The organism is Deltaproteobacteria bacterium (assembly GCA_011773515.1).
Taxonomy (GTDB): Bacteria; Desulfobacterota; Deferrimicrobia; order J040; family J040; genus WVXK01.
Map to the genome: position 1 here is coordinate 34,962 of WVXK01000095.1, position 43,214 is coordinate 78,175.

Annotated in this window: 44 protein-coding genes and 1 pseudogene; 41 read left to right on the plus strand and 4 right to left on the minus strand. The window is 52.4% G+C overall.

Features of this window, described 5'->3' with window-relative positions; genetic code table 11:
* The first annotated feature begins 246 nt into the window (after positions 1-246).
* The 31 genes and pseudogenes from GTN70_10125 to GTN70_10275 all read left to right on the plus strand — a co-directional run bounded on the left by GTN70_10125 (position 247) and on the right by GTN70_10275 (position 29,916).
* On the plus strand, positions 247-750 hold the full coding sequence (locus GTN70_10125) for a hypothetical protein (GenBank protein NIO17328.1): 504 nt from the start codon (positions 247-249) through the stop codon (positions 748-750).
* 3 nt (positions 751-753) lie between these two features.
* Complete coding sequence (locus GTN70_10130; GenBank protein ID NIO17329.1) at positions 754-1,650, plus strand: DUF4388 domain-containing protein; 897 nt, start codon at positions 754-756, stop codon at positions 1,648-1,650.
* Positions 1,647-2,633 (plus strand): AAA family ATPase, encoded by a 987-nt coding sequence (locus GTN70_10135; GenBank protein NIO17330.1) that lies wholly within the window; start codon positions 1,647-1,649, stop codon positions 2,631-2,633. Before GTN70_10130 ends, GTN70_10135 begins: the two co-directional genes overlap by 4 nt.
* Positions 2,630-3,970: an HDIG domain-containing protein gene (locus GTN70_10140; protein ID NIO17331.1), complete on the plus strand. Its 1,341-nt coding sequence runs from the start codon at positions 2,630-2,632 to the stop codon at positions 3,968-3,970. The genes GTN70_10135 and GTN70_10140 overlap by 4 nt, the downstream gene beginning before the upstream one ends.
* A complete protein-coding gene (gene ybeY / locus GTN70_10145) occupies positions 3,933-4,331 on the plus strand; it encodes an rRNA maturation RNase YbeY (GenBank protein ID NIO17332.1) in 399 nt (132 codons plus the stop codon). The genes GTN70_10140 and ybeY overlap by 38 nt, the downstream gene beginning before the upstream one ends.
* Positions 4,332-4,334: 3 nt before the next feature.
* Positions 4,335-5,909 (plus strand): apolipoprotein N-acyltransferase, encoded by a 1,575-nt coding sequence (lnt, locus tag GTN70_10150; protein ID NIO17333.1) that lies wholly within the window; start codon positions 4,335-4,337, stop codon positions 5,907-5,909.
* Positions 5,893-6,994 (plus strand): annotated as a pseudogene (locus tag GTN70_10155) (peptide chain release factor 2). The gene lnt and the pseudogene GTN70_10155 overlap by 17 nt, the downstream one beginning before the upstream one ends.
* Positions 6,995-7,016: 22 nt before the next feature.
* Positions 7,017-8,504: a lysine--tRNA ligase gene (gene lysS, locus GTN70_10160; GenBank protein ID NIO17334.1), complete on the plus strand. Its 1,488-nt coding sequence runs from the start codon at positions 7,017-7,019 to the stop codon at positions 8,502-8,504.
* Between the two features lie 3 nt (positions 8,505-8,507).
* Positions 8,508-9,734 (plus strand): lipoprotein-releasing ABC transporter permease subunit, encoded by a 1,227-nt coding sequence (locus GTN70_10165; GenBank protein NIO17335.1) that lies wholly within the window; start codon positions 8,508-8,510, stop codon positions 9,732-9,734.
* A complete protein-coding gene (locus tag GTN70_10170) occupies positions 9,727-10,419 on the plus strand; it encodes an ATP-binding cassette domain-containing protein (GenBank protein NIO17336.1) in 693 nt (230 codons plus the stop codon). Before GTN70_10165 ends, GTN70_10170 begins: the two co-directional genes overlap by 8 nt.
* Positions 10,416-12,692, plus strand: coding sequence for an outer membrane protein assembly factor BamA (bamA, locus tag GTN70_10175; protein NIO17337.1), 2,277 nt, complete (start codon positions 10,416-10,418; stop codon positions 12,690-12,692). The genes GTN70_10170 and bamA overlap by 4 nt, the downstream gene beginning before the upstream one ends.
* Positions 12,693-12,714: 22 nt before the next feature.
* Positions 12,715-13,251: a hypothetical protein gene (locus tag GTN70_10180; GenBank protein NIO17338.1), complete on the plus strand. Its 537-nt coding sequence runs from the start codon at positions 12,715-12,717 to the stop codon at positions 13,249-13,251.
* The gene (gene lpxD / locus GTN70_10185) at positions 13,229-14,269 is read left to right on the plus strand and encodes a UDP-3-O-(3-hydroxymyristoyl)glucosamine N-acyltransferase (protein ID NIO17339.1); all 1,041 of its coding nucleotides are present in this window, start codon (positions 13,229-13,231) and stop codon (positions 14,267-14,269) included. The genes GTN70_10180 and lpxD overlap by 23 nt, the downstream gene beginning before the upstream one ends.
* A gap of 6 nt (positions 14,270-14,275) precedes the next feature.
* Positions 14,276-14,725 (plus strand): 3-hydroxyacyl-ACP dehydratase FabZ, encoded by a 450-nt coding sequence (fabZ, locus tag GTN70_10190; protein NIO17340.1) that lies wholly within the window; start codon positions 14,276-14,278, stop codon positions 14,723-14,725.
* Positions 14,715-15,497, plus strand: a complete 783-nt coding sequence (gene lpxA / locus GTN70_10195; GenBank protein ID NIO17341.1) for an acyl-ACP--UDP-N-acetylglucosamine O-acyltransferase — start codon at positions 14,715-14,717, stop codon at positions 15,495-15,497. The genes fabZ and lpxA overlap by 11 nt, the downstream gene beginning before the upstream one ends.
* Positions 15,494-16,414: a Gfo/Idh/MocA family oxidoreductase gene (locus GTN70_10200; protein ID NIO17342.1), complete on the plus strand. Its 921-nt coding sequence runs from the start codon at positions 15,494-15,496 to the stop codon at positions 16,412-16,414. Before lpxA ends, GTN70_10200 begins: the two co-directional genes overlap by 4 nt.
* 7 nt (positions 16,415-16,421) lie before the next feature.
* Positions 16,422-17,579, plus strand: a complete 1,158-nt coding sequence (gene lpxB / locus GTN70_10205) for a lipid-A-disaccharide synthase (protein ID NIO17343.1) — start codon at positions 16,422-16,424, stop codon at positions 17,577-17,579.
* Positions 17,576-19,342 (plus strand): ATP-binding cassette domain-containing protein, encoded by a 1,767-nt coding sequence (locus GTN70_10210; protein NIO17344.1) that lies wholly within the window; start codon positions 17,576-17,578, stop codon positions 19,340-19,342. Before lpxB ends, GTN70_10210 begins: the two co-directional genes overlap by 4 nt.
* A 32-nt stretch (positions 19,343-19,374) precedes the next feature.
* A complete protein-coding gene (locus GTN70_10215) occupies positions 19,375-20,661 on the plus strand; it encodes a 3-deoxy-D-manno-octulosonic acid transferase (GenBank protein ID NIO17345.1) in 1,287 nt (428 codons plus the stop codon).
* A gap of 14 nt (positions 20,662-20,675) precedes the next feature.
* Positions 20,676-21,653: a tetraacyldisaccharide 4'-kinase gene (lpxK, locus tag GTN70_10220; GenBank protein NIO17346.1), complete on the plus strand. Its 978-nt coding sequence runs from the start codon at positions 20,676-20,678 to the stop codon at positions 21,651-21,653.
* Positions 21,650-22,543, plus strand: a complete 894-nt coding sequence (locus tag GTN70_10225; GenBank protein NIO17347.1) for a hypothetical protein — start codon at positions 21,650-21,652, stop codon at positions 22,541-22,543. The genes lpxK and GTN70_10225 overlap by 4 nt, the downstream gene beginning before the upstream one ends.
* Positions 22,533-23,150 carry an HAD-IIIA family hydrolase gene (locus tag GTN70_10230; GenBank protein ID NIO17348.1) on the plus strand — a complete coding sequence of 206 codons (618 nt, stop codon included), beginning with the start codon at positions 22,533-22,535 and terminating at the stop codon, positions 23,148-23,150. The genes GTN70_10225 and GTN70_10230 overlap by 11 nt, the downstream gene beginning before the upstream one ends.
* Before the next feature lie 48 nt (positions 23,151-23,198).
* Positions 23,199-23,882, plus strand: coding sequence for a DUF3108 domain-containing protein (locus GTN70_10235; protein NIO17349.1), 684 nt, complete (start codon positions 23,199-23,201; stop codon positions 23,880-23,882).
* Complete coding sequence (locus GTN70_10240; GenBank protein ID NIO17350.1) at positions 23,875-24,060, plus strand: Trm112 family protein; 186 nt, start codon at positions 23,875-23,877, stop codon at positions 24,058-24,060. The genes GTN70_10235 and GTN70_10240 overlap by 8 nt, the downstream gene beginning before the upstream one ends.
* Positions 24,047-25,048: a D-glycero-beta-D-manno-heptose-7-phosphate kinase gene (gene rfaE1 / locus GTN70_10245; protein ID NIO17351.1), complete on the plus strand. Its 1,002-nt coding sequence runs from the start codon at positions 24,047-24,049 to the stop codon at positions 25,046-25,048. Before GTN70_10240 ends, rfaE1 begins: the two co-directional genes overlap by 14 nt.
* A 17-nt stretch (positions 25,049-25,065) precedes the next feature.
* Positions 25,066-25,629, plus strand: coding sequence for a DUF4416 family protein (locus GTN70_10250; protein ID NIO17352.1), 564 nt, complete (start codon positions 25,066-25,068; stop codon positions 25,627-25,629).
* Positions 25,613-26,494 (plus strand): YicC family protein, encoded by an 882-nt coding sequence (locus tag GTN70_10255; GenBank protein NIO17353.1) that lies wholly within the window; start codon positions 25,613-25,615, stop codon positions 26,492-26,494. The genes GTN70_10250 and GTN70_10255 overlap by 17 nt, the downstream gene beginning before the upstream one ends.
* Before the next feature lie 9 nt (positions 26,495-26,503).
* Entirely contained in the window at positions 26,504-27,118 is a 615-nt protein-coding gene (locus tag GTN70_10260) for a guanylate kinase (GenBank protein NIO17354.1), read from the plus strand.
* A 3-nt stretch (positions 27,119-27,121) separates the two neighbouring features.
* Positions 27,122-27,319: a DNA-directed RNA polymerase subunit omega gene (locus tag GTN70_10265; GenBank protein ID NIO17355.1), complete on the plus strand. Its 198-nt coding sequence runs from the start codon at positions 27,122-27,124 to the stop codon at positions 27,317-27,319.
* Between the two features lie 31 nt (positions 27,320-27,350).
* Positions 27,351-29,498, plus strand: coding sequence for a RelA/SpoT family protein (locus GTN70_10270; protein ID NIO17356.1), 2,148 nt, complete (start codon positions 27,351-27,353; stop codon positions 29,496-29,498).
* Between the two features lie 19 nt (positions 29,499-29,517).
* Positions 29,518-29,916 (plus strand): hypothetical protein, encoded by a 399-nt coding sequence (locus GTN70_10275; GenBank protein NIO17357.1) that lies wholly within the window; start codon positions 29,518-29,520, stop codon positions 29,914-29,916.
* Between the two features lie 23 nt (positions 29,917-29,939).
* Here the strand turns inward: GTN70_10275 and rpmB are convergent, their stop codons facing one another.
* The 3 genes from rpmB to GTN70_10290 form a co-directional block, all read right to left on the minus strand.
* The gene (gene rpmB, locus GTN70_10280) at positions 29,940-30,128 is read right to left on the minus strand and encodes a 50S ribosomal protein L28 (protein NIO17358.1); all 189 of its coding nucleotides are present in this window, start codon (positions 30,126-30,128) and stop codon (positions 29,940-29,942) included.
* Positions 30,129-30,264: 136 nt separating this feature from the next.
* Entirely contained in the window at positions 30,265-30,921 is a 657-nt protein-coding gene (locus tag GTN70_10285; GenBank protein ID NIO17359.1) for a phosphoribosylglycinamide formyltransferase, read from the minus strand.
* 4 nt (positions 30,922-30,925) lie between these two features.
* The gene (locus GTN70_10290; protein ID NIO17360.1) at positions 30,926-31,960 is read right to left on the minus strand and encodes a phosphoribosylformylglycinamidine cyclo-ligase; all 1,035 of its coding nucleotides are present in this window, start codon (positions 31,958-31,960) and stop codon (positions 30,926-30,928) included.
* 87 nt (positions 31,961-32,047) lie between these two features.
* Here GTN70_10290 and GTN70_10295 point away from each other — a divergent pair, with 87 nt between their 5' ends.
* Together GTN70_10295 and GTN70_10300 are read left to right on the plus strand one after the other, a co-directional pair.
* Positions 32,048-32,794: a hypothetical protein gene (locus GTN70_10295; GenBank protein NIO17361.1), complete on the plus strand. Its 747-nt coding sequence runs from the start codon at positions 32,048-32,050 to the stop codon at positions 32,792-32,794.
* Positions 32,787-33,524, plus strand: coding sequence for a hypothetical protein (locus GTN70_10300; GenBank protein ID NIO17362.1), 738 nt, complete (start codon positions 32,787-32,789; stop codon positions 33,522-33,524). The genes GTN70_10295 and GTN70_10300 overlap by 8 nt, the downstream gene beginning before the upstream one ends.
* Positions 33,525-33,531: 7 nt before the next feature.
* Here GTN70_10300 and GTN70_10305 read toward each other — a convergent pair whose 3' ends face one another.
* Complete coding sequence (locus GTN70_10305; GenBank protein NIO17363.1) at positions 33,532-34,128, minus strand: dephospho-CoA kinase; 597 nt, start codon at positions 34,126-34,128, stop codon at positions 33,532-33,534.
* A 120-nt stretch (positions 34,129-34,248) separates the two neighbouring features.
* Here GTN70_10305 and GTN70_10310 point away from each other — a divergent pair, with 120 nt between their 5' ends.
* The 8 genes from GTN70_10310 to GTN70_10345 all read left to right on the plus strand — a co-directional run.
* Positions 34,249-34,581 (plus strand): sterol-binding protein, encoded by a 333-nt coding sequence (locus tag GTN70_10310; GenBank protein ID NIO17364.1) that lies wholly within the window; start codon positions 34,249-34,251, stop codon positions 34,579-34,581.
* 28 nt (positions 34,582-34,609) lie between these two features.
* Positions 34,610-35,362, plus strand: a complete 753-nt coding sequence (locus tag GTN70_10315; GenBank protein ID NIO17365.1) for an NAD-dependent protein deacylase — start codon at positions 34,610-34,612, stop codon at positions 35,360-35,362.
* Between the two features lie 192 nt (positions 35,363-35,554).
* Entirely contained in the window at positions 35,555-36,154 is a 600-nt protein-coding gene (locus GTN70_10320) for a prepilin-type N-terminal cleavage/methylation domain-containing protein (protein ID NIO17366.1), read from the plus strand.
* Positions 36,132-36,569: a prepilin-type N-terminal cleavage/methylation domain-containing protein gene (locus GTN70_10325; protein NIO17367.1), complete on the plus strand. Its 438-nt coding sequence runs from the start codon at positions 36,132-36,134 to the stop codon at positions 36,567-36,569. Before GTN70_10320 ends, GTN70_10325 begins: the two co-directional genes overlap by 23 nt.
* Positions 36,569-37,447: a prepilin-type N-terminal cleavage/methylation domain-containing protein gene (locus tag GTN70_10330; protein NIO17368.1), complete on the plus strand. Its 879-nt coding sequence runs from the start codon at positions 36,569-36,571 to the stop codon at positions 37,445-37,447. Before GTN70_10325 ends, GTN70_10330 begins: the two co-directional genes overlap by 1 nt.
* A gap of 3 nt (positions 37,448-37,450) precedes the next feature.
* Complete coding sequence (locus tag GTN70_10335; protein NIO17369.1) at positions 37,451-38,020, plus strand: hypothetical protein; 570 nt, start codon at positions 37,451-37,453, stop codon at positions 38,018-38,020.
* Between the two features lie 104 nt (positions 38,021-38,124).
* Entirely contained in the window at positions 38,125-42,162 is a 4,038-nt protein-coding gene (locus GTN70_10340) for a hypothetical protein (GenBank protein NIO17370.1), read from the plus strand.
* Positions 42,163-42,248: 86 nt separating this feature from the next.
* A partial coding sequence (locus tag GTN70_10345; GenBank protein NIO17371.1) for a hypothetical protein occupies positions 42,249-43,214 on the plus strand: 966 nt, incomplete at its 3' end.

Consider the following 43,214-nt stretch of genomic DNA (forward strand, 5'->3'; position numbering starts at 1 on the left):
TTGTATCAACTCTACATAACCGATTATCAATTTGATGAGGCGTCGAAAATCCAGGAAAAAGCCTGGCAGGAGCTGTCGGGAAACAGGCCGTTTCGGATCAATCCCCAGAAAATTGGAGAGCGAATTCTCGTGCCCCCTGCCATTTCAGGGAGTGTTTTAAGAACTTTCTTCGCAGATCAGGGAAGCCGGAAGCCCGTGGATCTACCATTCCGGAACCTCTGGTTAAACCCCCTGGGGAGCAACCAGATGTATTTTATTCTTCTGATCGCAATCATGGTGTTGCTGAGAGCCCTGACCTACAACCGGTACATTATCCTTGCCTGCAGGATCTGCGGGGATAAGCAGCTGGGGAAAGGGAGTTTGAAGAAAGAAGACATCTGCCAGTACTGCAAGACCAAATCCCTCATCGTCTCGGGGCTTGCGGGGAACCCGAAAAGATCCTATCAGATCAAAACGCACAAGAGGGCGGTGAGGTTGAAATCCCTGATCGTCCCGGGCTTCGGTTTCCTCGCCGCAGGATCCGTGTCCATGTTTTTCGTCACAACTTTTCTGCTTTCCATGATCATGTCGCTTTTCGTCCTCTTTTCCTTTTCCTTTCCCGGCGATTACTCGCCGTTGTATGCTATTATCTCCCGGCTCGGAACGATCGTTACGGGTGGGTTGACGCTTTTGCTGTACATTTTTTTCACCGTCAGCAACGAGATCTTCATCAGGAGGGTGCACGCCAAGTACAAGATAGACACGGTTTAGCGTATGGGACTCAAAGGAAAAATAAAGGAGTTCGGGATTGCCGATATTTTTCAGCTGCTATCGGTGCAGCAAAAAAGCGGTGCCCTGGAGATCGCCTCATCGAAGGGCGAGATGGTCTTTATATTCAAGGAGGGGAAACTGGTAGATGTTACCCCCGATGTGAGAATCAAGGATCAGTTAATCGGTCAGATGCTCGTCGATGGGGGACATATCAGCGAGACGGAGAGGGACCGGTATCTGAAGATGCACCAGAGAAAGGGGAAGAAGTTCGGTGAAATTCTCATCGAGAAGGAAATAGTTGACAAGGAAATCCTTTCCCATTTTCTCACGATCCAGATCAAGGAGTGTTTTTTTCAGGCGTTGACGTGCAAGGATGGGAATTACCGTTTCGACCCGTATACCGTAACATCATTTCCCCCGATAAAACTCCCGGTGAGGGTGGACCAGCTCCTCCTCGAAGGGATGCAGTTTCTCGACGAGTTTCCCCTGGTAATGGAGAAGTTCCCTTCCAAGGGCCTGTTGATCAAAGCCAAAGAGGGATTCGAAAAGGATCATTTCAAGGAAGACATGCTCGCTTCAGAGATGTACGCCGCCATGAGCGAATACATGGAGCCGATCAAGCACATCAGAAGGGCAGGGCTCACCGAGCTCGAGGGATACAAAGCGATTGCGTTTCTCTATGAAAAGGAGGCCCTTCTCATCAAGGAAGAGGAGAGAGAGGTCGCAAGGAAGGAAAAAGAGGAGGCGATGAAGCGGGGGCTGAGGGAAATGCAGCTGCGCAACGCAATCAACACGCTAATTCTTGCGCTGTTCATGGGGGCGGTAATATACATTTTCTGTGGTATAATTACCAATTCTGGTATTTTTCTCTTTGTCAAAGAGATATTCAAAGGTTTCTGAAGGGAGAGGCGGTGCTCGAGCAGGCGGAAAGCCAGGCAGATATACATTTTGAAGATGGGGACCTTGCAAAGAATCTCTTCGGGGCACATAACGAACATCTCAAGATCCTGAAAAAGGCTTTCGGGGTAGACATTTTTTCCAAAGGCAACACCCTTTTCCTGAAGGGATCTGAAGTCCAGGTTGCTCTCGCCTCCAAGGTACTGCACGAACTTTACGAAATCCTCAAGCGAGGGTATCCCCTCTTTTCGAACGACATACACCAGGCGGTAAAAATCGTCTCGTCGAATAGAAGTGCCGACTTAAAGGAAATATTCCTCGATACGGTATTCGTTTCGGCGAGGAAAAGGGTTATCACGCCCAAGAGCCTTGCCCAGAAGGAGTACATAGACGGAATTCGGGACTTCGATATCGTGTTCGGCATCGGCCCTGCGGGGACGGGGAAAACCTTCCTCGCTATGGCTATGGCGATTTCCTTCCTGCTGAAAAAAATGGTGAAGAGAATTGTCCTGGCACGGCCGGCAGTCGAGGCAGGGGAGAAACTCGGGTTTCTGCCGGGGGACATGTACGAAAAGGTCAATCCCTACCTCCGCCCGCTTTACGACGCCCTTTACACCATGCTCGAGTATGGCCAGACGTCGCGGTTGATCGAGAGGGGAACCATAGAGATCGCCCCGCTTGCCTTCATGCGGGGAAGGACCCTGGATGATTCCTTTATCATCCTCGATGAAGCCCAAAATACCACCTCGGAGCAGATGAAGATGTTTTTGACGAGAATAGGGTTTGGATCCAAAGCGGTTATTACCGGAGATATAACCCAGGTGGACCTCCCGGCAGGCAAAACGTCCGGCTTGATTGAGGTAAGGGAAATATTGAAGAATGTCGAGGGCATAAAATTCTGCTTTTTCAGCGAAATAGACGTGGTGAGACACCCCCTCGTACAGGATATCATCCGGGCGTATGAAAAGTGGGACAACGGGAAATGACGAACTCTGAGAGATTGAAAAAATATTTCGGGGAGCGGAAAAACACCCTGGTATTCGGGCTGATTTCACAGGTTGTCGTCTTCATCTTCTTCTTCTTCCTGGTCAAGGGGTTTGTTCTTCCTTCGGGCGGAGAAGCCCATGCGAAGGAGATCCTTGCTGCCTCCATTCCCTTTGTGTCCCTCGGCATTTTGCTCAAAATTGCCTTTGATAAATCCGATATCCCCTTCCTGCTCCTTTTGATCCTGATTACACCACTTTTTGTGGCAGGCCCGTCTTTCTTTACCTTTGTTCTCCCTCTAATCTGCCTGGCAACCGGTTATGCAATCGCTTTCTCCGTGAAGGACAGGACGCAGCTCACCTGGGTAGCCATCCTGGGGGCTTTTTCACAGATCATCATCAATCCAACCGTCTGGTATATGGCATACGGCGAGGAGAACCTCGGGAAAATATTTTTTTCCTCACTGTTTCTCATTGTCACGGGACCCGGCCTGCTGGGGATCCTCGTTTACATCGGGGAGGAGATCTTCGGCCTGCCGACGGAATTGAAACTGATGGATATCTGCAGCGAAGCCAACCCTCTTCTTCGAACGCTCCGTAATGCCGCCCCCGGCACTTTTTATCACAGCGTCAACACCGCTTTCATTGCCGAGGAGGGAGCCATGGCGATCGGGGCGAACCGCCTGCTCTGCAGGGCGGGGGGGCTCTACCACGACATAGGAAAGATGTGGAAACCCGAATATTACAGCGAAAATCAGTTCGGTGAGGAGAATGTCCACGACCAGATCAGCAAGGATGTATCACGGTTGATTATAATTTCCCACATAGAGGAAGGAATAAAGCTGGCCGAAAAGCACGGGCTCGGAAAGAGCATCGAGGAGATCATCAGGCGCCACCACGGCAACGCTCCCCTGTACTATTACGATCCTCGCATCCGGAGAGAGCTCGACAGGTATCCCGGGCCGCTGCCGGGCAGCAAAGAGGAAGGGATTGTCATGCTTTCCGATAGCATCGAGGCGACTGCGCGAAGTCTGACTGAAATGTCAGAGGGCGAGCTGAAGAAAGTTGTACGCTTCGTGATCGGGCGGGGGGTCAAGGATGGACAGACCGCCGGGGTGGGTTTTTCCGAAAGGGATCTTCGGATACTCGAAGAGGCCTTCATAAAAAGCTTGAAAATTATCTACCATAACAGGATATTCTACCCGTCACAGGACGGAATGTTGCTCAGGGGGTCCGATGAGGCAGGTCTATTTGAGAAATTGCCACCGGCACCGGAAGCTGAGGACGAAGCTGCTGAAAAAGATGGTGAGAGAGGCCCTGGGGGTTTTGAGTATCACTGAAGGCATCCTGACGATTCTTCTCGTCGGCGACAGAAAAATCAGAAAACTCAACAAAGAATTCTTTCACAAAGATTCTCCAACAGATGTCCTGTCTTTTTCCTACGGCGAAAAGAGAAATTTCGACTCCCCGCTGGAAGCGACAGAAGAGATAGAGGGTGATATCATCGTTTCCCTGGATACCGTCCTCGACGGGGAGGATGAGGGCTATCTTTCCGATGAGGAGCGGGTGTTTTTTTACGTGATCCACGGTGTCCTGCACATAATAGGCCATGAGCACGCGGTGGATAAGAAAAAATCCCGGGAGATGAGGAAGCTGGAGACGGAGGTCTTTAAAAAAGTTACGGGGAAAGAGGTTGCCTGAGATATGAGGTGGGACGGCAGCATAATCTCATCGGTATCGCTCAGGGAGGCGACATACCTGCTTCTCGGTGCAGCGTTTTATTCTCTGGCGATGCCCGGGAAAATCACTTTTTTTTCCCCCGCATCCTGCGTAGCATTGATTCCTCTTTTTTTTTGCATGAGGAAAGGGGCGCATTTGTGGAAGGCGGCGATTTGCGGCCTTATTTTCGGCACAATCTCGTCTTTTTTCCTGCTCAACTGGATATCCTTTACGGTGTCCGTCTATGGAAAGCTCGGACTGTTCCTCGGGATACTTTCCGCGCTGCTGCTCAGCGCCTACTGCGGGATATTTGTCTCGATTTTTTCCCTGTTGACGGCAGAAGCGGTGAAGAGATTTGGAAAGCCGGGTATTTTCAGCGCCCCCTTCTTCTGGAGCGGGGCCGAGATCGTAAGGGTCAAGCTTAAGATCGGCTTTCCATGGCTCCTTTTCGGCTATTCCCAGTACGGGGACTACTATGCCCGGCAGTTTGCCGCGTTCGGCGGTGTCATCGGAACGGGATTTTTCCTGGTGCTCGTGAACGTGCTTTTCTATTTATCCCTGGAGTATTTTATCGATGGGCTCAGGAAAAGGTCAGCAGCCTTGTTCCTCGCAGCATTGTCCACGCTGCTTTTCATCCACCTGCCGGGGTTTCTCAGCCGCGGGGAGTCTTTCGCCGCAGCCGATAACGATTCCCTCCTTGTCTCCGCCATTCAGCCGAACATCGATCTGTTGAAAAAGTGGGACGAGGAATTTCAGGGAGAGACGATCGGGATTTTGGAGAGCCTGACCGAGGACCAGGTGCGAGAGGGTGTGGATTTGATAATCTGGCCGGAAACCGCACTCCCCTTTTTCTTTTACTGGGATGCAGAGCCCACCGTGAAGATTAGAAGCTTCGTGAAGGGAATAGGAAAACCCGTAATCACGGGAGTTCCCTGGTATGAGGCAAGGGATGGGGGGAAATATTTCAACAGCATTGTGTTGATTTCGCCGGCCGGAAAAATAGCAAAGCGGTATGACAAAATCATGCTCGTTCCCTTCGGTGAATACGTTCCCTTCAGGAAAGTTTTGTTTTTCGTTGACAAGATAACGCATGGATCGGAGGATTTCTCAAGAGGGGAGAGGGTGAAACTTCTCAGCTGGGGCGCTGTGAATGTCGTACCCACGGTCTGTTACGAGGCAATCTTTCCGCAACTGTCGGTCGAGGGGGTGAATCTCGGGGGAAACCTGCTCGTCAATCTTACAAACGATGCATGGTTCGGTGACACCCTGGCCCCATACCAGCAACTCTACATGGCTGCCTACCGCTCTGTCGAGACGGGACGATACATGGTCCGCGTCTCCAACAGCGGAATATCTGCCGTGATCGATCAGCACGGAAGAGTCGAGAAAAGTATCGGGCTCTTTACAAGGGGAAGGGTCATGGCACGGGTCAGACCGTTATCGGGGATGACATTTTACGTTAAAAATGCTAAGTTTATAAACTTGGTTATCATCTCGGGTTCGATTATCCTGATAGGTGGTACCATCATAGGGAGGTTCAGGAATGGCAGGAATATTTGAGGATCGGTTAAGGAATATAAAAGAAAGAGTAGAAACCCTAAGAGGTTATCTTTGAAGTAGAAAAGAAGCGAGCCCGCCTGGAAGAGATAGAAAAGCAATCTGCTAAAGAGGACATCTGGAAGGATAAGGAGGGCATGCAGAACCTCCTGCGGGAGAGGAAGCATATAGAAAACTTCTTTGTCAGGTGGCAGGGGTTTGAAGGCGATGTTCGCGACCTGGAGGCATACGTCGAGCTCTACGAGGAGGAAAAGGAGAATGATGCGTTCAGGAAAGAGGTTGAGGAGACGTTTCACAGGATAGAGGAGGACATCGGGAAATTTGAGCTGATAAAGATGCTATCCGGCGAGCAGGACGCAAACAACGCCATTGTTACGATCCACCCCGGAGCCGGGGGGACGGAGTCTCAGGATTGGGCATCCATGCTCTTTAGAATGTACGTCAGGTGGGCGGAGAGAAACGGCTTCACCGTCGAGGTCCTCGACCTCCAGGATGGCGAGGAAGCGGGCATAAAGAGCGCGACTTTCATAGCCAGGGGCGAGAATGCATACGGGTATTTGAAAGCTGAAACCGGCGTCCACAGGCTCGTGAGAATTTCCCCCTTCGACGCAAACAAAAGGAGGCACACTTCTTTTGCCTCTGTTTTCGTGTCCCCGGAGATTGACGAAGAAATAGTCGTCGACATAAGAGATGAGGAATTACGGATAGACACCTACAGGGCAAGCGGAGCCGGCGGCCAGCACGTCAACAAGACGGATTCGGCCGTGAGGATAACCCACATCCCCTCCGGCATCGTCACGCAGTGCCAGAATGAGCGCTCCCAGCATAAAAACAAGGCGATGGCCCTCAAGATTCTGAAATCGAAGCTCTACGAGCTCGAGTTGCGGGAGAGACAGGAAAAACTTGCAGAGCTTCATCGGGGCAAAAAGGAAATAGCGTGGGGTTCTCAGATCCGCTCTTACGTGCTGCAGCCATACAGAATGGTGAAGGATCATCGAACGGACCTGCAGGAAGGCAACGTCGATGCCGTCCTCGACGGAGCGATTGATCCATTTATAAAAGCATATCTTCTTTCTAGTGCCAATTAACCGGGAGAGGAGAGGACGATTGATGGATGACTATAATGAGATAATCCTTCAGCGGATCAAGAAACTTGATGCCCTGAGAGAAATGGGCATCGATCCCTACCCCAACGACGTTCCGGTAACCCACACAACGGCGGATATAACAAAGAGATGGGGAACAATGAAAGAAAAGGACCCGGGCGAGTCAAGCGAGGTTGTTTCCCTCGCCGGAAGAATAATGGCTATCAGAAAATTCGGCAGGGCGTCCTTCGTGGTGGTTCAAGATAAAGGCGGTACCATCCAGCTCTTTCTCCAGGAGGACACCCTCAAAGACAAGTTTGCATTTTTCAAGGATTATGTAGACATCGGGGATTACCTCTGGGCGACAGGCACGCTTTTTTTGACAAAAACCAAGGAGCTTACGATTCGCGCAGAGGACATCCGGCTCGTGGTAAAATCGCTCCGGCCCCTTCCCGAGAAGTGGCACGGCCTGACCGATGTTGAAACGAGGTACCGGCAGCGATACCTGGACCTGATCGTGAACAGAGAGGTGAGGGAAAGATTCGAAATAAGGACGAAAATCGTCACCTTTATCAGGCGCTTTTTGTCAGACCGGGGGTATGTCGAGGTAGAAACCCCGATGATGCAGCTGATACCCGGGGGTGCTGCGGCGAAGCCATTCATCACCCATCACAACGCCCTGGACTTGGACCTCTACCTCAGGATTGCTCCCGAGCTGTATCTCAAGCGGCTCCTCGTGGGGGGGTTCGAGCGTGTTTTCGAGATCAACAGGAATTTCAGAAACGAGGGCATCTCTACACAGCACAATCCCGAGTTTACCATGCTCGAATTTTATCAGGCCTATGCCACATTCGAAGACCTCATGCTTCTTACCGAGGAGCTGATTTCCTCCCTTGTCCTGGAGATATGCGGGGGTCTCAAGATTCAATATCAGGGGGAGGAGATCGATTTTACCCCCCCCTGGGAGCGGATAACCATGAGGGAGGCGATCGTGCAGCATTCGGAGGCAGAGGTCGGGGATCTCGATGGCAGGGAGAAGATCATCGGTTTTGCCCGGAAGCTTCTGGGAAACGTTGACGAGGATTCCCCCACGGGTAAGATTCTGGCAGACCTGTACGAAGGGGTCGCGGAGGAAAAGATGAGAGGACCGACTTTCGTGTACGAATATCCCCTTGAAGTTTCCCCCCTTTCACGGAAAAACGCCGATGATCCGGAGGTGGTGGACCGGTTTGAACTGATCATCTGTGGGAAAGAAATCGCCAATGCCTTCTCTGAGCTGAACGACCCCTTCGATCAGAAAGAGCGATTCCTGATGCAAAACAGAGAGAGGGAGAGGGGAGATGAGGAGGCACACATGATGGATGAGGACTTCGTCAGGGCCCTCGAATATGGAATGCCACCTGCCGCAGGCGAGGGAATAGGCATAGACAGGCTCACCATGATTCTTACGGATTCGCCTTCCATAAGGGATGTTATCCTGTTTCCCCTGCTTCGGCCCGAGAAAGGGAGGTAGCTGTTGTCCTCATTCGAATTATTCGTAAGCCTCAGGTACCTGAGAGCAAAGAGGCGACAGACCTTTATATCGATCATAACGGTGATATCCATGGCGGGAGTAGCCCTTGGTGTGTTCGCGCTCGTGGTCGTCCTTTCCGTGATGAGCGGCTTCGAGCAGGACCTGAGGAATCGGATACTCGGCACCACGGCCCACCTCAACATACTTTCCCTCAAGGGTAATTTTGACGATTACGGAAAGGTCGTCAACAGAGCCGAGGATACGAGCGGGGTCGTTTCGGCTTCGCCATATCTCTATTCCCAGGTGCTCATATCGGGAAGGAGCGGGGCCAGCGGAGCAATTTTGCGGGGCGTGGACGTAAAGAGCGCAAAGGAAACGACGGGGATAGGCAAATTTATCAAGGGGGGAAAGATCGAGGATATCGAAGACGATGAGGGTGTGCCCTCGATCATACTGGGCAAGGAGCTATCGCAGGCTATAGGGACGTTTCCCGGTGATTTTGTGGAGGTAATGGTTCCCGCCGGGGGAATATCGCCCTTCGGCCCCATCCCGGAAGTGGGCAAGTTCAGGGTTGCCGCCACTTTCGAATCGGGAATGTTTGACTTCGACACGGGATTTTCCTTCATAAGCCTTGCAAACGCCCAGAAATTGATGCTTTCAGGTGATACCGTATCGGGGGTTGAGGTAAAGGTTGACGACATTTACAAGGCCGATTCCATAGCCGCACAAATTCAGGAGAAACTCGGTTTTCCCTTCGTTGCAAGAGACTGGATGAGATCCAACCGTAACCTTTTTTCCGCTTTGAAGCTTGAAAAAGCAGTCATGTTCATCATTCTCGTCCTCATCGTGTTTGTTGCGGCATTCAATATCGTGTCGACACTCATTATGGTGGTCATGGAAAAGACGAGAGATATAGCGGTGCTGATGTCGATGGGGGTAAAAAGGGACAGTATCAAAAAAATTTTTGCCATGGAGGGGTTGATTATCGGCTTTGTAGGAACCGCGCTGGGGCTTCTTCTGGGCTATATCGGCTGCCTTCTCCTGGACAAATACCAGTTCATTCATCTTCCAAGCGATGTCTATTATATCTCCACCCTGCCGGTCAATATGGATCCCCTTACCTTTATCGTTATCGGCATAAGTGCAATCACCATTTGCTATGTCGCGACGATTTATCCGGCCAAACAGGCATCCAAAATCGACCCTGCCGAGGCCCTTCGCTATGAGTAAAGTCCCGCTTCTTTCCGTGAGAAACCTTGAAAAGCGCTTCAGAAAGGGTAAGGCAGAGCTCCAGATATTAAAGGGCGTCAGCATCGATGTGGAAAGAAGCGAGAAAGTCGGGATCGTAGGTGTTTCGGGGGCGGGCAAAACGACCTTCCTGCAGATTATCGGCACCCTCGATAAGCCCACGGGGGGGGAAGTTTTTTTCGACGGCCTGGATGTCTTTTCCCTCTCACCCCCGGAACTTGCCCTTTTCAGAAGGAACAACGTCGGATTTGTATTTCAATCATACAACCTGCTTCCTGAGTTCAACGCTGTTGAAAATGTCATGCTCCCTCTCATGATCGGCGGGTTTTCAAGGAAGGACGCGCACGAAAAGGCCGCACATTTCCTGACAAGGGTAGGCCTCAAGGAAAGGCTTCTCCACAGGGTTGGTGAGTTATCTGGTGGCGAACAACAGCGGGTGGCAATTTCACGGGCGATCGCCCTCGGCCCGAACCTTATCCTTGCAGATGAGCCTACGGGCAACCTCGATAAAAAGACGGGGGAAATGGTAATTGACCTCCTCAAGGAGGTGGTTTCCAACGAGGGGGCAACGCTCATCATGGTAACCCATAACGAGCAATTGATAGAGAACTTTGACAGGCAGCTTAAGATCGATGACGGAAGAGTTATGGGGGACCGTAAGAATTGACCATGAGGGCAGGGAAAATATTCGTTGCCGCGATAAGTGCACTTTCTCTCGTTTTAACCGCCTCTCTCTCACCTTCCCAGGGAATACGGATACGGGAGATACAGTTCAAGGGAAACAGGAAGGTCCAGGAAAAAACCCTGCGAAATCTGATAAAGAGCAGGGTGGGGGCAGGCCTCGACCACCGGGTCCTTCAGGAGGATATAAAAAATATCTTCCAAACGGGATACTTCGAAGACGTGAAGGTCGACGCCGACTTTTCCGATGAGGGGGTTTTGCTCTCCTACATTCTCAGAGAGAAACAGGTGGTGTTCAGGGTGTCTATACGGGGCAACAAGGAGATTTCGACCGACGATATCCGGGGCGTCGTAACGGTAAAGGAGAAGGATTTCTTCTCGGACGAAAAAGTCAAGGAAAGCGAAGAGAAGATTGCCGCGCTCTACAACAACAACGGGTACTTCGAGGTCAGGGTTACGACTGAGATTGTCGAGAGGGAAGGCAACAGAATAGAGATAGATTTCGATATCGTCGAAGGGGAGAAACTGAAGATTGCCGCCGTTGATTTTCGGGGCAACAACTTTTTCTCGGACAAGGAGTTGAAGAAGGCGATCGAGACGAAGAGCAAGGGTTTTTTCTCATGGCTTACCGGGTCGGGGACCTTTAAAAAGGACGTCTTCGATAATGACCTCATTGCCCTCGAAGTGAAATATCTGGACAGCGGGTTTCTCGATGTGAAGATAGAGAAGCCGGAAATATCGAAGACAGAGAAGGGGATCAAGCTCATAATCAGGGTCTTTGAGGGCATTCAATACCGGGTCGGCGAGGTGGAAATAACCGGCGATCTCCCGGAAACAATGAAGGGGCTGTCCCGGACACTGAGAACGAAAACCTTCAAGGTGTTCAGCAGGGAAAAAATGGTAAAGGACATCCTTGATATTTCAAGAAAACTCCAGGACATCGGCTATGCTGACGCCACGGTCAAGCCGAATTACGTGAAGCAAAAGAAGTACCCTGTCGTGGACATTCGCTACGAAGTGGACAAAGGGAAGAAATACCGGTTCGGTATCGTCAACGTAAAGGGGAACACGAAGACCCTCGACAAAGTCGTAAGGCGGAGGCTGGCGATAGCAGATGGAGAGATGTATTCCGCCACGGGGCTCGAGCAATCGAAAGCAAATCTCATGAGGGTGGGGTACTTCAAGGATGTGAAGGTCGTAACGAAGAAGGGGGCAAAAGAACGAGAGGTCGATGTGGATGTCGAGGTGGAAGAGGCGTCGACGGGAACAGTGAGCGGAGGATTTGGATTCAGCTCCCTGGACAAGTTCTTCGGGGTCGTACAGATCTCGGAAAACAACCTTTTCGGAAGGGGATGGAGACTCGGCCTCAACACGCAGTTTGGCTCGAGAAGGGTCATATTCTCCCTGGATTTCAGGGACCCCAACTTTCTCGATTCGAAGTGGAGCCTGACGCTCAACGGATACAACACATCGGTCGAATACTCAGAATTCACCCGCGACGCGAAAGGAGGAAGAATCGGGTTCGGCTATCCCTTAAGCCGGGACATCAGCACAGGGCTAACCTTCAGGGTGGACCAGGTGAGAATCGAAGACGTGGACACCACTATAACCAATTCGGTTCTCCAGCAGGAGGCGGAGAAAGGCGCTCAGAAGACGCACAGTGTGACCTGGGACCTGACCCGGAACACAACCGACAACTTTATCAATCCCACAAGGGGGATGGTCCAGAGCCTCAGCGTGGAATATGCCGGAGATCCCCTCGGGGGGGAGTCTGAATTTGTGAAATATTTTATCAACCAGAAATACTACAGGCCCGTTATCGGAAAAACGATATATGCGTTCAACGCAGAGTGGGGCCACGCGGTGAGCACCGTCGGCGGACGGGTGCCTCTCTTCGAAAGGTTTTTTCTCGGGGGCCCCTACTCGATAAGGGGATTTGAATCCAGGTCGATAACCCCAATAGATGAGAACACGGGAGAGGAGATTGGAGGGAACAAGGAAATTGTGATAAATAATGAACTGATAGTCCCCCTGTACGAGGAGATAGGGCTGAAACTGATTCTCTTCTTCGATGCGGGTAACGCGTTCAGGCAGGATGACTGGCCCTCCTCCCTCTCAGACCTCAGATACGGGGCCGGATTCGGGTTGCGGTGGTACTCGCCCATGGGCCCCCTCAGACTGGAATGGGGCTTCAACCTGGACAGGGAAGACGACGAGGCGAGCAGAGTTGTCGAGTTTACCATTGGGACAAACTTTTGATAATAAATAAAAGGAGGCTGTTATGTTGAAAAAATGTCTGCTGATGCTTGCGGCGATGCTTTTTGCTTCCGTCGCGCTATCCAATGCGGATGAGATTAAAATCGCGATTATCGACGTGAATAAAGTGCTGAACGAATCAAAAGAGGGCACTGAAGCAAAGGAGAAGATGAAGACCAGATACGATGAGTTACAGAAACGATTGAGCAACAAGCAGGAAGAATTGAAAACCATGCGTGATGACCTGGAGAATCAGAAAATTATTCTCGGGAAAGAGAAGATCAAGGAGAAGGAAGAAGAGATGGAAAAGGAGATGGTTGAATTCAGGAAAGTCGTTGCAGAGTCGGAGAAGGAGATGAGGGATACGGAATCTGCCTACACCCAGGAGATCCTCAAAAAGATAAAGGCAACCGTCGATGTCCTTGCAAAGGAGAAGGGGTTCAATCTGGTAGTAGACAGAAGCGGAGGGGTTGTGTATGCAGATGAGGGACTCGACATAACCAGCACGATAATTGAAACGCTCAACAAGGAGTATGAAAGTGCCAAAAATAAGAGCGAGTGATCTTGCCGGAAAGCTCGGGTGTAAAGTAATCGGAGATGGGGGTGCGGTCATCACAGGGGCTGCGTCGATTGAAAAGGCCGGAAAGGGCGACCTGACGTTTTTTGCGAGCGCCAAGTTCAGAAAAGCGCTCTCCACCACCGCTGCAAGCGCCATTGTTTCCCGGGAGGACCCCGGCAGAGGGGACATCGCGGTCATACTCTCTGAAAATCCCGCGTACGATTTTGCGAGGGCGCTGTGGATACTTTATCCTGCTAAGGGTCGGGAACCATCGATCTCCCCCCTGGCCGCAGTTCACGAAGAATCGATGATTTCTGAATTTGCCACCGTCATGCCATTCTGCTGTGTGGAAAGGGGCGTGACGGTGGACAAAAACGCGGTCATTTATCCGGGTGTTTACCTCGGGGAGGGTGTCCACGTAGGGGAGAACACGATCCTTTACCCCTCCGTTACGGTCTATCATGGGTGCAGGATTGGAAAAAACGTTATCATCCATGCCGGAGCGGTTATCGGCGGGGATGGGTTCGGTTTTGCGCGCCACGGTGGCGGGTACCTGAAAATACCGCAGATTGGGAACGTGGTGATCGAAGACGATGTGGAGATCGGGTGCAATGCGACAGTCGACAGGGCAGCCCTGGGGGAAACGAGGATAAAGAGAGGGACGAAGCTGGATAATCTCGTGCAGGTAGGGCACAATGTGGAAATAGGAGAGGATTGCATAATTGCCTCCCAATCGGGCATTTCCGGAAGCGTGAAAATCGGCGATTGGGTCATGCTGGGCGGTCAGACGGGTGTGGCCGACCACCTGGAAATCGATTCGGGGATTATGGTGGGCGCAAAATCGGGTATTCCCTGGTCCCTGTCGGCAAAAAAGAGCACGGGATGGTCCGGGATACCCGCTCTTCCGCATAAAAAATGGCTTCGCACCGCTGTCTCGATGGAAAAGATTCCCGACATGCTGAAAAAAATCAACAGGCTCGAGGAAGAACTCGAGAAGCTAAAAAGCGAGAAGGGAGGCTAGGGAAAGATGCTGAAAATAGATGATATCTTGAAGATAATCCCCCACCGGTTTCCCTTTGTGCTCGTTGACAGGATAATCGAACTGGAAAAGGGGAAACGTATCGTCGGTATAAAGAATGTAACGGCGAATGAGGGTTTTTTCGTCGGCCATTTTCCCGACATGGCGGTTATGCCGGGGGTGCTGATAGTAGAGGCGATGGCACAGACCGGCGTGGTACTCAACCTCTATCAGGATGAGTCTCCGCAGGACAAGCTCGTCCTCTTTGCCGGAATCGATAACTGCAAGTTCAAAAAGCCGGTGGTGCCCGGTGACCAGTTGAGATTGGAACTGGAGATTACGGCGAGAAAAGGGCCTATCTGGAGAATGAGCGGGAAGGCTCTGGTCGATGGAGTCGTCGTAGCCCATGCGGATCTCACCGCTGCCGTGACGGATAGGAGAAAAAGGGATGATACATGAGACGGCGATAATAGATCCCTCGGCCACAATCGGTGAAGGTGTCTCGATCGGTCCGTATGCCGTGATTGGGTCGAACTGCACCATCGGGGAGGGGACGTCACTGGGCGCTCACGTCGTGATCGACAGGGACTGCATCATCGGGAGAGAAAACAGGATCTATTCGCATGCTGCTGTCGGGGGGGATCCCCAGGATTTGAAATATGCCGGAGAGACGACAACCTGCATCATCGGCGATGGAAACACCGTCAGGGAGTATGTGACCATAAACAGAGGGACTGCAGAAGGCGGAGGGAAAACGGTCGTGGGAGACAACAATCTTCTCATGGCCTATTCCCATATCGCCCACGACTGCATACTCGGGAACTCGGTTATTCTGGCAAACGCGGCAACCCTCGGTGGGCACGTGGAAATTCATGACTACGTGGTGGTCGGAGGGCTTACGGGAATACATCAATTTGTCAGAATCGGTGCGCACGCAATCGTGGGGGCCCTGTCGGGAGTGGGAAGAGACATCCCGCCTTTTGTCACTGCGGCGCTTTCGAGGGGTCAGAAAAGGAGCATCTTCGGCATCAACCTGGTTGGTCTGAAGAGAAGGGGGTTTTCAAAGGATACGATAGAGAGGATACGGAAAGCGGTCAAGCTGGTAAACAGCGTCGAATATACGGTTTCTAAACTGATAGAGATATTTGAGACAGAATTTTCAGATTCCGAGGAAGTGATGTACATGGCGGAATTTTTCAAAGGCACGAAGAGGGGTGTGAAGCGGTTGTGATTCGGGTCGGAGTCATAGGTACCGGGCATCTCGGGACTTTTCATGCACAAAAGTACGCAGAACTCGACGGGGTCGAGCTCGCTGGCGTATGTGATATCGACGAAAAGAAGGGCATTGCGGTGGCCAGAGACGCGGGCGTTGCCTTTTTTCGCGATTACCGGAAGCTGGCCCGGATAGTCGATGCCCTTTCAATTGCCGTTCCCACGGCGAGGCACTATGAGATTTCACGATTCTGCCTAGGGCTCGGGAAGCACATTCTGGTCGAAAAGCCCATAACGGAGAAGGTGTGGCAGGCCGAGCGGCTGATCGAACTGGCAGAAAAGAGAAACGTGATACTTCAGGTAGGACATCTCGAGCGCTTTAACCCTGCATTGAAAAAAATTTCCAGATATGTAAAAAAACCGGGCTTCATCGAGGCAGAGAGAATTTCACCCTTTACCGACAGGAGCACCGATATCGATGTCGTTCTGGATCTCATGATTCACGATATCGATCTCATCCTCTATTTCGTCAACAGCACCATCGTCAGGGTGAATGCCATCGGGGTCCCGGTTATGTCTGACAAGGTGGACATCGCAAATGCCCGGGTCCTTTTCAAGACGGGTTGTGTGGCGAACATTACCGCTTCCCGGGTTTCCATGAACCGGGCGCGAAAAATAAGAATATTTCAGGAGGATGGCTACTTCTCGATAGATTTTATCAACAGAAACATCAAAGTTGTAAGGATGATTCCCTCTCCTGACGGGACGGGAAGAGAGTTGACGGGTGAGTTGCTCGAGACGGAACAGGGCGATCCACTCCTTGAGGAAATAGGGGAGTATATCTCATCTGTCCGGTCGGGAAAGAGACCCCGGGTTTCGGGATATGAGGGGCTGGAAGCCCTCAAGGCCGCCTATAAAATAATCGATAAGATCTGAGCAATCCGTGCAGGCAAGCGCAGAGAAAAAGGAAAAGAGGGTTCTCGTAATCGCCGGAGAGGCCTCGGGAGACAATTACGGCTCCCGGTTGATACGCGAGCTGAAAAGCATCTCCCCCGAAAGAGAAATATGGGCAATCGGCGGTGACCATATGGAGAGAGAGGGAGCCCGGCTGATATCTCACTACTCGGCAATTTCCGTTGTCGGGCTCGTCGAGGTTGCCGGCAGGCTCCCCCGCATAACGGCTTTGCTCAAGGAGGTCAAGGGCCTGATAAGGAGGGGTGAAGTGCAATGCCTGGTCCTCATAGACTTCCCCGATTTCAACTTCATAGTGGGTAAATATGCAAAAAAACATGGCATCCCCGTAATTTACTACGTTCCCCCCCAGCTCTGGGCCTGGCGGGAAGGAAGGGCGAAGATTCTGAAAGCCATATCGACCCATGTCATCGTGCCTTTCCCCTTCGAGGTAGATTTCTTCCGAGGCCACCGGTTGGATGTTCAATACTACGGGCATCCCCTTCTCGAGATATTACGGGATGAGGGGGTGAACACCGAGAGGACTGAATCTGCGGAAGCGAAGGAAGGGGGGAGGATTCGAGTCGGCATCTTCCCCGGAAGCAGGGAGGCTGAGGTGGAACGCATGCTCCCCCTGCAGATGGAAGCAGCGGCTATCCTGAAAGACAGGCACGGTGACATCGGCTTCTTTCTCCCTCTGGCAAACAGCTCCCTTCGCCGTAATATCGAGAGGATAGTCGGCGACTTCCGCCAGGATGTAGTCATACGTGAAAAGAAAAATTACGAGATTTTTCATGAAATTGACCTTGCGATTGCATCATCCGGGACGGTTACTCTCGAGCTGGCGATATTCGGCGTGCCGACAGTAATAATTTACAAGGTTTCCCCGCTGACATATATTATAGGGAAAATGCTCGTTAAAATTGACAGAATAGGTCTTCCCAATATCGTGACGGGGGAGAAGATCTTTCCGGAATTCGTCCAGAACGATGCGACCCCGTTGAACATAGCCGACGGGATTGACGCTTTTCTCGGCGATGCGTCTCTCGTGGAAAGGGTCAGGGAGAAGAGCAGGGAGCTCATGGTCACCCTTTGCGGGGATGGACCATCGAAAAGGGTGGCGGACCTCGTGGAGAAGGAGCTGAAATGATAAAAGAACTCTTACAGCTCTACAGAAGGATTCTCACATTCGTCAGGCCCTATTATGGCAGGCTGGTTGCCGCCACGCTTTGCATGGTCGTCGTCTCTGCTTTTTCAGGGGTAATTGCCTTTCTCGTCAAGCCCGTGCTCGACGATATCTTCATCAACAAGGACGCCTCCAAACTCTTCCTTATGCCCTTGCTTGTTGCGGTCATTTTTCTCCTGAAAGGATTTTTTGATTTCGCCCAGGCATACCTCATGGCCTGGGTGGGGCAGAGAGTTATCAGGGACATCCGAGACTTGCTCTATTCCCATCTCCAAACGCTGTCCCTCTCCTTTTTCATCAACAATCCCACGGGCGTTTTAATGGCGAGAATTACAAACGACGTAAGCCTGATGCAAAATGCCGTTTCAAACGCCCTTACCGGGATAATCAAGGACTTTTTTGCAGTAATTTTTCTGATCGGGGTCATATTTTACCGGGATTCCAAACTCGCCGTCGTTGCCATGGTACTTTTTCCCCTTGCTTTTCTCCCGATACTGAAGTTCAGCAAAAAGATGCGCCAGACTTCCGGAAGATCCCAGCAGATTCTCGGAACGCTCAGCAGCAAGCTGCAGGAGACGATATCGGGCGCAAAACTGATCAAGGCCTTCGGGACGGAAAATTTTGAGATAGAGCAATTTAAGCAGGAAAACGAGAATCTCTTTCGCCAGACCATGAAGCTTTTCAAGGTCCAGGCGCTTTCATCACCGATTTCGGAGATTTTTGCGGGGTTCGGCGCAGCTGCGGTTATCCTTTATGGCGGAATGAGCGTCATCAACGGGGTGAGCACGCCGGGGAACTTCTTTTCGTTTATCACCGCCCTCTTTATGCTCTACGAACCGGTAAAGAGGCTGAGCAGGGTGAACAACATCATTCAACAGGGTTTCGCAGGCGCCACGAGGGTTTTCGAGCTTCTCGACTCGACCCCGGAGGTCAAGGAAGACCCGGGCGCGAAGCCTCTCCCCCTCTTTCAAAAGAATATCGTTTTCGAGGATGTGCACTTCAGATACAACTCCGATAGCGAATATGTTTTAAAGGGAGCAAATCTCGACATCAGAAGGGGGGAGACCGTTGCAATCATCGGTTCAAGCGGGGCAGGAAAATCCACCCTCGTAGATCTCGTCCCCCGCTTTTACGATGTGAGCAAAGGGAATATTCTTATCGATGGGGAGGACATACGGAATGTGACGATCGACTCCCTGAGGGGCCAGATAGGGATCGTAAGCCAGCATACGATACTCTTTAACGAGACGATTCAGTACAATATATCCTACGGGTCTCCCGATGCGGGGATGGAGAGAATCATCGATGCTGCAAAAGCGGCAAATGCACACGATTTCATCGTTAAATTCCCCGAAGGTTACGCCACTTCCGTGGGGGAGATGGGCATGCGGCTGTCGGGAGGGGAACGGCAGAGGATCGCTATTGCAAGGGCCCTTTTGAGAGATTCCCCCATTCTCATCCTCGATGAGGCTACATCGGCGCTCGACAGCGAGTCAGAGGCTGTTGTTCAGGAGGCCCTCGAGAGACTCATGAGCGGCAGGACGGTATTTGTCATCGCTCACCGGCTGTCGACGATAAAAAATGCAGACCTGATACTCGTAATTGAAGGGGGAGAGATTTCGGAACAGGGTACCCACGACAGACTCATGAGTTTTGACTCGAGGTACAAGTACTTTTATGAAAAACAGTTCAAGAGAAAAGATAAGAAGGCCACCGTGCGGGGATAGAACCAAGCCTGCTCAGGGTCAGAAAAGGTACCATGCTCTCTATCTATAACTTTATTGTGCTCCTCCTTCTGCCGCTCATCGCCCTTTTTTACCTTCCGCTGTTTTTGATGAAAGACAAGCACAGAAAAAATTTTTTTTTGCGTTTGCGGATTCCACGTGTCCACGGGGAGCGTGATGGCAGGGAGGTGGAAAATATCTGGGTCCACGCCGTCAGCGTGGGTGAAGTCTTAGCTTCGATTCCCCTCGTAAAGGGCCTGAAGAGGGTTTCTCCCGGAGCGAAGATATTTCTTTCCACCATCACCGTTACAGGACATTCCGTGGCGCAATCGAAGGCAAGTAGCCTGGTGGATGGAGTATTTTATTTGCCCTTCGACCTATACCCGGTCATATCGAAAACGGTGACGAATGTATCGCCGAACCTTCTCATTATCATGGAAACGGAAATATGGCCCAACCTTATCGCTGCCGCGAAGGATGCGGGAGCTTTCGTGGCCATCGTAAACGGGAGGATATCGGACAGGTCGTTTCCCAAGTATCGGCGTTTTAGGTTTTTCTTCAAAAGGGTCCTTGAAATGGTCGATCTCTTTCTGATGCAGTCCTCTCTCAGCCGCGAGAGAATCATCGGCATCGGTGCGAGCCCGGACAGGGTCCATGTCATGAAAAATCTCAAATATGACATAGAGAATATCGAGACAGAACACGTGAGGAACTTACGGGACGCGATCAGGTATGTGGCGCAGGGGAGGAAGATAATCGTCTGTGGCAGCACCCATGAAGGGGAAGAACGGCTCATCATCGAATCCCTGTCGGAAGAGATCGGGCGCGTCCTGCTGGTCATCGCCCCGAGGCATCCGGAGCGATTTGATAAAGTAGCGGAAATCGTATCGGAGAGCGGCATTCGCTTCGTCAGGAGAAGCGAGATGGATAAGGGTTCGACAAGCGGGGATGCTGACATCGACCTGGTCATTTTGGACACGCTGGGTGAGCTTTCGGGGATATACGACATTGCGGATATCGTCATCGTCGGAGGCAGCTTCGTCGAAATTGGAGGCCACAATGTGCTCGAGCCGGCTTCTCATGGTATACCTGTAATAACAGGCATTTATTATAGTAATTTTAAGGATATAGTTGAAGAAATGGATGCTGAGAGTGCCATCATCATTGCCGGGGGGCCGGGGGCTTTACGCGAGAAAGTCTTGGCCTTGCTGAAGGATGAAAACATGGCGGGGTCGATCGGCAGCCGCGGCCGGAATCTTGTAGAAAATTACCGGGGACTCGGGATCCGGGTGGCCTCTGAGCTGGTGGGCAGAATAAAATAAAAAAATGGTAGGACATGCTGTTTCTCTATAACACCCTCGTGAGAGAGTTGACGGAACGGGGAGTGTTTAAAAAATTTGTTCCTTCCCATCCCGTTCTGTCCGTTGGCAACATCAGCTTCGGCGGCACGGGGAAGACCCCTCACGTGATCTGTATGGCAAACTACCTGATCGATAGGGGAAAGAGGGTCTGTGTGCTCACGAGGGGATACAAGCGCAAGGGCGCCGGTTACCGGTTCTTCAGGCAGGGCGAGGTACCCGAGTCGGTGGAAGCGGTGGGGGACGAGCCGTTCCTGCTGAAGAAGAGGGTTCCCGGCATAACGATGTGTGTGGGTGAGAGCAGGCACGAAAGCATGGATCGAGTGTTACGTGAAGAAGAGGTAGACCTTTTTTTACTGGATGATGGTTTTCAGCAGTTCCGCCTGGCCAAATCCTTCGATGCCGTTTTGCTGCGTTACCGTGAACTGGCTGCGCTCGACATTCGGGCAAAGCACTTCATGATGAGGGAATCACCCCTGTCTCTGCGCCACGCGGATTTCATCGTGATCACGAAGGTACCCGCCCCGTTTGAGTGTCAAAATCTGGATTTTCCCGGTTCGCGATACCTCGGTGAGGTGGAAAGGGCCTACACGCGCTACCGGGTCTCCTGCGTATCGACCAACGCGGGCAATGGAGCACAAGATTGGAAGGGAGTGGACTATTTCCTTTTTGGGGGAGTGGCGGATTTTTCCGGCCTTCTCGATACGGCTCGGGAGCACGGCATAGTGGTTGGCGGATTCCTCCCCCTTCCAGATCACGTCGATTATTCCGAGAGGACAATGGAAAGGATCAGGCATCTCTCCCGCGGGAGAACCCTGCTCACATCGGAAAAGGATATCGTCAAGCTCCCCTATGAGAGGTTCGGAGAAATTCACTCGATCTCAGTCGATGTGGAGTTTTTGCGGGGAAAGGAGCAATTTCTGGGCAGGGTCCTTGCGGCTGCGGAGGGAGTATGAACGCGCTTTTTTTCAGGAGGGTGATATCTTTGCTCGAAAGGATACCCCTGTCTCTGCTCATGCCGTTTTTTGAGACCCTCGGGTTGGTGTACTGTCTTTTCGACGGGAAACACAGGAAGATCGCGAAGATCAACCTTGACATCGCTTTTCCCGAAATGGAAGAGGAAAAGAAAAACATGATCATCAGGAACAGTTACAAAAATCTCTCGAGGATGGCTGCAGAGGTTATAAAAATCGGTCATCTTGACGATGAGTATTTGCGTGAGAACGTCATTTTCGAGGGATTGGAAAATATTCTCGGCCCCCACGGGGAGGGTACGGGAGTGTTCGCCGTTACGGCTCATTACGGCAACTGGGAGCTCATGGCTTCAACCTTCGGGAAGGTGGTAGCGAACATAGACGTGATCGTCAGGCCCCAGAGGGAAAGCTTCATTAACGACTATGTAAACAAAAAGCGGGAGCTCTTCGGCAACAGTGTCATCGTAAAGTTCGAATCGGCGCGGGAGGTAATCAGGAGAGTAAAAGGGGGGAGAATAATCGGCGTCCTCATGGACCAGGATACTCATTTGCACAGGGGGATCTTCGTGAACTTTTTCGGCCTGCCCGCATGCACCCTCGATGCTATCCCGAGAATAGCATTTGCCACGGGGGCGAAAATGGTTCCCGTTTTTCCTTTCAGGGACCCGCGGAATAAGTTTCGCCATACGGTGAGGTTTTATCCCCCCGTCAACCCCGATACTGAAGATCGAGATGACTTCGTTCGTCTCTCTCTGCAGAACATAAATGCGAAATTCGAGGAGATAATAGCGAAAGGACCTGATCACTGGCTCTGGTTACACAGGCGGTGGAGGACACGTCCCCCCGGCGAAGAGGCGATTTATGATATTTAGGGTAAATATCAAGATGAAAGAGCCCGATGGGATCGCTTTCATAGATCGGGACGGAACCCTCATTGAGGACAGCGGGTACCTGTCCGATCCTGCCGAAATAAGGGAAATAGGGGATTCTGTCTCATCGATCGCCGGGCTGAAAGAGTCGGGCTTTGCGATCTTCATAATCTCCAATCAGGCAGGGCTTGCAAAGGGGATTATCAAGATGGAGGAATTTTTGCGGGTAAAAAGAAGGTTCGAGGAGATGTTCGATCCGTTTATGGAGATATTCGACGGGGTGTTTTATTGTCCCCATCATGTTGAAGGAACCGTCGAGGATCTCCGCGGAAGCTGCGCGTGCAGAAAACCAGGCACCATGATGCTTGAGACTGCGCTCGGATTTTTGAAAAGCCTGCCACCTTCCGATAGAGTTTTTACTGTGGGTGACAAGACAATAGATATAATGGTGGGCAAGAAAAAGGGGTTCAGGACGATTCTCGTCGAGACGGGATATGGAAGGGGAGACAAAGACAAGATAACGGATCCGGATATGTTTCCAGATTTTATTGCGAGAGACTTTGACGAGGCGGTTTCAATCATGACAGAAAGGCTCTGTGGCGCGCCATGACGAAAAAGATAATTTTGATAACAGCTTTGGTTCTTGGCCTGACTTCCTTTGCGGTGGCGGGGCTTCTCGACGACGACCCGTTTCTTTCGGGNNNNCGGCATAAAGGCGGGATACGCGGAGTTCTCATATCTTGGCGAGGAGAGGGAGGGAGACAGGCTTTTTTATCGCATTCACGCGAAGCTGTGGACAACGGGCCTCGTTAAGGTATTCAAGCAGATTATCGATGAGTTTGATTATTTCGTCGACGCAGAGAGCCTCCTTCCCTATAAAGTTATCGTGAACCAGAAGGAATCTGACAGGATCGTGGAGAAGATAGTGTATTATGACCAGGAAAAGGGTATACTCGAACACTTCGATCTCGAGGGAAAGAAGATCAAGGAGTTTGTCGCAGTTCCGCAGATATTCGAGCCCATTACGGTGGCCTATTTCTTAAGGACCCGGGAGCTCACGGAGGAGCCGGAAAACATCAACGTCTACGGGGGGAGGAAGGTTTATACGATCGATGTGAAGCTGCTGGGAAACCGCAAGGTGCAAACCGAAATAGGCGTTTTCGACACGCTGGAGATAAAGCCGGTCGTGAAATATGAGGGGAAGGTGATGGGGGACAGGGAGGTGACGGCCTGGCTCATAAACGACGGGACAAACATTCCGCTGCTGGTCCATGCGAAGATCAAAGTAGGAACCCTCACGGGAGAACTGAAAAAGATAGGCAGGGGAAGAAGAGATGGATGAAAAACTGCTCCGCTTTCTTGCATGTCCCGCCTGCAAGGGTGACGTTACCCCTTCTGCAGGAGAAGAGTTTCTCGTCTGCAGAGACTGCAAGCTGAAATATCCCGTGATTGAAGGCATCCCCGTGATGCTCGTCGATGAGGCGCATCCCCTCGTGGAGGAGGAAGATGGACAAGGGTAAGCTTTACGAATACGTAGAAAGGTTCCAGGGGAAGAAAGCATTGATCCTCGGTGACATCATGCTCGACGAGTACGTCTGGGGACTGGTTGACCGCATTTCCCCGGAGGCCCCCGTACCTGTGGTAAAGATCGAGCGGGAAACACGAACCGCGGGTGGGGCCGGCAACGTGGCGTTGAATGTAAAAATGCTGGGCATGGAAGCCGTTCTTGCGGGGACGGTAGGTGAGGATTACCACGGGGGGGTCATAAAGAAGATCTTGAAGAAAAACGGAATTGACCAGACGGCGATATGCTCAGTCAAGAACCTGAGGACCGTGGTAAAAACCCGGGTTGTTGCCCACAGCCAGCAGATGGTCAGGATGGACAGGGAGAACTCTTTCGACCTCCCGGGAGGCGTAAAAAAAGAGCTCATTCGCAAGCTCGAGAAATGTATCCCGGAAGTGGATTTTGTGATAGTGTCGGATTACAACAAGGGTGCTGTCAGCGAGGAGGTATTCGGCGCCCTGATCGAGCGTTCCAGGGAGAAGGGAAAAAATGTCGTCGTGGACCCGAAGAAGAGGAATGTGGCTTTTTACCGGGGATGCACGGTAATCAAGCCGAACAGGAAAGAGGCAGAATTCTTTGCCGGGATCGACGTGCTGAATGAAGCAGACCTCATAAGGGCCGGAAAGAGGATAATGAGCAAAACGGCGGCCTCAGCCGTTCTCATCTCGCGGGGCGCGGAGGGAATGACCCTGATACAGAAAAGAGGAAAGAAGCCCCTCTATATTCCGGCCATTGCCCGGGAAGTGTACGATGTAACCGGCGCAGGAGACACGGTTGTCAGCGTATTTTCGGCAATCCTTTCAGCGGGGGGCGGATATGAGGATTCGGCCCTGGTTGCCAACATTGCTGCAGCAGTTGTCGTGGGCGAGGTTGGAACCTCTCCGATTACCAGAGAGAAGCTGATAAAGGCAATCAAGAGGTATGACGCCGGGAATTTGAGCTAGCCGGTGCGGAGGCGAGGGTGAGTTTCCCGAGGAATCCTCTACCCTGCAAATTGATAACAGGCCTGATTTTTTCACCCCGTGCCGATATCGACGCTATCCTGGACGGGATCGCTGAAAAACTGGGAATCATAGAGACACGGTCAAAAAGATTTTCCTTCGACCAGACCGGTTACTACACCGAAGAAATGGGAAGGGGGCTCGAGAGGATGTTTGTCGTGTGCAACGGTCTGCACAGAAGGGGACTTTTGGTTGATGCGAAACTGACAAGCTACGAGCTTGAAAAGGAACATTCTCAAGGTGGCCGGAGGTCTGTGAACATCGACCCAGGCATCGTATCACTGGAAAACCTTGTTCTGGCCACCTTTAAAAATTACTATCACCGGATCTACATCGGCAAAGGAGTGTACGGTGAGGTAACCCTCTATTACATGAAGGGGAAGTTCAGGGAGTTGCCGTGGACCTATCCCGATTACAGGGACGAGGGGGTGAAGGACTTTTTTCTTTCTGTGCGGGAAACCCTGTATCAACAAACTATAGAGAAGGGAATGCGATATGGTAATGAGTATGACGGGTTTCGGTAGGAGCACCAGGTCATCTGGTGATATTCTTGTGACCGTTGAGGTGAGAACGTTGAACCACCGGTACCTGGAAGTGGGCGTTCGGCTTGCCTCGAGCTATTACTTCATGGAGCCCCTGATACGGGATGTGGTGCGCTCGCGCATAAGCAGGGGAAAAGCTGATGTGACGGTGACGGTAAAAGACGGGAGGGAGAGGACGAAAAAGTTAACCGTCAACGAATCACTGCTCGCCGGATACCTCGAAGTGGAAAGAGAGCTGCGCGATACGTTCGGGCTTGCCGGATCTCTCGGGGTGGAGAAGGCAATGTCCATAAACGGGATAGTATCCGTTGAGGAGATAGAGCCCGGGGAGGACCCGGTCACCGAACTTGTCCTGTCTGCAGCTGGCGAGGCGATGGACGGCGTGTGCCGGATGAGGGGAAAAGAGGGGAAATCGATCGAGAAGCATTTACGGAGCGCCACGAGAACCCTTTCGTCTCTCAACAAAAAAATAGAGCGACACTCGGAAGGGGACAAGAAGGTTATGGGCGAAAAGCTGAAGGAGCGAATAAGAGAGTTCATGGAGGAAGGTGAGGCAACTGCCGAAAGTTTTCACGAGAGGCTTTCCCTCGAGATCGCCATCCTCGCAGACAGGCTCGATATCTCTGAGGAAGTCAAGCGGATCGGGTCTCATCTCCTCCAGTTTCAGGAAAACCTCAGTTCGAAGACATCCGGGGTGGGCAGGAAACTCGACTTTATCATCCAGGAGCTGAACAGGGAGTTCAATACGATCAGCTCCAAATCGCAGAGTACAAAGATCCCTGCACTCGTCATAGAGGCAAAGGCACAGATAGAGAAGATGAGGGAACAGGTTCAGAACGTAGAGTGAGGAGTTTTTATGAAGAAGGGCAACCTATTCGTCCTGTCGGCGCCTTCGGGGACGGGAAAAACGACTGTTTGCCGGAACCTTGCGAAGAGAGTAGAAAACTTAATTCTTTCGATATCCTATACGACGCGGCCGATGAAAGAAGGAGAAAAGGACGGGGTAGATTACCATTTCGTCGATGAAAAAACCTTCGCGGAAATGGTCCAGGCAAGAGATTTCCTGGAATGGGCCAATATTTACGGTTATCGGTACGGCACATCCAGGAAGGCGGTGGAGGAATGCCTGGGTTCGGGGACAGACTTTTTGCTCGAAATAGATGTCCAGGGGGGGATGAACGTCAAAGAGGCAATGCCCGAAGCGGTTCTCATAGCACTTTTTCCTCCCGACAGGGAAACTCTCTACGAGAGGTTGCGGGGGAGGAAGAGAGAAGCCGAGCGGGAGATAGAGGAGAGAGTCCGTGAAGCGATGCGGGAGCTCGTCATCTTGAAAGATTATGACTATTTTGTAATCAACAGGGACCTTGAAAAAGCCATAAAAGATGTTATTCTAATCATTGAGAGCCAGAACTTAAGGGTTGACAGGAACAGGGAGTTTCTAGAAAAATTAGTTTTGCAATTCAGGAGGTAGTCAATGGCAAGAGTGACCGTCGAAGATTGCCTGGAAAAAGTCCCGTGCCACTTTGAACTGGCAATTCTCGCGTCTAAAAGGGCAAAGGGCATTATTTCCGGCGAGAAACCCCTCATCGAGACCGGGGATAAAAAGGAAAAACCCGTCGTTGTGGCTCTGCGGGAGATTGCGGAAGGAGAGGTGGAAAAAAAGGCTGAATAGACTTTTTCCTGCCTGGATTGCCTGATAAAGTATGATCCGTCTTACGGATATCGTTGATAAAGTCCTTTCCTACAATCCAGATTCCGATCTGGACCTGATACATAAAGCGTACGTATTTTCAGCAAAAATACATCACGGACAGATCAGAAAGTCGGGAGAGCCCTACCTCGTTCATCCCCTGGAGGTTGCGGGGATACTGGCAGGCCTCGGGCTTGACGATGAGACTATCGCGACGGGATTTCTCCACGATGTGGTGGAAGACACTCATGTCGATATCGATGAGATCAGGGAGCACTTTGGCGATCAGGTTGCTTTCCTCGTTGACGGGGTTTCAAAGCTGAGCAAAGTAACGGTCGTTGACGTAGCCAGGCAGAAAGCAGAGAGTTTCAGGAAAATGATCGTCGCGATAGCCCGCGACCCCAGGGTTATCCTCATCAAACTCGCCGATCGACTCCATAACATGAGGACACTCAGCCACCTCTCGCCGGACAAGCAGTATCATATTTCGAAAGAGACACTCGACATTTACGCTCCTATTGCAAACAGGCTTGGTTTGGGCGGCATGAAGGACGAGCTCGAAGACCTCTGCCTGAAATACCTTTTCCCGGAACGTTTCGAGGATTTGCGGAACAAGCTCGAAGAAAAGGTGAGCCTGCGGGAGAAGTATATCGAAAGTGTCATAGCCATATTCAAGGGGAATCTCTCTGAGTTCGGTGTGGAGGCCGATATTTCAGGGAGGGTAAAGAGTCTCTACAGCATATTCAAGAAAATGGAAGGGCAAAACATCGATTTTGACCATATATATGACATCGTTGCCTTCAGGATAATCGTGGGAACGATCAAGGAGTGCTACGAATCGCTCGGGGTCGTTCACAGCGCATGGAAACCGGTTCCGGGAAGGTTCAAGGACTACATAGCGATGCCGAAGGCAAACCGTTACCAGTCTCTTCACACCACGGTGATAGGACCCGATGCCGAGATGATGGAGGTCCAGATAAGAACGGAAGAGATGCACAAAATAGCCGAATTCGGTGTGGCGGCGCACTGGTTGTACAAGGAAGCAGGGGAAACCGACGTCCGGGATGAGAAATCCTTCAACTGGCTGCGGCACATCGTCGAATTCCAGAGAGAGGTCAAGGATTCTGCGGAGTTCATCAACGGGGTAAAGGGGGAGCTCTTTCCCGACGAGGTGCTCGTTTTTACCCCCAAAGGAGATGTTATCGAGCTGCCCCGGGGGGCCTGCCCGATTGATTTCGCGTATTCGATCCACACGGAGGTGGGAAACCGCTGCGTGGGGGCAAAGGTAAACGGGAGGATGGTGGCACTGAAATACGAGCTGAGAAACGGAGACATGGTCGAAATCATAACGAATCCGAACCACCACCCATCCAAAGACTGGCTGAAGATAGCGAAAACGAACAAGGCCATTTCCAGGATAAGGGCCTACGTCAGATCCCAGGAAAGCCAGAAGTCGATCGAAGTGGGAAGGCACCTCGTCGAGAAGGCGGTCAGGAAGCACGGGATGACACTCGGGAAACTGCAAAAGCGAGAGGAATTCGCAACGTTTCTCTCGGAGCATCGTTTCAAAACAGCCGATGATTATTTTGCATCGGTGGGCTATGGCAAGTTTCAAATTTCCCTCATGCTGAAGCACCTCTTCCCCGGCGAACAGGAAAAGGCGGCACCCAGGAAACCTTTGAAAGTGGGAGAGATTATCAAGAAGGTTTCGGGAAAGGATTACCAGCCGATAGTCGTCAAGGGAATCGACGATGTGCTGATAAGATTTGCAAAGTGCTGCAACCCGCTGCCCGGTGACCCCATCACGGGATTCGTTACGCGGGGCAGGGGCATTACGATTCACGAGGCCGATTGCCTGAAGATATTCGAGTCCGACCCGGCCAGGAGGGTCGAGGTAGCCTGGGACGCGGGATCGAGTGCAACGCGGCCGGGGAAAATCAAGGTCGTCTGCGTGGATAAGCCGGGGCTCCTGGCCGACATATCGAAGGCGATTACGGCGATGGATGTCGATATCCGGCGGGCGATGGTTGTTACCACGAAAGACGAGAGGGCCGTCTGCGATTTCGAAATAGCGGTCAAAGACGTAAGCCATCTCACCCGGGTTATCAAATCGATTAACAAGATCAACAACGTAATCAGCGTTGTCAGGGTCAAGCATTGAACAGAGATGGAGGATGATGGTGCGCAGGACTGTTTACACCCGCAACGCTCCGAAGGCAATCGGGCCTTATTCACAGGCCGTGGTCAGCGGCGATCTGATCTTTCTTTCGGGACAGATCGCTCTCGACCCGGAAACGGGAGCTCTTACCGGCGATGACGTGTCCAGCCAGACAGAAAGGGTGATCGAGAATATCAGGGCGATCATCGAAGCTGCCGGCGGGTCACTCGCCGATGTCGTCAAAACCACCGTCTACATGGTTGACCTGGGGGAGTTTGCCGAGATGAACCGCGTATATGAAAAGTATTTCCTCGATGTTATGCCCGCCCGGGCGACGGTTCAAGTAGCTTCACTTCCAGCAGGTGCCCTCATTGAGATAGACGCTGTGGGGAGCCTTCCTCGAAACGCGGGGGAAAAATAGGTGATCCGTTTGCTGCCGGATCTCTATATGACCTTCTCAACGTGACCTGATCTGAGGCAGCGTGTGCAGATGTTTACCCTTTTGACGGAGCCCCCGACACGCACGTGGAGTTTTTTTACGTTTGGCCTGAATACCCTCTTTGTCTTGTTGTTTGCATGGGATACGTTGTTACCCGACATCGGCTTCTTCCCACATATGTCACACTTGGCCATGCTCTCCTCCACTGGGAAAAATAGAAAGGAAATTAAAACACAAAGCCGGTGAAGTTACAAGCCCAAAATCGCATACGGAATCGCCGGGGCAGGAAGGGATGCTGGCGCGCATCCGATGCTCGACGGGCAGAAAGATTCACGGCTCATAAGGGTTTATGCTGGCAAACTCCTCGATCCTCGCCCCATCCTTGAGAATCACTTTTCGCCCCCGTATCTCGAGGCGCCCCTCGAAGAAATACTTTATAGCCAGGGGGTAGATCCTGTGCTCCTGGGCAAGGGTTCTTCTGGCGAGAGTTTCCTCCGTGTCGTCGTCGTATACGGGAACGACGGCCTGTATTATCACCGGGCCCGTGTCGGTGCCCTCGCCTACGAAATGTACCGTGGCGCCGGAAAACTTTACTCCGTAATCGATGGCCTGCCTGTTCCCCCCTATCCCCGGGAATGAGGGCAGGAGGGCGGGATGTATGTTGATGATCCTGTTTTTGAACTCGTTGACGAAAAGGGGCGTCAGGACCCTCATGAATCCGGCCAGGCAAATCAGCTCGGCCCCCGTTTTCCTGATCCGCCTGATCAATTCTCTCTCAAAGTCCTCCCTTGAGGGAAACTTCCTGTGGTCAACGAAAGCGGTTGGTATGTCGTGGTTCCTGGCCCGGGTGAGACCGTGCACTCCCTCCCTGTTGCTTATCACCAGGGCAATTTTGCAGGGAATCTGACCGTTCTCGCAGGCGTCAATGATCGACTGGAGGTTTGTCCCACCACCCGATATCAGAACGACGATCTTGTGTTTCTTCATCCCATCAGAAAACAACCTCGACTTTTGGTTTTTTGCTCCTGCTCGTTTTCACCGTCCCGATTTCATGGAACGGGATACCGAGGTTTTTCAGTGCTTCCCGTGCGTCTTTTCTTCGCCGCTTACCCAGGACAAGAACCAGGCCGATCCCCATGTTGAAGGTGCCGAACATTTCTTTCCTCTCGATGTTCCCCATGGATTCGATCTCAGAGAATATCTGCGGGATCTGCCAGTTTTCTGCCTCAATCTCCGCCGTGAGCCCGTCTGGGAGTATCCTCCGGATGTTTTCGTAAAAGCCACCCCCCGTGATATGCGCCATGCCCCTGACGGGCACCCGTTCCAACAGCTGCAGCACGTCGCGGACGTATATCCTCGTCGGCTCCAGGAGAACTTTCCATACCGCTTTCCTCGTGCCCGGGTATCTGTCGTGGATGCTCAACTTGTTCTTTTCAAAGAGCACCTTCCGTATCAGGGAAAACCCGTTGCTGTGAAAACCGCTCGAGGGGATTCCGAAGATCGCGTCCCCCCCGGATATCTGTTTTCCCGTGATTAGAGCCTTTTTTTCCGCGATTCCCACGCAAAACCCGGCTATGTCGAAGTCTTTGTCCCCGTACATCGAGGGCATTTCCGCCGTCTCCCCCCCGATGAGGGCACACCCTGCCTCGATGCACCCCTTCGCAATCCCCCGGATTACGCGTGATGCCACGTTTGCGTCGAGCCTGCCCGTCGCGAAGTAATCCAGAAAGAAGAGGGGTTTTCCACCGTGGACAACGATATCGTTGACGCACATGGCGACCAGGTCGATCCCTATGGTGTCCACTTTTCCCGCGGCGACGGCGACTTTTAATTTCGTTCCCACACCATCGGTTGCCGCGAGGAAAACGGGACTGTCGTATCGACTGAGGTCGGGCCGGTAAAATGCCGAGAAGCCGCCGATATCCCCGATAGTCTCCCGGGAATGGGTTTTTTTGAGATGAGGGCTTATTTTTCTCAAGAGCCTGTCAGATTCGGCTATGTGAACGCCCGCTCTGGCGTAGGACAACTTTTGCTCTTGCTTTCCCATTGACATATCCTTATCTTCGTAATGATAGTATTACATAGTAAAAAAGGTAATGGATGTAAACGATAAATGTCCGGTCATTTTCAGCGAATAGCGCTTTTTGTTATTGCCGACGAGGTGCTGAAAGGTGAAGTGTCGGATCTGAACACGGGCTTTTTCATCGAAGAGCTCAATAAAATCGGTGTGGAGATGCTGATTGCCGCGGTCATCCCCGATAATGTGGCCGCCATTACGAGGTTTATCCGAACGGTCATAGATGAGGTGGATTACGTTATCCTCACGGGGGGAATCGGGCCAACGCCCGATGACGTCACCCGCGAGGCGGTGTCCGAGACTCTCGGCATCCCTCTGGTCACAGACCCGGATGCCGAGAAGATACTCGAAGAATATTACGGGGGAAAAGTGCACGGGGAGCGTCTCAGGATGGCCAGGGTTCCCGAAGGCTCGCTGCTTATTCCCAACCCGGTCTCAGGTGCCCCGGGATTCGTCATTGGAAAGGTGATGGTGTTTCCCGGTATTCCCAGCATGGTAAAGACGATGTTTCCCTTTGCAAAAAAGTATTTCAGGGATGTTGCCGTGAGAAGAGCCGTCTTCTATCTCAAGGCGGGGGAATCGTCATACTCGGATATAATGAGGGAGGTGGTGAAAAAATACAGCTCTCTTTCCGTAGGGTCCTATCCTACCGTTGATTCCGGCTACAGGGCGAGAATCGTTATCAGGGGCAAAGACCTTGATACGATAAAAGAGTGCGTGAATCATTTCGAAAACAGATTGAGCGAGAGAAATATAGATGTGCAGGAAAAATTCTTTGAATAAAGCGAATAGATTTTCCCTTTCGCTATACGTCATCCTCATCGCCATATTCGCCATTGTCTTTTTCCGACCGGAACTATACTCGGGTGAGGGTGGCGATATCACCCTGTTCTCTTACGCCGATATGAAAAAGGGGGATCTGGAGGTAAAGGGGCCCGCAAGAGCCGCAAAGCGTCATCCAACCGGTCGGACAGAACAGTGGGTGGAGATCGCAGTCGAACTCGGCAAGAAAGAGGAGCTCTATATCCTGAGAGATACAGACATAGATGCCAGGGGCAGGGCGGTACATTTTTCGGTGAAGGTCCGGGGCATCAACAAAGAGGGCAGGGATTACGATCTGGGCGAGGCGAAGTATCCCTTTTTCCTCCAGATGATCTTTGATACCGCGCCGGAGGGGCTTTCCCTGAAGAAAAAGCTTTCCCTCTGGTACAAATCCGTGAAGTCCGAGAAGATTCGGAACCGTCAGAACATCATCTATGCTTTCGGAAACAGGCTGCCGAAAGAGAGCATCGTAAATCCTTACCCGGGGAGTGCGATCATATCGATCGGGGATGACCGGGACGTGGACAGGGTCATTCACGTGACCAGAAGCCTCGATTACGACTATAAGCTCGCATTCGGTGAAGAGATGGAGGGAAAGCTGAAGAGAGTTGTTGTCGGCTTCGAAGGATATGGTGATGGTGGGGAAAGCCTTCCCGTCCTGGTGTCCCAAATCCTCCTCAAACGCAACTGATGGCCATTCAGGTTTTCATGAGGTCATCGATGATCTTCAAAACCTGCCTTCTCGTTTCCTCGATCGAGCCGGAGTTGTCGACGACGAAATCCGCCCTCTTTTCCTTCTCGGCGATGGATAGTTGAGCATCTATTCGGCTCGCGATCTCCTCTTCCGGCAGTCCGTCCCTCTTTTTGAGCCGCTCTGTCTGATCGACCCTGCTTGCCGAAACGGTGATGATGATATCAAAAAGGCTCCCCCGTTCTTTTTCAAAGATCAGGGCCGCCTCGATGACGCAGAAGGGCTTTTTCCCCTCTGCGCATGCACGGACAAATTCGCCCATCCTCTTTTGGATCTCCGGATGCGTGATCTCCTCGAGCAGCTTCATTTTACCGGGGTCCTTGAATACCAGGTCCCCCAGCGCCTGCCGGTTTACGGTGCCGTCTTCTCTGAGAACTGCCTGGCCGAAAACCCTCCTTATCTTTTCGTGTGCATCGGTTCCGGGGAGGTAGACGTCGCGCGTAACCCTGTCGGCATCGAGAACGGGTACGCCCGCTTTCCTGAATATGTCCGCAACAAGTGATTTCCCCGTTCCGATTCCACCTGTGAGCCCGATAATTTTCACCTGTCCCTCCTGTTAGGATTATGCCCAGAGGTCACCACATATTCAAACAATATTATTTGAAGTGACCTTCTCTCTGTGGTAAAAAATAAATGAGTATTCATTCATTTTAAGGAGGCCGCCATGGCTGAAACTACGGTAAAAGAATTTTTCGACTCACTGCCGGAGAGGTTGATGGCCGACCCGGGTAAAATTAGCGGGATGCAGTGCGTGTACCAGTTCAATATAGACGGCGAGGGTGGGGGAAGGTGGTATGTCACGATCGATGATGGCCGGGTAACGGTGAACGAGGGAGGCGCCGAAAACCCCGACTCGGTAATCACGATGGCCGATACCGATTTCCTGGGGCTCATATCGGGCAGCCTCGCTCCCCAGATGGCATTCATGATGGGGAAGCTCAAGGTTGCGGGAAACATGGGCCTTGCCCTCAAGCTCGGAAGCTTCCTGAAAGCGTAATCACAAAAACGGGGCAGAGAAACAGGGCATGAAAGACACCATCTCGACAGCGGCTTCCATGATCGGGAAATCGTCGAATTGCGCCGTGCTCACCGGAGCGGGAATTTCCGTCGAATCCGGTATACCCGCTTTTCGCGGCCATCAGGGGCTCTGGGAGAAATATGACCCTGCCGAGTTTGCCCACATTGCGGCTTTCAGGATGAATCCCGAAAAAGTCTGGAACATGCTCGGGGATATGATGTCTGTCCTTTTCGAAGCAAAGCCCACTCCCGCCCACTTTGCCCTGGCAGAGTTAGAAAAGATGGGTAACGTCAGCCGTGTCATAACCCAGAATATCGACGGGCTTCACCAGATGGCGGGGAGTTGCGAAGTCATAGAATATCACGGAAATGCGAGAAAACTGGCCTGCCTCGATTGCCGGGAAACGTTCTATTCCGAGGAAAAGCTGGGTGAAGGCCTACCACCCCGCTGTACCTGTGGAAGCATCCTGAAACCCGATGTGGTTTTTTTCGGGGAACCGATACCGAAGGAAGCTGCAGCTTCGGCACTGGATCTGGCCAGGGAATCGGACCTTTTCATGGTGGTCGGAACATCCGGAACCGTTGCTCCGGCAAATCAACTCCCCTTTGTCGCATTGGAGAGAGGAGTGCCGGTAATAATCATAAACCCGGAAAGAATTGAGCTTTCTGCATATCCGGGGACACTCTGGATCGAGGGAACGGCTACGGAGGTCCTCCAAAATATCATAGAAACGCTCGCACCCCGAACCAGAGAGGATTAAAATTTTTAATAAAAAAATTAAATAATTTAATTTGCCCTCCTCCTGACCGTTGAGATGCCGAAAGAGGTTCCCTCCTCAACATTTAATATTCATATATATAACAGATAGTTAAAGGGTTCTGCCACGGGTTGTGACCGGGTGGCACAGAACTTGTAACCCTTCTCCATCAAAACGATCTTTTCGAGGGCATAGATGAAAAAAAACAGGGATGGAAAGAGAGGCGAAAGCGGTTTTACCATGATCGAGGTGATGATCGTTACCGTTATCCTGTCAATTGTGGCTTTCATGGCAGTACCCAGTTTCATGGGCACGATCAAGCGGAACAAAGTGAAGCGCGCTGCGGCGGAGATTGCCGACAATATCAACCTGACAAGGTCCCACGGGATAAAGGAAGCGGTAATGGATTACCGCATCGTGTTTGACCCGGGCAATGACCGGTACCTGTGTGGATTCGAAAACGACGCGGATTCTGATCCCGATGGATTCGGTAGCGGCGGGAGCAAAATTGTGGGTCTCTCCACCTACAGCCCCGAGATCACCTTCGGCAGCGACGCACCAAACGGCCCCAACGGCTCGCTAGCCTGCGGGGGTGCAATACCCGCGAGCGGGGTGAGCGGCTGGGGGACCCCGCCGGTTCTTAATTTTAACTCCGACGGGTCGGTACCCAACCTGGGTTGCGTGTTCATCAGGGATCAGTCGGGCAACAATTTTATGGTGAGCGTCGAATCGGTCGTTGGAAAAACAAATTTATGGAGATGGGAGGGAGGAAATGTCTGGTCGAAAGTGTATTAAGAATTCAGCAGGCTTTACGCTCCTTGAGGTTCTCATCGCCCTGGTGATTCTCGTGGTTGGTCTCCTGGGGGCCCTTTTGCTCCAGACCACGGCAATTCAGGGGAACGCCTTTTCAAGAGAACTGCAGACCGGCGTGGTGCTCGCGGAAGACCTCCTGGAGCAGGTCAGAGTTCTCGAATACGATGATCCCCTCATCTCGAGCAACGTAGCCGACAACCCACATGAAAATGTTGAACTGGCCGGTGTGGCAAATCCAATAGACGAGCAGGGCGCAAGCGGGGGCATCTATGTCAGGAGGTGGACGGTTGTCGACACCAAGCCCAACTCCAAAACGATTTCGGCGACGGTGAACTGGGCCATAAAGGGAGAAGCCCATTCGGTGACATTGACCACCGTCAAATCTGGAGATTTATGATGAAAAGAAAATTTAGGCTTACAGAATACCGGGGTTTTACCCTGGTTGAGATGATGGTTTCCCTCGTTATCTCGTCACTGGTGATCGCGTCGGCATTTTTGACCTACAACCTCCACCACAATACCTTTACCACGGAATCGCAGATAACGGACATGCAGTATGCGGGAAGCACCGCCATGGACATCATCACGAAGGACATCAGGGAATCAGGATTCGGTGTGCCCGACAGTCCGAATATCAATGGCCAGACCACCTCATTCGACTTTACCGATGCCGGGGTCGATTCGGGACCGGACAGCTTTATCGTCCTGGGGGGGTTCAGAAAGGTTGGCGAGGTAAACGGTGCCGTAAATCCCGGCGCCACGACGTTCGAGATCACATACGAGCCGGGTGCCCCGACGCTCAATGCGACGACCCGCGGGTATATCACCTTAGATGGCCTCACCTATCTTGATATCACATCGGTCTCGGGAACCACCATTACCGTGAGCGGGTCGACGCCGGTTGATCGCTACTATCCGAGCAAACGGTGCGTGTACCTCATAGAAAATGTTGCATACTTCGTCAACGGTAACATTCTTTACCGGAGCTCGCCAACGTACAACACCGCAAATGACGTGAACGGTGATGGGTACGGCGACCAGCCGATTGCCGATAATGTGGATGACCTCCAGCTTTCCGAAATCGACTCCGACGGCGATGGCGTTACCGACAAGGTGAAGGTTTCTCTCCTCGCCAGAACAGAGCGGGAGGTAATGAACGCCGTTCAGCCAGATGCGGCAAGCGTGGTCCTCGAAAACAACACGACGGGATCAAATGACTTTTTCAGGAGAAGGGTACTTCAAATGGAGGTATCCCTCCGGAATCCGGTGAGGTGAGATATGAGAAACGAGCGAGGAATAGTTCTGGTAACGGTCATGGTCCTTCTCGTCGTCGTGACCTTTATAGGGATGATGTCCATCTCAACCACCACGACGGGGATAAAGATCGGCGGCAACAAGAGCCTCAAGAAACGGAACATGCACGCCGGGGAAGCCGGGATCGAATACTCGGTGCCCCTGATCGGGGAAACGGTGTACGATCGCTCCTTTCCCATAGACTACGATTCCCTCCGGAACGCCTCCGTCGCGGATATTGTGAACGAGATCACCGGCGCACCCGGAGATATCGACCTGGATGATACGATTGACAGCGCAGACCCGACGAGTTCCGTCTTCGCTCCCGATCTCGCCTTTCCCGTCGACAGCACGGTGGTCAACACGGATATCGACTTTCTCTACACCACGACCCTCCAGGGATCTTCGATCGAGTACGCTTCGGGATATCTCGGCGTCGGGAAGGGAGTAAGCAGCGCCGGTGCGATAGTCCACTACAGGATTAACGTGATCGCGCAGGGAGCGCTTGGCTCGACGGCCAGGATAGGGTCAATCTACCGGTATATCATCATGTGATCGGTGTGAGAGATGAAGAAAAGAAAAAAACATGGAAAAAAGCACGGAACCGTCAGATATTCCCATGGAATTTCTTTCGCCCCATGTGAACCAGGAGGTGTTACATGAATATGCATATAAACAGAAGCCGGGCGGGAAAGAATGATAGGAAGTGGAGAAAGCCTCCCTTTATCGCCCTGTTTCTCGTGTCTCTTGCTGTGGCTTCTATCATCATAACCCTGCCGGCCAAATCTCCGGGAGCTCCCTGTGACCCTGCTGATTACGTGAACATTTCCTCTGCAGGATACAATGCCGTTCCCCCCTTTATCACGAAGGGGGGAGGGACACCGAACGTTCTCGTTTTGTTTGCCAATTCGGCTGACCTCTACGAGTTTGCCTACAAAGTGGTCGAAAAATATGACAGAAACGGCGACGGACTGCCGAACGATTGCAACGCCGGCACCTCATTTTGCACCATCGACGCAAGTTTCGATCCGAACACCAGATATTACGGCTATTTCGAAATAGGGGCCATGTACCGCTACGATTCGGGGGGATATTTTGTCGCCGACTTGGCAGGAGGCCTGCCGGGGAATTTCCTGAACTGGCTCACCATGCGAAAGATAGACATCCTGAAGAAAGTGGCCATCGGGGGGAAATACCTAAACAGAGCGCAGAAAAATACGCCCAAGTTGCTCGAAGGCCAGAGCAAACCCAACCATCAGCCGAATAGCACGGCAGAGATAGAGCAGATGGCTCACTGGGACTATTTCAAAACCTACAATGGCGGTTACTACATGCTCGACGGCGACTCAAACAGCGGAATAGTGAAGGTCTGCACCGACAGCACCTGCAGTGACTTCGCCGAAAAGTTCGAAATAAAGATCCTGAACCCCACATCCCCCACAGGAGTCCTCCACACCTTCGTCGACGAATACCTTGACGGAAGTGACGATGCGGTCCGCTTCGGACTCATGACGCTCAACGAGGGGAACAGATTCGAGGGCGGGAAATCGAACGAGTTCGACGGCGGCGACGTGAGAATTCCCGTTTCCCAGTCATCGCGGAACGATTTTTTCTCCGGCCTTGCAAACGCCGACCCGCTCGCCCACAACCCCCTTGGCGAATCGCTGTACCAGGCGGTACGGTACTTTCAAAATGGTCCTAACGCCTATCACAGCGGGAATGCCGGAACAAACGACCCCGTAACGGAAAACCCCTGCGAGAAGAACTTCGTGATCATCCTCACCTCGGGGGAATCGACGAAAGACAAGAACCTTCCCGGGACGAGCTTTTCAGGAGTGAGCCTGGCACCGGTGATGGATGCCGACTTCAACGTGGTGAACTACATGAACGAGATCGACGCCATCGAAGGAGCGCCCCCCGACAACAGGGACAGCGACCTCCTCGAGCCGACCGTCCCGGACCACGACGGGACCTATTACCTCGGAGGTGTCGCGTATTACGCGCACACCAACGATTTAAGGGACGACGTGGACGGATATCAGAATCTCACGATATACACCGTCTACGCCTTCGGGAGTTCGAGCAAGGGGGAGCAGCTTTTGAAGGAAACGTCGAAATACGGGGGCTTCGAGGATGTCGACGGGGACAACCAGCCAGGGTTACCCTCCGAGTGGGATTCGAACGCGGATGGAATCCCCGACACCTACTTTCCCGCCAGCAGCGGGCCAGCGCTCGAAGCCCAGCTGAAAGCCGCGTTGCTGGATATCCTGAAGAGATCCTCCTCCGGGACGGCGGCTTCGATTCTCACCACTTCGGGGAAGGGGGACGCGGTCATTTACCAGGCGCTCTTCTACCCGAACACGACGGCCGACAAGTTCGGGACCGATAGCGTGAGCTGGGTAGGGAACCTCACTTCACTGTTCATCGACAAGAAGGGCAACGTGAGGGAGGATTCGAACGGGAACTGGAGGCTGGATACAACGGGCGCCTGCGGGAGCACCGCAGACCCGGGCGATTGCATAATCAAGATGGATTACGATGTGGTCCAGGGAGCGGTAGCCTACCGGTACGAGGACACCAACGGCAACGGCCTCCCCGATGACAACAGCACTGCAGATGACTTCAAGAGCAAGGGGGGATTCCTTCCCATAGAGAACGTAAAGACGATATGGGACGCCGGCAAACTGCTCCTTGCACGGAACGTAACCTCCAATCCGAGAAAGATCTTCGTCGATTATGCCTATACCGGATACTATGACTTCAACGACACCAATGCGTCCCTGTGGAGGGATTACCTGAGGGCAGCAGACGACACGGAGGCGGCAAAGATAATAAATTATCTCCACGGGGAAGCGGTTTCCGGATTCAGGCCCAGGACGGTGACGTACAAGGGGACGACGGGGGTCTGGAAGCTGGGCGATATCATCAACTCGTCTCCCGTGGCCGTCAGCCGGCCGAAGGAAAACTACGATCTCATTTACGGTGACTCGACCTACAGGAAGTTTTTCGAGAAATACAGGGACAGGAGGGTCATGGTATACGTCGGGGGGAACGACGGCATGCTCCACGCTTTCAACGGGGGATTCTATAACTCGGCGCAGAAGCAGTTCTACAAAAATCTGGACACCTCCTCCGACCCGGCCGTTTACGATAACAGCAGTTCGCTACAGCTCGGCCAGGAGATGTGGGCGTATCTGCCGAAGCAGCTGCTCCCCCACGTGAAATGGCTGACCGAGACGTCTTACAAAGACACGGGACATGTCTACTACGTGGACCTTACGCCGAAGGTGGTCGACGCCAGGATATTCGAGAGCGAATTCAGTGACCCGAGCGGCACCCACCCCTACGGCTGGGGGACGATACTCATCGGCGGCATGAGGTTCGGCGGCAGGCCGATAAATATTTGCAACGGCGGGGTTGAAGAAACGCTTGCCTCGGCTTACTTCGCCCTGGATATCACCGACCCGGAGAGCCCACCGAAGCTTCTTTGGACCTTTGTCCCGAACAACGGCACGCTTACGAACGGATTTCCCGGTGTGGCGAGAGTCCTTGGCCGCGACATCAACGGCGACATAACCGCTTCGGGTGACAAGTGGTACATGATAGTCGGATCCGGGCCGAAGGACTTTGACGCCAATTCCAACATCACCACGTCGACACTTGTCAATGGAGAGCTCTACGTGGTCGAAATGAAATCGGGTGTCCCGGTTCGGACCTTTACGACGTCGGAGGGCATCGTCGATGCGGGAGGATTCTTCGCCGATACGATAACGGTCGATGCAAACGTTTATCTCCGGGGTGACCCCGTGGTCGACGTTGTGTATTCGGGGCAGAGCTATTTTAACAGCGCCTCCTCATCCTACCGGGGGAAGATGTACCGGTTGAACACGAAAAATTCGCCTGACCCATCGCAGTGGGTCCTGTCAACCCTCTTTTCATCGGACGAGCCGATAACTTCGGCGCCGTCGGCAGCACTGGACGGAAAAGGGAACCTGTGGGTGTTTTTCGGGACCGGGAAGTTCATCGGTTCGGCGGACAAAAACTCAACCGACAGCGGCGTGTTTTACGGGATCAAGGACACAGCGCAGCCGTGGCTGTCCCCCCACACCAGCACCGTGGAGATCCTGAAAAACAACCTCTTCAACTCCACCAATACCACAGTAAGCTCAGGGGGGAGCACGGTAACATCCCTCGAGGAATCACTGTCCTACAACAACTGGAGCGGCCTGATGCTCGAGATTGACGCGAGCGACGGGTGGTACATAGACCACGCGTCCATCACCACCGACGACCTCTACAACAGCGACCCTGCCCTGAACCAGCACCTCGGGGAGCGGGTGATATCGAAGCCAACCGTTCTTGGCGGCCTGGTCATCTGGCCCACCTACCAGCCGACGCAGGGCACCAACTCCTGTGTCTTCGAAGGAAACAGCAATATCTACTCTGTTTATTACGAGACGGGTACGGCCTTCAAGCAGTATGTCTTCAGCGATGAGAAGGTATCTCAACCAACGACGGTATCCAGGAGCAAATCCCTGGGTTACGGCATGCCCTCATCCATCGGCGCGATCGTGACTGAGAGCGGAGGTATAAAAGGCTTTTCGCAGCAGTCGACCGGGTCGATTTTGGAGATAGAGGCTATAAGCACGTACAGCCTGAAGCCCGGGCTCGAGGGGTGGAAGGAAGATAATTTGTGATACGAGGCGGAAAAAGGCCCGGAAAATTCCCGCGGAAGTTTCCGGGCCTTCCATGATAGGGAACGATAAAAGGAGGCTTGAACCACATGGGTAGCTTTCCAGGGTCAAAGGCGCTGTCACTCGCGGCTCTATGCGTTCTGTGTGTTGTTTTTGCTGCCTGTTCTGAGAATGTTTCGCAACCGGTAAAAAAAGACCGGGCAGTGCCGCAGGTAGAGGGAAAAACAAAAAGTGCCCCCGTTGCGGGAAGAAAGGACGGGCTGAGTGAGCAAAGAGAGGCCGTCCTGGTTCCTGAAAACCCCACCGTAGGTGATACCCTGAAGGTTGAAATCGCTGGCGGGGGAGGCGAAAATATTCCCCCCTTTACGGTGAGCTGGTATGTGAACGAGGATCTCTTTGAGAGGGGAGGGGATAACCTGGACCTCTCATCCCTGAGGCGGGGCGACTGGGTGTACGCGGAGGTGGAATTTGACGCGCAGGGCTATGAAACCCTCGTAACGGGGGTTACGAGCATTGCCAACTCGCCCCCGAGAATAATCTCGCTCGACACGGAGACGGCGGCTGCCGGCGGGGCGTTCTTCTTACAGGTAAATGCAGCAGCCGTCGACCCCGACGGAGACGCCGTAGCATATGGTTACCGGTTCTTCGTCAACGACGAACCCGTCCATGAGGGCAGCGGGAGAAAGCTCGACATTACGAAGCTGAAAAGAGGGGACAGGGTTTACTGCGCTGTCAGCCCCAGCGATGGGCAGATAAAAGGCGAGGAAAAGACCACCCCGTTGTTCAGGATAGCAAACAGGCCGCCCAGAATCGTTTCAAGACCTCCAGACAACCTGGCAGGCGATATCTATACCTATAAATTGGCCGGCCAGGATCCTGATGGCGACGAACTGAGTTTCGAGCTCGTCGAAGGGCCCGAGGGCATGATCCTCATGGAGGACACGCTGCACTGGGACGTGAGGACTTTTGACGGGAACCTTCCCATCAAGGCGGTGGTGAAAGCGAGCGACGGTTACGGCGGGGATGCAACCCAGGAGTTCAACCTTTCCGTTGCC

Excerpts from the sequence above, each read along its gene's own strand:
- GTN70_10335 (NIO17369.1), top strand. The coding sequence starts at position 37,451 with ATGAGAAACGAGCGAGGAATAGTTCTGGTAACGGTCATGGTCCTTCTC.
- GTN70_10285 (NIO17359.1), bottom strand. The coding sequence starts at position 30,921 with ATGAAGAAACACAAGATCGTCGTTCTGATATCGGGTGGTGGGACAAAC.
- lnt (NIO17333.1), top strand. The coding sequence starts at position 4,335 with ATGAGGTGGGACGGCAGCATAATCTCATCGGTATCGCTCAGGGAGGCG.
- GTN70_10255 (NIO17353.1), top strand. The coding sequence starts at position 25,613 with ATGACGGGTTTCGGTAGGAGCACCAGGTCATCTGGTGATATTCTTGTG.
- lpxK (NIO17346.1), top strand. The coding sequence starts at position 20,676 with ATGCTGTTTCTCTATAACACCCTCGTGAGAGAGTTGACGGAACGGGGA.
- GTN70_10270 (NIO17356.1), top strand. The coding sequence starts at position 27,351 with ATGATCCGTCTTACGGATATCGTTGATAAAGTCCTTTCCTACAATCCA.
- GTN70_10230 (NIO17348.1), top strand. The coding sequence starts at position 22,533 with ATGATATTTAGGGTAAATATCAAGATGAAAGAGCCCGATGGGATCGCT.
- GTN70_10225 (NIO17347.1), top strand. The coding sequence starts at position 21,650 with ATGAACGCGCTTTTTTTCAGGAGGGTGATATCTTTGCTCGAAAGGATA.
- GTN70_10180 (NIO17338.1), top strand. The coding sequence starts at position 12,715 with ATGTTGAAAAAATGTCTGCTGATGCTTGCGGCGATGCTTTTTGCTTCC.
- ybeY (NIO17332.1), top strand. The coding sequence starts at position 3,933 with ATGGTGAGAGAGGCCCTGGGGGTTTTGAGTATCACTGAAGGCATCCTG.
- GTN70_10295 (NIO17361.1), top strand. The coding sequence starts at position 32,048 with ATGTCCGGTCATTTTCAGCGAATAGCGCTTTTTGTTATTGCCGACGAG.
- GTN70_10125 (NIO17328.1), top strand. The coding sequence starts at position 247 with ATGTATTTTATTCTTCTGATCGCAATCATGGTGTTGCTGAGAGCCCTG.
- GTN70_10130 (NIO17329.1), top strand. The coding sequence starts at position 754 with ATGGGACTCAAAGGAAAAATAAAGGAGTTCGGGATTGCCGATATTTTT.
- GTN70_10330 (NIO17368.1), top strand. The coding sequence starts at position 36,569 with ATGAAAAGAAAATTTAGGCTTACAGAATACCGGGGTTTTACCCTGGTT.
- lpxA (NIO17341.1), top strand. The coding sequence starts at position 14,715 with ATGATACATGAGACGGCGATAATAGATCCCTCGGCCACAATCGGTGAA.
- GTN70_10320 (NIO17366.1), top strand. The coding sequence starts at position 35,555 with ATGAAAAAAAACAGGGATGGAAAGAGAGGCGAAAGCGGTTTTACCATG.
- GTN70_10210 (NIO17344.1), top strand. The coding sequence starts at position 17,576 with ATGATAAAAGAACTCTTACAGCTCTACAGAAGGATTCTCACATTCGTC.
- GTN70_10140 (NIO17331.1), top strand. The coding sequence starts at position 2,630 with ATGACGAACTCTGAGAGATTGAAAAAATATTTCGGGGAGCGGAAAAAC.
- GTN70_10265 (NIO17355.1), top strand. The coding sequence starts at position 27,122 with ATGGCAAGAGTGACCGTCGAAGATTGCCTGGAAAAAGTCCCGTGCCAC.
- rfaE1 (NIO17351.1), top strand. The coding sequence starts at position 24,047 with ATGGACAAGGGTAAGCTTTACGAATACGTAGAAAGGTTCCAGGGGAAG.
- GTN70_10310 (NIO17364.1), top strand. The coding sequence starts at position 34,249 with ATGGCTGAAACTACGGTAAAAGAATTTTTCGACTCACTGCCGGAGAGG.
- GTN70_10170 (NIO17336.1), top strand. The coding sequence starts at position 9,727 with ATGAGTAAAGTCCCGCTTCTTTCCGTGAGAAACCTTGAAAAGCGCTTC.
- GTN70_10240 (NIO17350.1), top strand. The coding sequence starts at position 23,875 with ATGGATGAAAAACTGCTCCGCTTTCTTGCATGTCCCGCCTGCAAGGGT.
- GTN70_10215 (NIO17345.1), top strand. The coding sequence starts at position 19,375 with ATGCTCTCTATCTATAACTTTATTGTGCTCCTCCTTCTGCCGCTCATC.
- lysS (NIO17334.1), top strand. The coding sequence starts at position 7,017 with ATGGATGACTATAATGAGATAATCCTTCAGCGGATCAAGAAACTTGAT.
- rpmB (NIO17358.1), bottom strand. The coding sequence starts at position 30,128 with ATGGCCAAGTGTGACATATGTGGGAAGAAGCCGATGTCGGGTAACAAC.
- GTN70_10260 (NIO17354.1), top strand. The coding sequence starts at position 26,504 with ATGAAGAAGGGCAACCTATTCGTCCTGTCGGCGCCTTCGGGGACGGGA.
- fabZ (NIO17340.1), top strand. The coding sequence starts at position 14,276 with ATGCTGAAAATAGATGATATCTTGAAGATAATCCCCCACCGGTTTCCC.
- GTN70_10325 (NIO17367.1), top strand. The coding sequence starts at position 36,132 with ATGTCTGGTCGAAAGTGTATTAAGAATTCAGCAGGCTTTACGCTCCTT.
- GTN70_10315 (NIO17365.1), top strand. The coding sequence starts at position 34,610 with ATGAAAGACACCATCTCGACAGCGGCTTCCATGATCGGGAAATCGTCG.
- GTN70_10340 (NIO17370.1), top strand. The coding sequence starts at position 38,125 with ATGAATATGCATATAAACAGAAGCCGGGCGGGAAAGAATGATAGGAAG.